This window comes from Streptomyces arenae (genome assembly GCF_022343545.1).
Taxonomy (GTDB): Bacteria; Actinomycetota; Actinomycetes; order Streptomycetales; family Streptomycetaceae; genus Streptomyces; species Streptomyces humi.
On sequence record NZ_JAKQYH010000020.1, the window covers coordinates 1 to 55,756 of the forward strand.

The 55,756-nt window shown below is 69.3% G+C and carries 54 protein-coding genes and 6 pseudogenes (1 of these 60 cut by a window edge); 27 read left to right on the forward strand and 33 right to left on the reverse strand.

From position 1 onward, the window contains the following. Positions 1-592: 592 nt before the first annotated feature. Together MB828_RS11315 and MB828_RS11320 are read right to left on the reverse strand one after the other, a co-directional pair. A complete protein-coding gene (locus MB828_RS11315) occupies positions 593-1,954 on the reverse strand; it encodes a sensor histidine kinase (protein WP_301648036.1) in 1,362 nt (453 codons plus the stop codon). After that, positions 1,951-2,694, reverse strand: a complete 744-nt coding sequence (locus MB828_RS11320; RefSeq protein WP_301648037.1) for a response regulator transcription factor — start codon at positions 2,692-2,694, stop codon at positions 1,951-1,953. The genes MB828_RS11315 and MB828_RS11320 overlap by 4 nt, the downstream gene beginning before the upstream one ends. Before the next feature lie 82 nt (positions 2,695-2,776). Here MB828_RS11320 and MB828_RS11325 point away from each other — a divergent pair, with 82 nt between their 5' ends. Genes MB828_RS11325 through MB828_RS11335 form a run of 3 tightly spaced genes read left to right on the forward strand, consistent with a single transcriptional unit; the run spans position 2,777 to position 5,108 of the window. Continuing rightward, on the forward strand, positions 2,777-3,436 hold the full coding sequence (locus tag MB828_RS11325; RefSeq protein WP_301648038.1) for a DUF4956 domain-containing protein: 660 nt from the start codon (positions 2,777-2,779) through the stop codon (positions 3,434-3,436). After that, complete coding sequence (locus MB828_RS11330; RefSeq protein ID WP_301648039.1) at positions 3,433-4,251, forward strand: polyphosphate polymerase domain-containing protein; 819 nt, start codon at positions 3,433-3,435, stop codon at positions 4,249-4,251. Before MB828_RS11325 ends, MB828_RS11330 begins: the two co-directional genes overlap by 4 nt. Next, positions 4,248-5,108 (forward strand): phosphatase PAP2 family protein, encoded by an 861-nt coding sequence (locus MB828_RS11335; protein WP_301648040.1) that lies wholly within the window; start codon positions 4,248-4,250, stop codon positions 5,106-5,108. Before MB828_RS11330 ends, MB828_RS11335 begins: the two co-directional genes overlap by 4 nt. Before the next feature lie 307 nt (positions 5,109-5,415). Here the strand turns inward: MB828_RS11335 and MB828_RS11340 are convergent, their stop codons facing one another. The 3 genes from MB828_RS11340 to MB828_RS11350 all read right to left on the reverse strand — a co-directional run bounded on the left by MB828_RS11340 (position 5,416) and on the right by MB828_RS11350 (position 7,260). Beyond that, positions 5,416-5,889, reverse strand: a complete 474-nt coding sequence (locus MB828_RS11340; protein ID WP_301648041.1) for an ATP-binding protein — start codon at positions 5,887-5,889, stop codon at positions 5,416-5,418. A gap of 416 nt (positions 5,890-6,305) precedes the next feature. Further along, complete coding sequence (locus MB828_RS11345; protein WP_301648042.1) at positions 6,306-6,518, reverse strand: DUF4287 domain-containing protein; 213 nt, start codon at positions 6,516-6,518, stop codon at positions 6,306-6,308. A gap of 70 nt (positions 6,519-6,588) precedes the next feature. Continuing rightward, positions 6,589-7,260, reverse strand: a complete 672-nt coding sequence (locus tag MB828_RS11350) for a DUF998 domain-containing protein (RefSeq protein WP_301648043.1) — start codon at positions 7,258-7,260, stop codon at positions 6,589-6,591. 120 nt (positions 7,261-7,380) lie between these two features. On the opposite strand from MB828_RS11350, the gene MB828_RS11355 reads away from it, so the two are divergent. From MB828_RS11355 to MB828_RS11365, 3 genes are all read left to right on the forward strand, one after another. Next, a complete protein-coding gene (locus MB828_RS11355) occupies positions 7,381-8,004 on the forward strand; it encodes a TetR/AcrR family transcriptional regulator (RefSeq protein WP_301648044.1) in 624 nt (207 codons plus the stop codon). Between the two features lie 159 nt (positions 8,005-8,163). Continuing rightward, a complete protein-coding gene (locus tag MB828_RS11360) occupies positions 8,164-8,463 on the forward strand; it encodes a hypothetical protein (protein WP_301648045.1) in 300 nt (99 codons plus the stop codon). Next, a complete protein-coding gene (locus MB828_RS11365) occupies positions 8,450-9,034 on the forward strand; it encodes a DEAD/DEAH box helicase family protein (RefSeq protein ID WP_430381361.1) in 585 nt (194 codons plus the stop codon). The genes MB828_RS11360 and MB828_RS11365 overlap by 14 nt, the downstream gene beginning before the upstream one ends. Positions 9,035-9,463: 429 nt before the next feature. Here MB828_RS11365 and MB828_RS11370 read toward each other — a convergent pair whose 3' ends face one another. Then, positions 9,464-9,952 (reverse strand): GNAT family N-acetyltransferase, encoded by a 489-nt coding sequence (locus tag MB828_RS11370; RefSeq protein ID WP_301648046.1) that lies wholly within the window; start codon positions 9,950-9,952, stop codon positions 9,464-9,466. 506 nt (positions 9,953-10,458) lie between these two features. Then, the gene (locus MB828_RS11375; protein WP_301648047.1) at positions 10,459-11,598 is read right to left on the reverse strand and encodes a PucR family transcriptional regulator; all 1,140 of its coding nucleotides are present in this window, start codon (positions 11,596-11,598) and stop codon (positions 10,459-10,461) included. Between the two features lie 87 nt (positions 11,599-11,685). Here MB828_RS11375 and MB828_RS11380 point away from each other — a divergent pair, with 87 nt between their 5' ends. Then, positions 11,686-12,750, forward strand: a complete 1,065-nt coding sequence (locus MB828_RS11380) for a ferredoxin reductase (RefSeq protein ID WP_301648048.1) — start codon at positions 11,686-11,688, stop codon at positions 12,748-12,750. A 7-nt stretch (positions 12,751-12,757) separates the two neighbouring features. Next, positions 12,758-13,876, forward strand: a complete 1,119-nt coding sequence (locus tag MB828_RS11385; RefSeq protein ID WP_301648049.1) for a fatty acid desaturase family protein — start codon at positions 12,758-12,760, stop codon at positions 13,874-13,876. A gap of 508 nt (positions 13,877-14,384) precedes the next feature. On the opposite strand, the gene MB828_RS11390 is transcribed toward MB828_RS11385, so the two are convergent. Next, positions 14,385-14,627 (reverse strand): DUF5302 domain-containing protein, encoded by a 243-nt coding sequence (locus tag MB828_RS11390; RefSeq protein ID WP_301648090.1) that lies wholly within the window; start codon positions 14,625-14,627, stop codon positions 14,385-14,387. Between the two features lie 77 nt (positions 14,628-14,704). Here MB828_RS11390 and MB828_RS11395 point away from each other — a divergent pair, with 77 nt between their 5' ends. Next, complete coding sequence (locus MB828_RS11395) at positions 14,705-15,346, forward strand: hypothetical protein (protein WP_301648050.1); 642 nt, start codon at positions 14,705-14,707, stop codon at positions 15,344-15,346. Positions 15,347-15,377: 31 nt separating this feature from the next. Here MB828_RS11395 and MB828_RS11400 read toward each other — a convergent pair whose 3' ends face one another. The 4 genes and pseudogenes from MB828_RS11400 to MB828_RS11415 form a co-directional block, all read right to left on the reverse strand. Next, positions 15,378-16,022: a transposase gene (locus MB828_RS11400; protein ID WP_430381363.1), complete on the reverse strand. Its 645-nt coding sequence runs from the start codon at positions 16,020-16,022 to the stop codon at positions 15,378-15,380. Between the two features lie 491 nt (positions 16,023-16,513). Then, positions 16,514-16,745: pseudogene (locus tag MB828_RS11405) on the reverse strand (hypothetical protein). Further along, entirely contained in the window at positions 16,745-16,981 is a 237-nt protein-coding gene (locus MB828_RS11410; RefSeq protein ID WP_301648052.1) for a hypothetical protein, read from the reverse strand. Before MB828_RS11410 ends, MB828_RS11405 begins: the two are co-directional and overlap by 1 nt. An 81-nt stretch (positions 16,982-17,062) precedes the next feature. Beyond that, complete coding sequence (locus tag MB828_RS11415; protein ID WP_301648053.1) at positions 17,063-17,251, reverse strand: hypothetical protein; 189 nt, start codon at positions 17,249-17,251, stop codon at positions 17,063-17,065. A 392-nt stretch (positions 17,252-17,643) separates the two neighbouring features. Between MB828_RS11415 and MB828_RS11420 the strand changes: the two genes are divergently transcribed. Together MB828_RS11420 and MB828_RS11425 are read left to right on the forward strand one after the other, a co-directional pair. After that, entirely contained in the window at positions 17,644-20,619 is a 2,976-nt protein-coding gene (locus MB828_RS11420; RefSeq protein WP_301648054.1) for a tetratricopeptide repeat protein, read from the forward strand. 375 nt (positions 20,620-20,994) lie between these two features. Continuing rightward, on the forward strand, positions 20,995-22,473 hold the full coding sequence (locus tag MB828_RS11425; RefSeq protein ID WP_301648055.1) for a hypothetical protein: 1,479 nt from the start codon (positions 20,995-20,997) through the stop codon (positions 22,471-22,473). Between the two features lie 20 nt (positions 22,474-22,493). Here MB828_RS11425 and MB828_RS11430 read toward each other — a convergent pair. Then, positions 22,494-23,068 (reverse strand): annotated as a pseudogene (locus tag MB828_RS11430) (transcriptional regulator). A gap of 142 nt (positions 23,069-23,210) precedes the next feature. On the opposite strand from MB828_RS11430, the gene MB828_RS11435 reads away from it, so the two are divergent. Then, a complete protein-coding gene (locus MB828_RS11435; protein ID WP_301648056.1) occupies positions 23,211-23,642 on the forward strand; it encodes a hypothetical protein in 432 nt (143 codons plus the stop codon). Here MB828_RS11435 and MB828_RS11440 read toward each other — a convergent pair. Next, positions 23,626-24,009, reverse strand: coding sequence for a helicase associated domain-containing protein (locus MB828_RS11440; RefSeq protein ID WP_301648057.1), 384 nt, complete (start codon positions 24,007-24,009; stop codon positions 23,626-23,628). The two genes, MB828_RS11435 and MB828_RS11440, sit on opposite strands and share 17 nt — an antisense overlap. A gap of 116 nt (positions 24,010-24,125) precedes the next feature. Continuing rightward, entirely contained in the window at positions 24,126-25,148 is a 1,023-nt protein-coding gene (locus tag MB828_RS11445) for a helix-turn-helix transcriptional regulator (RefSeq protein ID WP_301648058.1), read from the reverse strand. 61 nt (positions 25,149-25,209) lie between these two features. On the opposite strand from MB828_RS11445, the gene MB828_RS11450 reads away from it, so the two are divergent. Both MB828_RS11450 and MB828_RS11455 read left to right on the forward strand, forming a co-directional pair. Then, positions 25,210-26,304 carry an epoxide hydrolase family protein gene (locus tag MB828_RS11450; protein ID WP_301648059.1) on the forward strand — a complete coding sequence of 365 codons (1,095 nt, stop codon included), beginning with the start codon at positions 25,210-25,212 and terminating at the stop codon, positions 26,302-26,304. Between the two features lie 122 nt (positions 26,305-26,426). Then, positions 26,427-26,825, forward strand: a complete 399-nt coding sequence (locus MB828_RS11455; RefSeq protein ID WP_301648060.1) for a YdeI/OmpD-associated family protein — start codon at positions 26,427-26,429, stop codon at positions 26,823-26,825. A gap of 101 nt (positions 26,826-26,926) precedes the next feature. Here MB828_RS11455 and MB828_RS11460 read toward each other — a convergent pair whose 3' ends face one another. The 3 genes from MB828_RS11460 to MB828_RS11470 all read right to left on the reverse strand — a co-directional run bounded on the left by MB828_RS11460 (position 26,927) and on the right by MB828_RS11470 (position 30,057). Continuing rightward, complete coding sequence (locus MB828_RS11460) at positions 26,927-27,337, reverse strand: hypothetical protein (protein ID WP_301648061.1); 411 nt, start codon at positions 27,335-27,337, stop codon at positions 26,927-26,929. A gap of 682 nt (positions 27,338-28,019) precedes the next feature. Further along, on the reverse strand, positions 28,020-28,862 hold the full coding sequence (locus MB828_RS11465; RefSeq protein WP_301648062.1) for a Cof-type HAD-IIB family hydrolase: 843 nt from the start codon (positions 28,860-28,862) through the stop codon (positions 28,020-28,022). Between the two features lie 52 nt (positions 28,863-28,914). Then, positions 28,915-30,057: an ROK family transcriptional regulator gene (locus MB828_RS11470; RefSeq protein WP_301648063.1), complete on the reverse strand. Its 1,143-nt coding sequence runs from the start codon at positions 30,055-30,057 to the stop codon at positions 28,915-28,917. 90 nt (positions 30,058-30,147) lie between these two features. On the opposite strand from MB828_RS11470, the gene MB828_RS11475 reads away from it, so the two are divergent. Then, a complete protein-coding gene (locus MB828_RS11475; RefSeq protein ID WP_301648064.1) occupies positions 30,148-31,446 on the forward strand; it encodes a DUF1479 domain-containing protein in 1,299 nt (432 codons plus the stop codon). A gap of 172 nt (positions 31,447-31,618) precedes the next feature. Next, a complete protein-coding gene (locus MB828_RS11480; protein ID WP_301648065.1) occupies positions 31,619-31,999 on the forward strand; it encodes a hypothetical protein in 381 nt (126 codons plus the stop codon). 8 nt (positions 32,000-32,007) lie between these two features. On the opposite strand, the gene MB828_RS11485 is transcribed toward MB828_RS11480, so the two are convergent. The 3 genes from MB828_RS11485 to MB828_RS11495 are packed head-to-tail and all read right to left on the reverse strand — an operon-like array spanning position 32,008 to position 33,559. Then, the gene (locus MB828_RS11485) at positions 32,008-32,424 is read right to left on the reverse strand and encodes an arsenate reductase ArsC (RefSeq protein ID WP_301648066.1); all 417 of its coding nucleotides are present in this window, start codon (positions 32,422-32,424) and stop codon (positions 32,008-32,010) included. Positions 32,425-32,453: 29 nt separating this feature from the next. Beyond that, positions 32,454-33,188: an aquaporin gene (locus MB828_RS11490; RefSeq protein ID WP_301648067.1), complete on the reverse strand. Its 735-nt coding sequence runs from the start codon at positions 33,186-33,188 to the stop codon at positions 32,454-32,456. After that, the gene (locus MB828_RS11495) at positions 33,185-33,559 is read right to left on the reverse strand and encodes an ArsR/SmtB family transcription factor (protein ID WP_301648068.1); all 375 of its coding nucleotides are present in this window, start codon (positions 33,557-33,559) and stop codon (positions 33,185-33,187) included. Before MB828_RS11495 ends, MB828_RS11490 begins: the two co-directional genes overlap by 4 nt. Before the next feature lie 105 nt (positions 33,560-33,664). On the opposite strand from MB828_RS11495, the gene arsM reads away from it, so the two are divergent. Further along, a complete protein-coding gene (arsM, locus tag MB828_RS11500; RefSeq protein WP_301648069.1) occupies positions 33,665-34,561 on the forward strand; it encodes an arsenite methyltransferase in 897 nt (298 codons plus the stop codon). Positions 34,562-34,661: 100 nt separating this feature from the next. Here the strand turns inward: arsM and MB828_RS11505 are convergent. Beyond that, a pseudogene (locus tag MB828_RS11505) lies at positions 34,662-35,552 on the reverse strand (MFS transporter); the annotation flags it as partial. 142 nt (positions 35,553-35,694) lie between these two features. Between MB828_RS11505 and MB828_RS11510 the strand changes: the two are divergent. After that, entirely contained in the window at positions 35,695-36,630 is a 936-nt protein-coding gene (locus tag MB828_RS11510; protein ID WP_301648070.1) for a LysR family transcriptional regulator, read from the forward strand. 429 nt (positions 36,631-37,059) lie between these two features. On the opposite strand, the gene MB828_RS11515 is transcribed toward MB828_RS11510, so the two are convergent. Next, positions 37,060-37,485 (reverse strand): hypothetical protein, encoded by a 426-nt coding sequence (locus MB828_RS11515; protein WP_301648071.1) that lies wholly within the window; start codon positions 37,483-37,485, stop codon positions 37,060-37,062. A 59-nt stretch (positions 37,486-37,544) separates the two neighbouring features. Here MB828_RS11515 and MB828_RS11520 point away from each other — a divergent pair. After that, positions 37,545-38,134 (forward strand): annotated as a pseudogene (locus tag MB828_RS11520) (helix-turn-helix domain-containing protein); the annotation flags it as partial. A 773-nt stretch (positions 38,135-38,907) separates the two neighbouring features. Next, positions 38,908-39,057, forward strand: a complete 150-nt coding sequence (locus tag MB828_RS11530) for a hypothetical protein (protein ID WP_301648093.1) — start codon at positions 38,908-38,910, stop codon at positions 39,055-39,057. Between the two features lie 20 nt (positions 39,058-39,077). On the opposite strand, the gene MB828_RS11535 is transcribed toward MB828_RS11530, so the two are convergent. Continuing rightward, positions 39,078-40,283 (reverse strand): alpha/beta hydrolase, encoded by a 1,206-nt coding sequence (locus MB828_RS11535; RefSeq protein ID WP_301648072.1) that lies wholly within the window; start codon positions 40,281-40,283, stop codon positions 39,078-39,080. Positions 40,284-40,605: 322 nt separating this feature from the next. On the opposite strand from MB828_RS11535, the gene MB828_RS11540 reads away from it, so the two are divergent. Then, positions 40,606-41,286: a response regulator transcription factor gene (locus MB828_RS11540; RefSeq protein WP_301648073.1), complete on the forward strand. Its 681-nt coding sequence runs from the start codon at positions 40,606-40,608 to the stop codon at positions 41,284-41,286. A gap of 10 nt (positions 41,287-41,296) precedes the next feature. Beyond that, positions 41,297-42,766 carry a sensor histidine kinase gene (locus MB828_RS11545; protein WP_301648074.1) on the forward strand — a complete coding sequence of 490 codons (1,470 nt, stop codon included), beginning with the start codon at positions 41,297-41,299 and terminating at the stop codon, positions 42,764-42,766. Between the two features lie 194 nt (positions 42,767-42,960). Here the strand turns inward: MB828_RS11545 and MB828_RS11550 are convergent. Then, positions 42,961-43,451 (reverse strand): annotated as a pseudogene (locus MB828_RS11550) (transcriptional regulator); the annotation flags it as partial. 27 nt (positions 43,452-43,478) lie between these two features. Beyond that, positions 43,479-43,958, reverse strand: coding sequence for a nuclear transport factor 2 family protein (locus MB828_RS11555; protein WP_301648075.1), 480 nt, complete (start codon positions 43,956-43,958; stop codon positions 43,479-43,481). A 236-nt stretch (positions 43,959-44,194) separates the two neighbouring features. Between MB828_RS11555 and MB828_RS11560 the strand changes: the two genes are divergently transcribed. Then, a complete protein-coding gene (locus tag MB828_RS11560) occupies positions 44,195-44,530 on the forward strand; it encodes a hypothetical protein (protein ID WP_301648076.1) in 336 nt (111 codons plus the stop codon). A gap of 341 nt (positions 44,531-44,871) precedes the next feature. Beyond that, positions 44,872-45,441, forward strand: coding sequence for a hypothetical protein (locus MB828_RS11565; RefSeq protein WP_301648077.1), 570 nt, complete (start codon positions 44,872-44,874; stop codon positions 45,439-45,441). A gap of 170 nt (positions 45,442-45,611) precedes the next feature. Here the strand turns inward: MB828_RS11565 and MB828_RS11570 are convergent, their stop codons facing one another. Both MB828_RS11570 and MB828_RS11575 read right to left on the reverse strand, forming a co-directional pair. After that, positions 45,612-46,496 carry an aminoglycoside phosphotransferase family protein gene (locus MB828_RS11570; protein ID WP_301648078.1) on the reverse strand — a complete coding sequence of 295 codons (885 nt, stop codon included), beginning with the start codon at positions 46,494-46,496 and terminating at the stop codon, positions 45,612-45,614. A 49-nt stretch (positions 46,497-46,545) separates the two neighbouring features. After that, the gene (locus MB828_RS11575) at positions 46,546-47,634 is read right to left on the reverse strand and encodes an IS630 family transposase (protein WP_301648079.1); all 1,089 of its coding nucleotides are present in this window, start codon (positions 47,632-47,634) and stop codon (positions 46,546-46,548) included. A 200-nt stretch (positions 47,635-47,834) separates the two neighbouring features. Between MB828_RS11575 and MB828_RS11580 the strand changes: the two genes are divergently transcribed. Next, complete coding sequence (locus MB828_RS11580) at positions 47,835-51,218, forward strand: NB-ARC domain-containing protein (protein WP_301648091.1); 3,384 nt, start codon at positions 47,835-47,837, stop codon at positions 51,216-51,218. A gap of 289 nt (positions 51,219-51,507) precedes the next feature. Here the strand turns inward: MB828_RS11580 and MB828_RS11585 are convergent, their stop codons facing one another. The 4 genes from MB828_RS11585 to MB828_RS11595 all read right to left on the reverse strand — a co-directional run bounded on the left by MB828_RS11585 (position 51,508) and on the right by MB828_RS11595 (position 53,967). Then, positions 51,508-52,701, reverse strand: a complete 1,194-nt coding sequence (locus tag MB828_RS11585) for an IS110 family transposase (RefSeq protein WP_301648080.1) — start codon at positions 52,699-52,701, stop codon at positions 51,508-51,510. Between the two features lie 199 nt (positions 52,702-52,900). Beyond that, the gene (locus MB828_RS46840; RefSeq protein ID WP_430381364.1) at positions 52,901-53,128 is read right to left on the reverse strand and encodes a transposase; all 228 of its coding nucleotides are present in this window, start codon (positions 53,126-53,128) and stop codon (positions 52,901-52,903) included. Then, entirely contained in the window at positions 53,071-53,475 is a 405-nt protein-coding gene (locus tag MB828_RS11590) for an IS5 family transposase (RefSeq protein ID WP_301648081.1), read from the reverse strand. Before MB828_RS11590 ends, MB828_RS46840 begins: the two co-directional genes overlap by 58 nt. A gap of 81 nt (positions 53,476-53,556) precedes the next feature. After that, positions 53,557-53,967 (reverse strand): hypothetical protein, encoded by a 411-nt coding sequence (locus MB828_RS11595; RefSeq protein WP_301648082.1) that lies wholly within the window; start codon positions 53,965-53,967, stop codon positions 53,557-53,559. 230 nt (positions 53,968-54,197) lie between these two features. On the opposite strand from MB828_RS11595, the pseudogene MB828_RS11600 reads away from it, so the two are divergent. After that, positions 54,198-54,701: pseudogene (locus MB828_RS11600) on the forward strand (ATP-binding protein); the annotation flags it as partial. A gap of 175 nt (positions 54,702-54,876) precedes the next feature. On the opposite strand, the gene MB828_RS46845 reads toward MB828_RS11600, so the two are convergent. Further along, positions 54,877-55,002 (reverse strand): endonuclease domain-containing protein, encoded by a 126-nt coding sequence (locus MB828_RS46845; protein ID WP_430381362.1) that lies wholly within the window; start codon positions 55,000-55,002, stop codon positions 54,877-54,879. Positions 55,003-55,048: 46 nt separating this feature from the next. Here MB828_RS46845 and MB828_RS11605 point away from each other — a divergent pair. Next, a protein-coding gene (locus MB828_RS11605; RefSeq protein ID WP_374210451.1) for an IS5 family transposase occupies positions 55,049-55,756 on the forward strand; the annotation gives its coding sequence in 2 pieces (ribosomal slippage) (positions 55,049-55,403 and positions 55,403-55,756; 810 coding nt in all); it runs 101 nt beyond the window's last position.

Here is a 55,756-nt window from a genome sequence, read left to right on the forward strand (position 1 = left end):
TGCCCTCTCGCCGCCGGCGCCGGCGCCAACGCCGGCCGTGTTCTGGTCCTGCTGCTGGGTGGCCACGGACTTGGAGCTGTCGGAGCCGGAGTCGGAACCGCCGCAGGCGGTCAGAGCGAACGCCAGCACGGCGATGGGAGCGGCGAGCAGGGCACGACGGGGCAGAACACGCATCAGGGGTGTCTCCAAACACGGGGCATCACTGGAGAGTTCGCAGAACCGTGGGGCCCGCTCTCCGGGGGACGACAACAACCCTAGAAACCCGCTGTCGAGAGGCAGACCAGCAGATGGACAGAGGCAGACCAGCAGGGCACCAATGTTTCGCCACCGACACACCGCCCACCCACAGCGCCACACCCACCCCGGATAACAGATCAGGTCAGCAGTCACAGACCGAGCAACCGAAATGCCTGCCAGCTTCGAGAGCAGCGAAGCGGCGCAGTGATGGGGCGATGGCAAATCGGTTGACCGGCGCCGTTGCCACTCCGCGTTCGCGCGGACTGGGCGTCGGCCTCTTTGCGTTCGCCAGCGGGCCCGTCAGGGGCGGCGCTATACCCGCGCCGTGTGCCGGCGCCCCGAGCCGACGCGTCGTTCAGCAGGGCAGGTCGAGGGTGACGGCGCTGCCGTGACCGGTGTTCTTGGCGTGTGCGGTGCCGCCGTGGGCGAGGGCGACGGCGTGGACGAAGGCGAGTCCCAGGCCGGAGCCTTCGCTGGTGCGGCTGGCCTCGGCGCGGGCGAATCGGTCGAAGGCCCGGGGCAGGAACTTGGGCGGAATGCCGGGCCCCTCGTCCGTGACGGACAGCCGCAGCCTGCCCTCGTGGATGATGGCTGTGAGGCAGACGGTGCCGTGGCCGTGGCGCAGGGCGTTGTCGAGCAGGTTGCCGATCGCGGGCTGCAGCCAGCGTGCGTCGCCCTCGATGGTCGCGTCGGGGACGTCGACGGTCAGGTCCCGCCCTGCTCGTTGGGCGGTGCGCCGGTGTGGGGCGACGGCGGCCTCGGCGAGGTCGGCCAGGCGTGTCCGGGCCCGGGTGAGGTGCTGGCTGCTGCCGAGTTCCTCCAGGTCGAGGAGCGCGTTGGACAGGTCGATCAGGCGCTGGACCTCGGTGTCCACGGAGCGCAGGGTGTCGGTGAGTTCGTCGGCGGAGCGGGGGCGGTGCAGGGCGACGTCGAGCTCGGCGCGCATCAGGGTCAGCGGGGTGCGCAGTTCGTGGCTGGCGTCGGCGACGAACCGGCGCTCGCGTTCTGCGGAGGCTTCGAGGCGGTCGAGCATGTGGTTGAGGGTGTGCCCGAGCCGGGTGATCTCGTCCTGGCGGTCGGCGGGCACGTCGAGCCGCGTGTGCTGGGCTCCGTCAGCGAGGGTGGCCGCGCCGCTGCGGTAGCGCTCGACGGGGCGCAGGGCGGCGCGGGCGGTCCGGTAGCCGACGTACGAGGCCGCGATCAGGGTCAGGGCGGAGGCGAAGGCGAGCTGCGCGAGGAGTTCACGTAGCGCCTCGTCACGGTGACCGCGCCGGACGGCGGCGACCACGATCCGCAGCTGCCCGTCCGCCGTGACGCGTCTGGCCTGCAGGCGCAGCGTGTCCGCGGTGATAGGCAGCAGGGAGCCGACGTCCCGCCGGACGGCGGCACCGTGCGCGACGGCGTTCAGCTCGGCGGGGGTAAGCAGCAGCTGGTGGTGCAGCGCATCGCTGGAGTGCAGGACGCGGCCTTGTTGGTCGAGGACCTGTTGGAGGCTGCCGCTGGGGCCCGGCGGGAGCGGCGCCTGGGCGTGCACGGCCTGGTCGAGGCTGCGTTGGTAGGTAGTGAGGTCGTCGTTGAGCTGCTGGTCCAGGGCTGTCTTGACCCGCCAGTAGACCAGTCCGGCCGCCCCGGTCAGGACCAGGGACATGGTGACGGCGACGGCCAGGACGAGGCGGGTGACGACGGGCAGCCGCCGCAATCCGTTGTGCAGGTTCACGGGGTGGTCTCCAGGCGGTAGCCGCGTCCGCGCAGGGTCGTGATCGTCGTACGGTCGAAGGCGCGGTCGACCTTGGCGCGGACCTTGGAGACGTGGACGTCGATGGCGTTGCTGCGCAGGTCGGTCTCGCCGTCCCAGACCTCATCCAGCAGCTGGAGGCGGTTCACGACCCGGCCGGCGTTCTCCATCAGCACCCGCAGGACGTCGAACTCCCGGCGGGAGAATTCCAGTTCGGTGTCTGCCCGCCAGGCCCGCTGCTGCTCGGGGTCGAGGACGAGGTCGCCGACCTGGAGCCGGCCGGCCGGGTCCGGGCGGCGGCGGGATATCGCGCGCAGCCGGGCCAGCAGCTCTTCCATGGCGAACGGCTTGACCACGTAGTCGTCGGCGCCCGCGTCCAGTCCAGAGACCCGCTCGTTGATCGCACCGCGCGCGGTCAGCAGGATCACGGGGACGTCGATGCCCTCGCCGCGCAGTGTGCGGCACACCTCGACGCCGTCCAGGCCGGGCAGCATCACGTCCAGCAGTACGGCGTCCAGGCGGGGGTCGCGGGCGGCGGCGAGGCCCGAAGGCCCGTCGTAGCGGCCTTCGGCGGTGTGCCCGGACTCGGTGAGGTAGCGGACGACCAGATCGGTCAGGCGGGTCTCGTCGTCGACGACCAGGCAGTGCATGCCGGCCAGGCTAACCGCCCGCGCGGCCGCCTCCTGCTGCCGGGAAGGCTTCATGGTCTGTTCATGTGACATCCCTACCGTCCTTCGGGTCGCGGTGTCCCGCGGGCCGCGACTGGCCTGCCGTCCGACGTGCCGTGACGGAAGGGACAACCTCATGCACGCAGCGGTCACGGTGCTCGCCGCCAAGAGCATCACCGACCACATCGCCCCCGCGGATCTCATAGCCCGCGGCGGTCTCGACGTCATCGCGCTGCTGATCCTGATCGGCTTCCTCTACCGGCGCCGTCCCAGTGCTCCGGCGATGCCGCTGGTCCTGGCCGCACTGAATGTCGGCCTGTTCGCCGCGATGAGCACCATCAGCGCCGGAAAGTTCCCTGCCGGGGTCGGCTTCGGGCTGTTCGGCATCCTCTCCTTGGTGCGGCTGCGCAGCGCCGCGTTCACTCTCCGGGATGTCGCCTACACCTTCGTCGCCTTGGTGATCGCTCTGTGCACCGGGCTGCCGCAGCGCCAGACCTGGCTGGTGGTCGCGCTCGACGCGGTCGTGCTGGTAGCCGTGCTGGTGGTCGACGATCCCCGGTCCTACGGGGCGCCAACCCGGACCGTGAAACTCACCCTGGACCGGATCTACGAGGACCCTTCCCTGATCACCCAGGACGTGGCGTTCCGCTTCGGCCGGGCACCGCTGTCCGTGGTCGTCGACGAAGTGGACTACGTACGCGAGACCACCCGCGTCTCCGCCCGCTACCCCGCCAGCCCGGATGAGCCCGGGACCGGGACGGATACCGCATCACAGGAGCAGGTGATGGCACCGTGACCTCCGCGTCTTCGCTCCCGACGGGGCTGGATCTGACAGCCCTGCGGGGCGCGACACTGGGCGAGGTCGACGCGGTGGCGGCCCTGCAGCACCGCACTGACCGCAAGTACCTGATCCCGCTCCACCAGGCGCGCGCCTTCGTTCGCCTGCTCGCCGACAGCCACCACGTACTCGACCTGGCCGGACGCCGTACGACGCACTACCTCAGCACCTACTTCGACACCGAACACCTCGGCTCCTGGCACGCCCACGTCCAGGGCCGGCGCCGCCGCTGGAAGGTCCGCGCCCGCCTGTACGCGGAAGACGGACTGTGCCGGGTGGAGGTGAAGACCAAGGACGGCCGCGGCGCTACGGTCAAGCACGCCCTGAAGGTCCCGGCCACCGCGTACGGCGAACTTGACACGCAGGCCGCCGCGTTCGTGGACGAGGTGCTAGAGCAGGCCGGAATCACCGTCACGGCCAAAGACCTGATCCCCGCGGCGGAGGTTCGCTACGTCCGCGCCGCCCTCGCCGACCTGGACCACGGCACCCGCGTCACCCTCGACGGTGCCCTCACCTGCCACCGTGCCGGCCATGCCGCCGCCCTCGACCCCGGCCACGTGCTTGTCGAGACCAAAGGCGGCATCCGGCCCGCCCCGGCCGACCGGCTGCTGCTGCGCCTAGGCGCCCGGCCCGTCTCCCTCAGCAAGTACGTCGTCGGCCAGTCCCTCCTCACCCCGGGGCTGCCCGACAACGACGTCCGCCGTCTCGTCCGCACCCACTTCAGCGCTCCGACACGGACGGCACCGCTCTTCGAAAGGACCCCCGTCGCATGAACACCCTGCGCGGCATCAAATGGCCGTACGCCGTGATCGCGCTGCTCGCCGTTGCCGCTGCTGCTATCGGCCTCCTGCGACCGCAACTGATTCCGGCCGCCTCCTCCACCAGCGCGAAGAAGAAGCCCGGTGCCACGGCGCTGATCAAGCAGAACCCGCCGCCCACACTCTTCACCGATGCCGAGATCGCCACTATCGGCAAGGAGGCGGCAGACCAGCACAAGAAAGCCAATGCCCTCTTCGCGCAGTGGAAGGCTGCGCACGGCACCACGCGCGACGACAAGGCGTTCGCCGCCTGGGCCGCACGGCAGGTCCCGGCTCCGCCGTCGGCCAAGGAGCGCACTGCCGAACTCCGCCAGGTCCAGGCGCTCGCCAAGTCCCGCACAGCGGCCGGGAAGAAGGCCTCAACCTGGCTGGAGCTTTATGGCAAGAAGGACATCTGGAAGCTCTACCTCCACGACCAGCGCGAACTGATCCCCGCCGCGCAGCGCAAGACCGAGAAGGCTGAGCTCAAAGCAGCGCTGAAGCTGGCCAAGACGATCAGCGACCAGCTGGCGGCCAAGGACAAGCAGCCGGCCCCGTTCGTCCTGGACCCCACCCTGCGCCCGGACAAGCACATCACGCCCGGCGCGAAGGGCCCGTACTCCTATCCCTCCCGCCACGCCGCCCGCTCCGCCGCGGCCGTCGCCTTCCTCACCGCCCTCGCCCCACACCGGGCCGAGGACTACGAGTGGATGCGGGCCGAAGTCCTCTATTCCCGCCTCTACATGGCCGGCCATGTCCCCAGCGACCTCACCGCCGGCACCCTGCTGGGCGATCTCATCGGCGACTACGAACTCGCCATCAGCGGCCACTGACCGTGGACGAGTAGTTGCCGAACCGCACAGCCATGCCGATATGAAGCCCTCCGGCAGCTTTCTGGGGGCAGTGCTCCGTCCGCAGGCGCACAGGCCGCTCACACCGTGCAGGTCTCCGTACCCGGCACGTGCTGAACATGAGGGCGCACGCCGGCCGGGAGCCTGTCGGACCCGGCCCCGCAGACCTCAGTGTGGGTCTGCCGGGCCGAGAGGCGTCCCACGGCTCTGTTCCGAACGTGCTGTGCCCGCGGCCGGGCGCCCCCGAAGGTGTTCGGCAAACCACAATCTCCCGTAGACGTGGTGCAGTTCACATGGGGCTGGTGGCGGTGGTCCCGTCCGGGTCGTCGGTCAGCGTGATGGCCGCGGTCAGGCGCTTGCCGGCCGACTCTCGGCGGCCCTCAAATGCCTGGCACACGGCCATGACGATCTCCAGCCCGTGCCGGCCGATACGGCCAGGGTCAGCTCTCCTGGCCACCGGCAGTGCCGGATTGCTGTCCCACACCGTCACCTTCACCGTCCCTTCGCTGACTTCCAGGGTCAGCCGACACGGCCCGGGCGCGTATTTACGGGCATTGGTGACCAGCTCGCTGACAACCAGTTCCACCATCGCCCTCACCCGGCCGGACACCGAAAGTCCCTGCCCTGCCTGCACGTCGGCCAGGAACCGGCGGGCCGCACCCCGAGCCTGAGCGATGCCCTCGCTGCCCTCGAACGCGGTTGCCGCCGTGATCGGACGGGCCATCAGGGACTGCCAGCCCTTACCCTTGGCAAGCTGACCCATCCCTCCCACCTTGTACCCGTGCGCTCCCAGCCGTCCCGGAGCAGATGCCCCCACCACCGCGCTGCATGCCATCGCGCCGCGCCCTTTCGGACCCGTCGGTGGCTGCTCGAGGGACAGCAGCGCTCACGGACGCTGATCCGCACTGCCAGACGTGGACAAAGAGCGGCCCGCCGCTACGGGGGTGGAATGCGGCGGGCCGACCTGCACCACGGTGACGCGAGGCGCCCCCGCACCATAACCAAAACAGCCACCTGGTTCTGTTCACAAGAACCGGCTCTGGACCAACTTCTGTGGAGCGGTTGTTCATCACTCTGGGAGGCGCCCCGCGGTCGGCGTGTTCGATGTTCACGAGAACCGACAGCACCCGGGGCCGGGCGCGGGTTCCGCAGCCCGCAGGACCCACGCCCGGCCCCGGTTCAGTTGCTGCCGCGCTCGGCGAGGGTGTGGGCGACAAGGGCGTTGGCGTGCCCGTGACCGACGCCGTGCTCGGACTTGAGCCACGCGACGAGTTCCATGTGCTTGGTCAGGGGCGAGGTGCGGATCAACTCCTTCCACTCCTCGATCGGGCGGCCGTACTTCTTCTCGATCGACGGGAAGTAGCTGGCGGGGCCTTTCACCGGTGCGGCCATGACGAGGCATCCTGTCTGTCTGGGGACTTTGGTTCTCGGGTTGTTGCTTCGCGGGCGGGAGTTGGAGCCGCTACCGCTGGGCGGTCGCAGCGGAGCTGACCAGCCGGACGAAGGCTGCGGTGAGCGCGAGCAGGCCGAGGCCCGCTGCGGCGGTGAAGGCCGCGACCGTGGTGGCGGAACCGGCGAAACCGGCGATGACACCCACCGGCAGGAGGCGGTAGGCCAGGGCCCAGCCGCGCCGGCCGTGGGCAGCGAAGTGCCGCGCCAGCACGAAGAACGCGGCGCACAGGGCGAGATAGCCCGCCGCGCCGCTGAGCATATGGACCGCCCCGTGCCCACTCAGTGCGGCCGGACCGTCCGGCGTACCTGCCGGGAATCCTGCTCCAGGATCCGCCGTGAACACCCCGGCGAGCAGGAAGGACGCGCCGAAGACGCCGACCAGGCGTGGCGCCCAGGTGCCGCCGGTGGTGTGACCGATCGCCCGCCGCAGTCCCGCCGCACCACCGGTGACCAGCGTGCCGGTGATCAGGAAGCTGGCGACTTGAATCCAGCCCAGCGAGCCGAGGCTGAGCTGGCTGATGGCGTTTCGGGTGAAGTCGAAGCCAGTACGGGTCAGACCCTCGATCACCCCCAGCCCCAGGAACAGCGGTCCTGCCACCGCCCCGCAGGCGAGCAGCGCACGCGTGGCGAACCGAGCCGGGGCAGCGCGGCCGGTGACCGCTACGCGGATCGCCTGAGTCATATGGAATCCCCCTGAAAGCCAAACAAGCAAGAACTGGACTGTCCAGTACTGTCGGACAGGACGGTACCGTACCCACTACGGAACTGGACTGTCCAGTACTGACCGCTCGGAGGAGGAGACATGGAAGCGAACGAACCCGGCGGACGCTCCGCTCGCAAGCACCAGGCGATCATGGACGCCGCGACAGCGGCCTTCATGGCGAAGGGTTACGCCGGCACGAGCATGGACGACATCGCCAAGCTGGCTGCCGTGTCCAAGCAGACGGTGTACAAGCACTTCGCCGACAAGGAGAAGCTGTTCGCCGAGATCGTCCTGGCCACCACCGACCGGATCGAGGCCATGATCGACTTGGTGGCCGACATCCCCGCCGATGCGGACTCGCTGGAGAAGGACCTGATCCGGCTGGCCCGCCAGTTCCTGACCGCCCTCACCCAGCCCCAGGTGCTCCAGCTGCGGCGCCTCATCATCGCCAACGCCGACACCTTCCCAGAGCTGGGTGCCGCCTGGTACAAGCAAGGATTCGAGCGGGTCCTGGCCACCCTGGCCGACACGTTCCGCCGCCTGGCCGACCAGGGCCTGCTGCGCATCGACGACGCGCTCCTGGCCGCCAACCACTTCTCCGGCCTGCTCCTGTGGATCCCCGTGAACAAAGCCATGTTCCACGGCAGCCCACAGCACACCCAATCCGAACTCCACCACTACGCCGACGCCGGCGTAGGGGCCTTCCTCGCCGCATACCGCTGACACCGGCCGCCCGACCCGCCGCCCCCGCAGACATGCACCGCTACCGGACACCGACCGGAGACCGGCGTTGTCCGAGCTCAGGTTCTGCCTCACTTTCCGTGGAGGGCTGACTGAGTGTGATGTCAGTGGTGTGTGGTGGGATGGCCGGACTCTGCTGCCGTGACCTGCTGGGAGACCACCTTCATGCCCGTGTACTCGTCTCTGCCTCACGCCCTGGCCGCGGCCTTGGTCGATGTCCTGTGGTTCATCGAGGGCAGTGAAGACGAGCAGATGGATCCGGACGACGCCGTCAAGGTGCTGGAGGGTGTCGCCCACGTGGTCAGCAAGCTGTCGAGCGAGCAACGGAGCGAACTGATTGGTCTGCTCGGGACGATGGCCGAAGCCGAGTCTGATTCCGCACGCCGGGAGTTCCTGGAAGGGTTTCCGGAAGACTTCGGGCTCCTTGATGATGCGGTCTGACCTGTGCCGCCTCTCCGAGCAGCCCGGGAAGGGCATCCCAGCCGAGGGGCTGCGCACGCAGGTCATCGCCGCGACCGGGTCCGGGAAGACGCTGATCGGGGTGGCGGCAGCCGGCCGTCTGTCCGCGCGCCGGGTGCTGGTCCTGGTCCCGACTCTGGACCTGCTCTTGCAGATGGCTTCCGCCTGGCGCCAGGGAGGCCGGCGCGGCGCGATGATCGGGGTGTGCTCCCTGCGGGGCGCGGACAGCCAGGGGCTCCCGTGCACGACCGACCCGGACGAACTGATCGCCTGGACCGCCGGCCCCGAGACGGTCACCGTGTTCGCGACCTACGCCTCGGTCGGCATGGGCACCCTCCAGCGCGCGCACGCCGCCGGGCTGCGGGTGTGGGACCTGATGGTGGTGGACGAGGCGCACCGGGTCAGCGGTGACGGGCTCAAGCCGTGGGCGGCCGTGCACGACCAGACCCAGGTACCGGCCGTGCGGCCAACACCAACCTGCCCCACGTGGACCTGCCCACAGCCGACATCCCCACCACGGTCGTCGGCACCCAGGAGATCGAACGTCTGGTGACCTTGACCGACACCACGCCCAGCTCGCTGCTCCTCGAAGGGGCGGCCGACCCCCTGCGCTCAACGAATGCCTCAACGGCACGAGGGCGACCGCAACCCGGTCCTGACCAGGGATGGGCAGCCTGCCCATGGGCGACGGCCCGGCTTCCTGCCGCCTCGGATGCGCTGCAGCCCTACGGCGCGGGTACACGTACTGAGTAGCGAATCGCGCGAACCGTCGTCTGCGAGGCGCACGGCACCCTGCCGTTACTCCGGTCTCAACGACGCCCTCCGCGGCGAACGTCACCGGTGGCCCGGTCCCAACCATTCCTCTCGGCCGGATCGAGGGTCGTTGAGGCGACGGCACACACGGAGCGCGCGGCGTCCAGCGGCTCCTGCATGCCGGCCACCATGCAGGCGAAGCCGGTGCCTCGCCAACCGGCACACCGCGTCATTCCGAAGGAATGCGAAACTCGAATTCGGGACGGTCCCACGGCACGGCGGGCGGGTTCGCGAGCGCGGTCCCGGTCCGCACTGCACCGACGCGGTGGTAGAAGTCCTCGGCGGGAGGATGCGACACGACCTTGAGACGGTCGAGCCCGGCGGCACGGGCCTCGGACTGCATGTGCGCGACGAGCAGCCGTCCGATACCCCGTCCTTGCGCTTCGTCGGCGACGAACAGCAGGTCGAGCTCCGGTGGAGCGAGGACGAGCGAGTAGAACCCGAGGACCCGGCCTTCATGCTCGTCGGCGCCGACGGCCACAAAGGCGCGGTGGGTCTCGATGTAATCAGGACCGACCCGGTAGCCCACGACTGCGGCTGCGTACTTGCCCTCGTAGGCACCTGAGCCACGAACGAGCCGCGTGAGCCGTTTGGCATCCCGCGCGACGGCCCTCCGTATCGTGATCGGCTGGCTGATCGGCGAAGTGCGTGAACTCATCGGGAGAGTATTTCGCACCGGGGAGCGCCTTCCTGCGGCGGGTCGGCTGCTCGGGCAGGCGTTCCTGCACCGCTCCCTGGAACCACTCGTGCGGGAGATCGATCGCCACCAGCGCGTCGCCGATCGCATCACCAGCCTCCTCGCCGAACTCGGCGAACGACACGACGGGTCGGCCGACTGGCCAGTACGAATGAGAGGAACACCGGTCGAACGGCTTCGCCCAGGACAGAATGCGGCCATGCGTTACGCCACGAGGACCCCCGAGCTGCTCGCTCTTGTCCACCGCTACTCCCGCTCAGTCGCGACCGGGTGTGGCTGGTCGTGCGAGACGCGGGCCTGACGGATCGGCAGGTGGGCGACTCGTGGTGGAACGCTCCCTGTCAGCCGACCTGCTGCAACCTTGATCGCGTCGCTCACCCGAACCGTCCCGGCTGCAAGGACGCCCAGGTAGACACCGAGCACGATGCCGGGATCCGCCGGGAGTTCGTGGACGGTCGAAGTACGCGTCAACTGGCCCGCAGACCGACCGCCAGCGTCAGTTCAAGGACCCGGTGTGGCGATGCGAGATCCGGAAACAGCTCCCGCAGCTGCGACATCCGGTACCGGACTGTCTGGGGATGGACGAACAACGCTGCCGCCACCTCTTCCCGCCTGCCCTGGTGCAGCAGCCACGCCCGCAACGTCTCCTCCAGCCGCCGTGCGGTCGCGACAGGCAGGGTGCGCAACGGTGCGAGGGCTCGGGCACACAGGTCTGCCAACGCGTCCACGTCGGCGCTCAGCACCAGCTCGGGCAGGTGGTCCTCGGTGTCGCGAATATCAGCGGAGAGAGAGCGCGCGCGTACGGCTCGTGCGTACGAGGCGGACGCACGAGTCCATGGCCGGGCCGGGCCGACCACTGCGGTGCGGTCGGTCAGCTGTCGCAAGAGATGTGATCGGTCGGCATCGGGGACGAGCAGCACCCCGGTGGCGTCCGGCAGATCGTCGAGGACGAGGGCGCCCGGGTCGAGCGCGCGGTAGGCAGGCCGGGCCTGGGCGGCGGGCAGCAGCACCGCCGTCAGCGTGACCGGAGGCTGCCATCCGGCCCGTTGAGCAGAGGCCAGCAGCATGTCCGGGCTCGCGCCGGCGAGGAGGTCGCGGGCCAGGTGTTCCAGGTGGCGCTCGTGGACCCTGCCCCGGGCGGCCAGTTCGTCGGCGTGGCCCGCGGCGCTCGCGGCGGAGAGCTCGTCGATGTAGGCGAAGGTCAGCTCGGCGAACTTGGCGACCTCGGCGGCGGGCAGACCTGCGGACACGGCGCCCGCTGCCAGGCATCGCCAGGCCACGCGGGCGCCGACGCGGTAGGCGCTGAGCAGGGCGTCCATCGAACGGCCGTCGCGCACCTCGCCGCGGCCCAGCTCGTAGGCCGCGTCACCGCCGTCGCCGCCCGTGGCGTTCCCGCTCGCGAGGTCCAGGTAGTGCCCGAGGGCGGTGCGAACGGCTCGGCGGATGGTGGCGCCCATGTGGCCCGACAGGGCGTTGGCGTAGGGAGGGACCTCGTCGATGACCGCCTGGACGACCTCGTCGGCGGTGGTCTTCAGCGCGGCCCTCACTGCGGTGACCGTCGTCTCATCCAGGGCCAGTTCGCTGGCCCTCTGGGTTACACGACTCACGTTTTTATTCCCTGCGAACAAATCCACCCACCAGATTCACGTCCTACGGTCAGGACTCTACGCCCTGAGGCGCAGCAAGCTGGAGTCATGACGAGTACTGCCCTCCGCAGCAGGGCGTGGAAACTGCTGGAGATGGTCACGACGCCGCTGCTGCCGTCGGACTACCTCGACCTGGTCAGCCCGCTGCGTGCGGGCGCCGACCTGCGGGGGCGCATCGAGGCCGTGCACCCCGAGACGGATGACGCCGCGACCATCGTGATCAGGCCGGGACGTGGCTGGCGCGGCCACACGGCCGGTCAGTACGTGCGGATCGGAGTCGACGTCGACGGGGTGCGCCTGTGGCGTGCCTACTCCATCACCTCGCCGACACACCGCCAGGACGGCCGCGTCACGATCACCGTGAAGGCGATCCCGGACGGCAAGGTCAGCAACCACCTGGTCCGCAGGGCGACACCGGGCACGTTGATCCAGCTCGACCAGGCGACCGGTGACTTCGTGCTGCCGCAGGCCAAGCCCGCCAAGGTGCTCTACCTGACGGCCGGCAGCGGCATCACGCCCGTGATGGGCATGCTGCGCGACACCGAGTTCGACGACGTCGTCATGGTCCACTGCGCGCCCCAGCCGCAAGACGTGATCTTCCGCAACGAACTGCACAATCTGGTGGCGGCCAAGAAGCTGCGGCTCACCGAGGTGCACACCGCCACAGACGGAACGCTCGACATCGCCCGTCTCGACGCACTCGTGCCCGACTGGGCCGAGCGCGAGACCTGGGCCTGCGGGCCCACGGGCCTGCTCGACGCCGCCGAAGAGCACTGGAGCGGGCACGGCGTCCAAGAGCGCCTGCACACCGAACGCTTCCGCCCCGGCAGCGTCGTCGCCGGCGACGGAAGCGGCGGCGGCGAGGTCACGTTCAGCGCCACCGGCAAGACCGTCGACGCGGACGGCGGCACGCCGTTGCTGGACATCGGCGAGGAGGCCGGCGTGCTCATGCCCTCCGGGTGCCGCATGGGCATCTGCTTCGGCTGCGTCACGCCGCTCAAGGCGGGCGCCGTCCGAGACCTGCGCACCGGCGAGATCACCGAAGCCGAGCCGGGCGTCCTCATCCAGACCTGCGTGTCCGCCGCGGCGGGCCCCTGCGACATCGACCGGTAGGAGCACTTTGACCGCCATCGACCCCACCGCCCACCTGACCGCGGAGCAGATCGAGGAGCTCGGCCGCGAGCTGGACGCGATCCGCGACGAGGTGATCGCCGGCCGCGGCGAGAAAGACGCCGCCTACATCCGCAAGGTCATCTCGGCGCAGCGCAAGCTCGAGCTGGTCAGCAGGGGCGTCCTGCTGTTCTCGGTCTTCCCGCCCGCGTGGCTGCTCGGCACCGCCGGGCTGTCCGTGGCGAAGATCATGGACAACATGGAGATCGGCCACAACATCCTGCACGGCCAGTGGGACTGGATGCGAGACCCGAAGATCCACTCCACCACCTGGGAATGGGATCACGTCTCGCCGGCCGACCAGTGGAAGCACTCCCACAACGAGCTGCACCACACGTACACCAACGTGATCGGCAAGGACAACGACCTCGGCTACGGCATCATGCGCGTCGACGAGGACCAGAAGTGGCACCCGTTCCACCTCGGCCAGCCGCTGTGGAACTTCATCAACGCCTGCTTCTTCGAGTACGGCATCGCAGCTTACGACCTGGAGCTCGGCAAGAACCTGCACAAGCGCCGCCGCAAGAACCCGGAGTTTCGCGCGCAGGCCAAGGCCGTGGGCCGCAAGATCCGCAAGCAGGTGCTCAAGGACTACGTGATCCACCCGCTGCTGTCGGGCCCGTCCTTCCTCCCCACGCTCGCCGCCACGTTCACCGCGAACCTGGTCCGCAACCTCTGGTCCCACTCGGTGATCATGTGCGGGCACTTCCCGGAGGGCGTGCAGGTCTTCGAGCGCCGGTCGATCAAGGGCGAGACCCGCGGCCAGTGGTACCTGCGGCAGATGATGGGCTCGGCGAACATCAGCGGCAGCAGGGCCATGCACTTCATGACCGGCAACCTGTCGCACCAGATCGAGCACCACCTGTTCCCGGACCTGCCGAGCAACCGGTACGCCGAGGTCGCGGTGAAGGTGCGCGCGCTGTTCGAGAAGTACGAGCTGGAGTACGTCACCGGGCCGCTGCCCAAACAGGTGTTCTCCGCGTGGCGCAAGGTCTTCCGGCTCTCGCTGCCGAACAAGAAGCGCGAGGTCAAGACGCCGGACCGTGAGCGGGAGCTCGTCACCGCCTGATTGTTACAAGCGCCTGGCTCACGAGCCCGTGGTCAGGCGCCCTTGTCCGCAGGCCCCAGAATCGCCACGCACTCCACGTGATGCGTCATCGGAAACACGTCACAAGGTGTGTGGACGGGAGGGGAATCTACAGGTCACATGGGGTTTTCCTGCCTTGGCGCGGGCTGTGAGGCGGCCGGAGCGTCAGATGAGCGTCATGTCTGACGGACTTTCTCTCCTCCTTTGGCCGGTACACCGGGCTGTCCGCGTTTCTGATGCCCGTGGCCGTCATGTTCCTGCTCGGGTGGCAGGTCAGCTGCTGAAGGTGCTGCGGGATGCCCGGACGGAATTCCAGTTCGGCGCACCACCGACCGAACCAACCGCATCTGGGCCATTCCCCCAGGCGAGTCCGCCGGCTATGCCGCCCGCGACGCGCGCACGGGCATGCGCACGTCGCGGGCCACTGCACGGGACGCGCGAGTGGACAGCGCGAGTGCCGGTGAAGCGGTGGATCGCGGGACTCATCGACTCAGCCGCCGCTCTTGCGCCTGAACGACCGCTGGCTCGCAGCCGGGCCGTGCGCCGAACGCACCTTCGACGCATTGGACTTGGCGGCAACATCAGCGGCGTCCGCCTGCCCACCGCGCTTGCGCGCCAGGGCTTCGCGGAACTTGCGCTTGAGGTCGTAGTTGCCGTCGCTGTCCGGCTCCAGAGGGGACGTCTCCGGGGCAGCCGGCTCCGAACCTTCCGTAGATACGGGCTCTGCGGTCAGGTTCTGGTCCAACTTCTGTGGACCGGTGACGCTCAGTACCGACGGGGGTGTCGGTAGGACGGTTGATAATGCCGGTCATGGCAGATCGCAGTCCGGTTCTCCGGATCATCACCTCGGCGGCGCGGGAGTCCCTGAAGCCGCTCGGCCTGGCCCAGCGTGGGCGGTCGCGGCTGTGGATTGATGATCACGGGTGGTGGCTGGGAATTGTGGAGTTCACCCCGCCACGGACTGCCGGCAGCGGTCTGCACATCGGTGCGATGTGGCTGTGGCACGACGTGGACCACCTAGCCTTCCACGTGGACGCAGTCCGGGTCGGCTCCGAGCTGTTCCGCACCGAGGAGCAGTTCACGCCGCTGGCACTCGAACTCAGCCGACAGGCGGCTGCGAACGTGACTGCGCTGAGGGGGAAGTTCCCAGCACTGCCGAGCGTCGCCCGATACCTGACGCTCAGGCCGATGCGCCGGGGATTCCTCTGGGACGGCTTCGACGCCGGGATCGCGGCCGCCCTGGTCGGTGACCCGGACACGGCCCGCGATCACTTCGAGCGAGTCCTTCGAGAGGACCCGCTGGCCCCGTGGATGGTCGAAGCCCAGGAGAAAGCACGTGAGCTGCACGCGATCGCGGCAGATCGCAACGCCGTGGCCGCCTGGGTCGCCCGTGGCGTCGACTCATGCCGGAGCAAGCTGGGCTTGGATCCTATGCCGCTTGCGATCAACTGAATGGACCCACTGTTGGGTATCAGAGCTGCGGTCAGGCCAGCAGGACTCGCTTCCGCAGCAGGTCGAAGCCGGCCCGCCCGTACATTTGACGCTTGATCATTTTGATCCGATTGACGTGGCACTCGACGACGCCTGAGCTCCACGGCAGTGTCAGGCCCGCAGTGACGGCGGCGAGATCTCGTTCGAGACCGTTGACGAAGGTGTGGAGGCTGAGCAGGTCGTCGGCGCGGACCGCCTTGATCCATTGCGGAAGCTGGTCACCCTGGAGCTGGGTGAGCATCTTCCCGAACACGCGGACGTGCCCGGTGAGGGCAACCAGTTCGGGGCAGCCAGCAAGGAGGACTTTGAGCTTCAGGCGCTCGCTCTCCGGCAGGGTGTCGGGGTGAGTCAGGATCCAGCCGGTGACCGTGCGCGGGGACGGCGGACGGGCGGCCGGTGCCGTCGGGGATGTGCGGAACGGCCGGAGGTAGGCGCGGACGGCTCCGTAGCCGCCCGTGTAGCCGTGCGTCTTGATCTCTTCCCAGAGGATCCAGGCGTTCGTGCAGCCCTCGGCCCATCGCTCGTGCAGGTAGGGCTTGAAGTCATCGAGCTTGGTCCTGCGGTTCTGCCACTGCCCCTGGAACAGATCCTCCGGCCTCGCGGCGTCGGCCAGCCGTTGGACGGTTCGGTAGGTCATGCCGAGCTGGCGCTGGATCGAGCGTCGGCTGTGGCCGGCGGCCAGCAGTGCGTGGACGGTGGCGTGCTTGGCGCGGGTGCGGTCGGCGAACCGGTGCCCGGTGGGCCACGGTGTCCCGCTCTCGGCCAATGCCGGAGCCGGAGCCTTCTCCGGCACCGACTCGGCGAAGGTCACACGAAGGCACGAGCGGTGGCGGGAGACGCACCGCTCGGCCGCTTCGCCGAGGTTGCGCCAGAGATGGAACCGGTCCGCGGCCTGGACTGCGGTGGGCGCCCCGGTCCTGGGCGCCCTCGGCGAAGAGAGCAGTACCTCGCGCACAGCCCAGAACCATCAGCCCGAACGTTGTCGACACCGTCACTTTCCGGACGATCTCGCGAGATCTACGAGCAGGACCAACAGTCACAGGGAGTAGACGCACCACAGAAGTTGGTCCAGAACCGGTTCTCGTGAACAGAACCAGCCGTGCCATGCCTCGCCTCGGAAGAGACCGGTCAGACCTCGATGTAGGCGACGACGACCACGGTGCGCAGGGCGTGTACTGACGCAGCTGGGGGCCGGCGGTGTCGCGGGCAGCGGCTCGCCCGCGTCGGGGTCCACGGAGATGACCACCAGGGCGCGGTCCAGGGCGTGGATGGCCGCCTCGCTGGTGATGTTCTCCAGCTGCTTGGCGGCGGCGTCGGAGAAGGCGATGCGGGCGCGGCGGGGGCCGTGTCCTTGGGGCATCAGGCGACGGCCGGCCGCTGCGCGGCGAGCCGGGCGAGTTGGGCCTCGCGCAGCTCTTCCCAGGGGGTGCAGTCCTCGACCGGGGGCAGGCCGTTCTCGGCGATGTCCTCCAGGACGGCGGCGAACTGGTCCGCGCGTTCGCGGGTCTGTGCCGCGTACGCGCGGACCGCGTCGGCGGCCGCGGGCTCCAACTGCTGCCGGACGGCTCGGTCGGCGCGGGCCGGCTGGTCGGTCATCAGAGCCTCCAGACGCGGGACGGGCGTGTGTCATCACGGTTTCGCCCAGCGAGCCACCTGGGGGCCAGCTTGTTGAGAAGCTCAGTGGGTGCACAGCCACCATTCCACTACCGCGTTGAGGAGGGGTCCGGTGGAGCCCGCGAGGGCGAGGATGGCGCGGCGTCCGGCTTCCTGCCACAGCGGCTTCGGTCCGCGGCGAGGACTGGTGGGGGCGTGAGTACAGGTCTTGGAACGGGCGGTGCTGGCGGGCTTGCGGCGGCGGTGAACCATGGTGGGTCGTCTCCTCGAAGCAGTGGGTGGGCGGTGAGCAGCCGGGCCCGGCGTTGCTTCGAGGTTCGTCTGGTGAGGGCGGTCTGGTCCCAAGTACAGGGTGGATGAGGCAGGTTGGGTATTAATCTGCTGGTCCGCACCGGTGCGGTACGGCTGCCTGATCCACCCGTTTCAGGCGGCCGAGGCTGCGGGTGAGGGGACAAGGGGCTGGCACCCGGGGAAGGAAGGCTGTGGGAGTTCACCGCGAGACGCTGTACCGGCGGCTGCGTACCCTGCGCACCGAGGCGGAAGCCGCATACCGAGAGCATCACGGGCCTGGCGGTTTTCAGGCGCCGCTGGAGCGGCAGGTCCGCGGGACCGGGCTTCCGGGGACACAGGGGTTCGAGGGGAAGGTGGCCAGCCGGTGGGCCCCGAGGGACCTGGAGGGCTTCAGCGTTCCGCGGCAGGACAGCGTGGAGCAGGTCCTCTCCGTGGTGGCGGTCTGGGAGTCCTGGACGGGCGCCCGGACGCTCGATCCCGACGGCCGGGTCCGGCAGGCGTGGCTGGCTTCGGAGTCGCGTCGTGATTGGCAGCGGCTGCTCGAGAACGCATGGGGTGAGATTGCCGATGCTCGGCGTCGCAGGCCGGCCGCAACCGGGATGGAGGCACAGGCAGACGCAGCCGCCGGCGGCAGCATCCACGGTCCGGTGACCATCCGGACCACAGTGCTGCCCGCCAGTGCGGTGCGCGACGCCGCCGACACCGAGGCCCGTGGCGTGGTGTCCCTTCGCGCCCCAAAACACACCTTCACCGGCCGGACGGACGAGCTGCTCGTGCTGCGGGCCGAGTTGGCCCCGGGCACCGGCACTGTGGCTGTGGTCCTGCACGGTCTGGGCGGGGTCGGCAAGACCGAGCTGGCCCTGCAGTACGCCCACCTGAACCGCGAGTCGTACGACCTGATCTGGTGGATTGACGCCGCCGTCCCCGGGGCTACCGATGCGGCCCTCGCCGCGATCACCGAGCGGCTGAGTCCGCACTGGACGGGCACGGAGCCGTCGCTATCCGCCCGGGCCGCCTGGGCCATGGGCTGGCTGCAACAGCACGACAGATGGCTCTTGGTCCACAACAACGTGGAGGAACCGGCCCTTTTGCTGGAAGAGCTCCTGGGCAGTCTCCCGCGCGGACACCATCTGATCACCAGCCGTTACGCCACCGGCTGGCAGGGCCGCCAGGTACGGTTCGTCGGCCTCGGTGTCCTCCCCCGTAACGACTCCGTGGCACTGATCGGCTCCTGGGTACCGCTCGCCTCTCCGAAGGAGGAGTGGCAGGCCGGCCAGCTCGCCGGAGAACTCGGCGACTTGCCACTCGCCTTGGAACAGGCCGGCGCCTACATGAACCAGACGGTGACCAGCGTCGGAGAGTACCGAAGCAGCCTCCACGAGTTCCTGGACGAGGCCGCCCTTGACCACGCCGACGACGAGCAGACCGTCGCTGGCGTCTGGGCCCTGACCCTGACCGCGCTGGCCGAGAGCAACCCACTCTCCGTCGAGCTGCTCCACATCCTGGCCTGGCTCGCCCCCGACGGCTTCCCTCGGGAACTGCTGGCCAGCCTCCCCGCCGGTCCGGTCCGGGTGACGACGGCGCTCGGTCTGCTGCGCGCTTACAGCATGGTCACCCTCTCGCTGGAGGAGGTGGCCGTCCACCGGCTGGTGCAGAAGGTGCTGCGCGACCGGGCCACCCACGAAGCGGCCACACGGGCCACCGCAGACGGGCCGCCTCCCGCACCGCGCGGACGGGAGGCCGCCGAGCGCATCCTGCTTGCAGCCGTGTACCCCAACGGGCCGGAGGAGGATCCCGACACCGTCCAACTCGCGCGGCTCGCAGCACATGCGACCGCACTCTCCACCACCGACCCCGGCATCTACCGCCCCGGACCGGGCCGGCTCTTCGCCGACACCGCGCAGCACCTCCGTGAGTGCGGTCAGACCGTCCGGGCCCTCCCACTCCTCGAGGCCTACGCTCGGCAGGCTGCCGACGGCTTCGGCACCGACCATCCGTTCACCCTGAACGCCTGCGGCTCGGTCGTCTCCTCGCTCATGGCGGCGGGCCGGCTCGAACCCGCGACCGGCCTCCTGGAAGAGCTCGTGGAACGGGCCACCCGGGTACTGGGCGGCGGGGACCTCATCACCCTGCACATCCGGGGGAACCTCGCGGAGGTCCATCTGGCGCGCGGCCGACTGCAGCGAGCGGAAGACGAGTTCGCCGCGGCGGTGGCCGACAGCACCGCACACCTCGGCCCCGATCACCCCCGGACGCTCACACTGCGGAACAGGTTGGCCACCACCTACGAGAACGGCCACCAGTTCGATCGGGCGATCGAGATCTACGAGGACCTGCTCCGCCACGAGCACGGCGGCCTGGTCCACTGGAAGCAGGAGTACTCGACGCCTCTGCGGCTCAATGCCGCCACCGTCCGGAACAACCTGGCCGGGGCCTACATGGGCGCGGGGCGATCCGCGGAGGCCATCGCCACCTACCGCAAGGCGCTGGCCGACATGGTCCGCCAGGTGGGGGCAGACCACCCGATGGCGCTGGAGTGCCTCGGCAACCTCGGCTACGCCCTGGACGCCGCCGAGCAACGGGAGGAAGCCTCCCGGATCTACCGGGAGGTTGCAGAGAAGCGCGTGCGGATCCTCGGCGAGGACCACCCCGACACCCTGCTGAGCCAGAGCAACCTCGCCTACATGCTCTTCAAGACGGGAGAGCCGGAGGAAGGCCTGGAGCTCTGCCGCAAGACCCTGGTCCAGCGCGAGCAGATCCTGGGCGTGCTGCACGCCGCCACCCTGGCGAACCGGACGCTGCTGGCCTCCGCTTACGACTGGACCGGCGACCTCACGACCGCCGCCGAGCTGTTCGAGACCACCCTTCAGCAGCGCCGGGAGGTACTGGGCAGCCGGCACCCCGACACCCTGTCCACTCTCTCCGGCTACGCAACCTGCCTCATGCGGGCCGGGGACGCACCTGGTGCCGTGCCGCTGCTGGAGGAGGCCCTCGCCGTCCAGGAAGAGCTCTCCGAGCCGGAGGGCATCGCGACCATGACCTACCGTCACAACCTGGCCACGGCCCTGCGGGAAACGGGTGCGTTCGACCGCTCCGAGGAACTGTTCACCACCGTCCTGGAGCAGCGCACCCGCCGACTGGGCGCCGACCACCCCGACACTCTGATCAGCAGCGGAAGTCTGGCCCGGCTGTACCAGCTGACCGGCGACCTCGACCGAGCCGTCCCGCTCTACGAGTCGGCACTCACCGGCCTCACCGCCATCTTCGGCACCGACCACCGGACCAGCCGCACCCTGGCCGGCTACCTCGCCGAGGCCCGCACGGCCTGAGCCCCGCCCACACCGGGCGCAACACCAAGATGCCGTTGTCGTACCGATCGGGCAGGCGCAGCAGGGGAGATCAGTGCGGTGCCCTGGCCGAGGTCGTCGGCCAGGTGAGAAGCTGTAAGTCGAGCGAGAAAACCGCATTCTCACCGAGAACACCACACGCCCGAGCGCCCGCCACGCACTGCTACTGAGCCTCTTTCACCCTCTCAGGACAGGATGAAAGAGGCTCACTGGCGCACTGATCGAGTGACGGCGTAGGCATCCGCTACGCCAAAGGCGCGTGCCGTTGAGGGGTGCCACTAGTCCAGCTGAGGCTGGCCGGGATGCCGGTGCGCGTCATTGCCTGGATGGTCGCGCGGCCGTGGTCACCCTTGGCTCATGAGCAACCATCCTCTCGTCGTCGTGGAGGCCCCGGACGACCGGGGGCTGCGGGCCGTGCAAATGCGAGGGGAGACCGTCGGCCGTGTCTGGTCGCGCCGCGGCCTGGAGCGGCTCATGCGTCGGGTGGCCCCGCGGGAACTGGATCTCGACGATCCCGCCTGGGTCCGTTGGCTGGCGGATCCGTCGTACTGGCCCGACCGGCGATGGCGAAGACGAGGAACCGGCGTCCTGATGGCGCTGGGGCTTCTCGCGTCTGCGGCGGCGCTCTTCTACGTGGGCATCACAGACGCCTTCAATGCACTGGCGTATGGAGGCCGGGTGATGGGGGTCGCCTTCCTCACTGGGGCACTGGTGGAGGCAGTCGCGATCCTGGCGGTGTGCGACTACTGGGGCAAGAGGGTCCTGCGCTATTCGGGCGCGGCGGTCCTGGTGGGCGTGGGCACAGTGACGGTCACGAACCTGATTTTCTTGATCACGCAGATCCAGGGCCGCTCGTACACCCCGTTCCTCTGGCTCTGGATCACCCTGGTGCTGTGGGCTGCTTGGGCGTTCTGGGTGCTGACCCGCCAAAAGGCGTGGCAAGGGGTCCCGCACCCCAAAGGTGTCGCTCTCAGCGTGGTGGTGTCCGGCATCGTCGGAATCGCGAGCCTGGCCTATTCACAGATGTACGTCCCGTACTCGATGCCCGTAAAAATTCCTTTCAGAATCTCGTTCGGTGATCCTACGGTGAGCGCGGACGGCGCCTCACTGCATGTTCCAGCGCATATCGAGTTCCGGAACACGGGGTCCGTGCGGATCTATGTGGTGGGCACCATGTGGGCAGTCAATGGATGGCCCGCAAAATTCACCGAGAAGGGGGTCAGCGATGAGACATGGAAGAGCGATGCATGGGATTATGGCGAAGGACTGAAGCACGTCTCCTACTCCCCCTCTCACATGCTGGGTACCGGAAAATTCGGGGATCCGGGGAACCGGTTGGACCCAGGCGTTGACCTCTCGCAGGACTTCGTGGTCGACGTACCGTTGCGATCAGGGCTCGGTCGTGTGGAGATCGATGCGACCGCTTCGTTCATCCGAGCTGACCGGGGCAAACTGGGGAACAGTTACGGCGATTCTTGCGCCCCTTCTTGGGACCTGGAATCGGGTAAGCATCTTGTGGACGCTCCCCCCGGGGTGGCGAGTTCCGGCGATGATTTCTACCGCTGCTACTCGAGGATTTATCACAGCAGCGAAATGCTGAATCTGACGCATGCAGTCGACTACGCGACATGCTGGTGGGTTTTCCCTAAGTGGCAGCAGGGAGTTGTTGATTTCGCCCAAGGCGACACCTACCCCCGCCTTGTCCCGTCCATCTCGCGGGACCCGGAAGGTGTGGAACGTCTCAGCGACTCGGAGCAGGAACCCTATGGGATGTCCACGCAATTCCATTTGGCCGACCGCAGCCTCGATGAACTTTTGAAGGCCGCCAAGAAATAACCCCTGTAAACAGGGCACGGTCATGCGGCGAAGCCGATGTTGGTGACGTACTCGTACTGGCCCCACTGGGAGCCGAGGTCGACCACCGCGTCATCGACCCACGCGGTGTCGAGTGCATCGTCGTCATCAGCGGCCCAGGCGGCGACGATCCGGTCCCAGTGCCGCACGTTCAGTGTCCGGTACTCCACCGGCCGCATGTGGGGCCGGGTGACCTGCGACTGGTTGAGCGGGTGGAACTCCACCCGGATCCCGCGCCCGTCCCGGTTGAGGCGGGCCAGGAGGTAGCGCGCGACGTTCTCCCGCCGCACCGCCCGGTACGCCTGCTCGATCGCGGCGAGGTTCGCGCGGGAGGGGAGCGGGTGCCGGCGAGCCAGGCCCGGATCGTGCGGGGCGTGGCGGTCAGGCCGGCCTCCCGCGCGGCAGCGCGGGCACGGTCGCTACGGGTCAGGTAGTGCAGGCGCGCCAGCAGGCCGCGCCGGGCGGTGATCGGACTGGCGATGTAGCCGGCGAGGGCGTCCAGCTGGCGGGCGACGGCCTCATGGCCCTTGATGCCGCGCGCGCCGAACTTGCCGAAGTCGAGATTGCGCTCGGGCATGTCAGGCCTCTTCCGGGGTCATAGGGGTGGCGTCGCCGACGGTGTAGACGTCCTTGACCTTGACCTCGCTCACGCCGCGCCCTTGTCCGTATTTGGGTGGCCTGGGCATTCAGCTGGCCTCAGATCTCATGGAGGCCGGGCGGTGCAGTTCGTCTGCCGGAACTTTGGACTGTCGGACCTGCCCCGGCGCGGTCTCACTCCGCAGGAGGCGCTCCTGGAGGTGCTGCTCCTCGACATCGAGGCAGAACTGTCCATCTGGGACCGGGGGCGGGAGGTGTGGTCCGAGGAGGCGTTCCCGGTGGCTGAGCTGGCGTACCACCTGGCGCTCTGGCTCCTGAGCCCGGCTGCCGGTCATGAGAACTTCGAGCTTGATTCGATGCAGGCCGTGGAGGGGATGATCCGCATAGTCCACTCCGATGAGGGCTGGCGGGTCGGTTCCATCTTCACGCCGGACTTCTGGACCCCACCCGTCGCTTGGGACGTTCTCGTAGTAGAGATCATGCGGTTCGACGGTGCCGTGCGCGAAGGCATCGCCGGAATGGGCATCGATCCCGCCTTCATCCCAGAGCCCTGAGACTGTTCCCGGGCGGCAGCGAGTTCGGCCGAGCCACTGCCGCTGAAGGAGCGGCGGACCACGAGCGCATGGCGAGGGCATCGAGCGCGCTGCGCCGGTCGGCGCTGAGCTTGGCGGCGCGGCGGCGGGTGTTGTCGAGCCAGGCGCCGAGCTTCACCACCTGGTCCCCGTCGCCGTTGCTGCCGGGGGTGGTCTCGACGTGCTGGCGGGGGACGTGAAGGTGGCCCTCGCGGGCGTGGAACTGGCGGGCGGCGGCGAGATTCGCGGTCCATCGGGCGTTCTGCGAACGGGGCGCGCCCGGGGACGGGGTGCTGGGGTCTGCGGGCTCGATCCCGGCCGACTCCAGCAGCCACTGCTGCGCGGGCATGAGCTTGTCAGCTCGGCGACAAGAACGCGACTGCCGACGGCTTCGGTCAGGCCCCCTGACCAGGTCACGGCATCTGGCCGGAGGGCAGGGCAGCACCGACTTCGACGAGTCGGGGGTCAGGAGCGGTGGGTGTTCTCGGCGGCTGAGCCGGCGTCGGCGGAGCGGGCGGCTGGCATCCTCGCCCCAGCCGTGGTGGCGGCCGCGGCGTAACGCTGCTGCACCCGCTGGATCTCCCTGGCGAGCTCCGCGTCGCGGTCAGGGTCGGCGAGGTGGAAGTCGGCTTCGAGGTGGCTGAGCCAGGGGGCGAGGTGGCGGGGGGAGTCCGCGGACAGCAGCACGCGGCTGGTGTGCGCGGTGATCGGCTCGACGACGGCGTTGAGGGGGAGGCGGTCGACCAGGCGGTCCGAGGCGTCCTGGACGATGAGCTCGGCCTGGTAGGGCCAGGGGGTGCGGTCGACGCGGTCCAGGACGTAGGCCGCGATGTCATCGGCCGGGAGCGGGCGGGGCTTGAACAGGGGCGCCGCAATGGTGTCCAGGTGCATCCGGTCCAGGCGCAGGGTGCGCCAGTCCTCGCGGGAGGTGTCCCAGGCCAGGAGGTACCAGCGGCGGCGCACGCCGACCACCCGGTAGGGCTCCACCTCCCGGGTGGTGGTCTCCCCGGTACGGGAGCGGTACTCGATCCGTACGCGGGTGCGCTCGCGGCAGGCGGTGGTCAGGGCGGTGTGGAGATCCGGGTCCACAGTGGCGCCCCGTGTGCCGCCGGCCTCGGTGAACTCGGCGACCGCCTGTGCCTGGGAGCGCAGCCGGGGCGGCAGCAGGCGCACGACCTTGGCGATGGCCTGCTCGGCGGCCTCGTCCATCCCGGTCCCGGCGAGCTGGCGCAGGCCCATCAGTACCGCGACCGACTCGTCGGCGTCGAACAGCAGCGGCGGCAGCCTGTCTCCCGGCCCCAGCCGGTAGCCGCCCCCGGCACCGGGCACGCCCTCGATCCGGTAGCCGAGCTCGCGGAGCCGGTTCATGTCTGTACGCAGGGTGCGGGCGGTGACCTCCAGGCGGCGGGCCAGTTCCTCCCCGGACCACACAGGGCGGGCCTGCAGCAGGGCGAGGAGTTGGAGCGTGCGCTCGACGGTGGAAGGCATAGGACAAACCATACGGGATTGCGGAAGTTATTCTTCCGCAATGGGTGCCAGCATGGATGTCATGAGCAACAGCGAACCCACCCCGTACACCATCGACGTCCCCGACCAGGAGCTGGCGGACCTGCGCGCGCGGCTGGCCGCCACCCGCTGGCCCGATGCGGTGGCCGACGACTGGTCCCGCGGCGTCTCCCCGTCCGCGCTGCGCGCCCTGATCGAGCGCTGGATCGACGGCTACGACTGGCGGGCCACCGAGAAGCGCCTGAACCAGCTGGAGCACTACAAGCTCGACGGCCTCCACTTCGTGCGGGCCGGCACGCGCGGCAAGCCCCCGCTGCTGCTCCTGCACGGCTGGCCCGACTCGTTCCTGCGCTTCGAGAAGATCCTTCCGCTGCTCGAAGACGACTTCGACCTCGTCGTCCCGAGCATCCCCGGCTTCGGCCTGTCCGACCGCCCCGAGACTCCCGGCGTCGGCGCGGCCCGTACCGCCGACCTGTTCGCCGGCCTGATGGAGCGCCTCGGCCTTACCCGGTACGGAATCCACGGCGGCGACTGCGGCGGCCAGATCGGCGAGGCGATGGCCCGGCGCCACGGCGAGCACGTCACCGGCCTGCACCTGACGGACCTGCCGTTCTGGCACACCTTCGTCGACCCCTCCACCCTGGACCCCGCCGAGCAGGAGTTCCTCCAGCAGGCTCAGGACTGGGCCCAGCGCGAGGGCGCCTACCTCATGGAGCAGACCAGCAAGCCCCAGACCCTCAGCTACGGCCTCAACGACTCCCCGGCCGGCCTCGCCGCCTGGATCTTCGAGAAGTACCAGTCCTGGTCCGACGGCGACGCCGTCACCGCGCTGGGCACCGACGCCATCCTGGACAACCTCCCCCTGTACTGGGTGACCCAGACCGGCCCGACCTCGGTGCGCTACTACTTCGAGAACTTCACCACCATCTCGGAGATCATGTCCCAGCCCCCGGCCACCGTGCCCACGGCATACGCCCACTTCCCCGGGGACCATCAGCATCCGCCCCGCAGCTTCGTCGAACGCTCCCTCAACCTCAAGCACTGGGCGGAGATGCCCTCCGGCGGCCACTTCACCGCCTGGGAAGCACCCCAGCCGCTCGCCGACGACCTGCGTACGTTCTTCCGCGACCGCAGCTGACCGAAGCCCTGAGCGGCAGGCCGCCGTCGCCCCGCACCTGTGAGCCTTCCGGCGCGGGGCGACGGCGGACCCGCTCGTGCCGGCCCACCCACACCGAAACGACACATGGAGATCAAAGACCGATGATCCCGCAGGAGCACGAGATCGTCGTCATGAAGGACGCCGCCGCCTGGCGCGCGTGGCTCAACGCCAACGAGGACACCGCCACCTCGGTGTGGGTACTCCTGGCGAAGAAGAACACGACCGGGCCCACCACCCTCACCTACCACGAAGGGCTGGAGGAAGCACTGTGCAGCGGCTGGATCGACGGGCAGCGGTGCGGCTGGGACGACACCGCCTTCGCCCAGCGCTACACACCCCGCTCACCGCGCTCCCTCTGGTCCCGACGCAACATGGGCATCGCCACACGCCTGATCGGCGAAGGGCGCATGCGTCCGCCCGGCCAAGCCGAGATCGACCAGGCTCGCGCAACCGGCCGCTGGACGGCACCCCGTCCAGACGAGGCCGATACCCGCGCCTGAGCGCAGCCCGACCCCCGTTGGCCGGGGGGCGGCGTCGGCACCGCGTGAGCCGCCCGTTCCCGGGCGGGGAGGGGGCGGCTCACGTGGTGCGCTGGGTGGTTTTACTGCACGGTGACGGTGACGGTGCCGGAGTGGGTCTTGCCCACCATCACCCGGTAGCTGTGGGTGCCCTTGCTGGTGGGGCGGGTGGTAATCAGGAAGGACTTGCCCTTCTCGACCTTGGTGCTCGTCTTGAGCGTGGTCCATTTGCCGTTCTTCTCCTGCTGGAGCCGCACGGAGGTACCGGTGGGGATGCCGGTGGTGCGTCCGGTGAAGCGGACGGAGCGCCCCGCTTTCACGGTGGTCGGGTTGGCCTTGACCGTGACCGAGGCGGCGGCCCGGCTCATGCTCGGCTTCGGGGTCGGCGTGGGGGAAGCGGCGAGTGCCTCGGCCGAACCGGCGGAGACCAGCGCCGCGGACAGCGCACACGCCGCGAGGGCGCGCGCACGGCGGTTGCGGAACAAGGTGACCATGGTGTCTCCCGTAGCTGGGTGGACGGGCGCCCGCTGTGCGGGGCTGCCTTGCGGGGCGATCACTCACCCGCATCAGGCTGTGCCGGATGTCCCGGAAGGGCATCCGGGAATGTCACGGACAGTCATACATGCAGCACGGCATCCGGCCTTCGCGCAGCTCAGTGGGCGAGTGACCGGCCGGTTCCTTTGCCCGCATATTGCCTTGAGTGCGGCTGGGACTTCGCGGGGTGGTGCGGGCGGGGCTGCAGCGTCAGTCTGGGTCGCCCAGTTCCGCATCTGCCTTTTCCTGTGAAGGCGGTGCCGGCGGAAACAGGCCTTACCTGCTCGACCTCGGCGACGGACGCGCCTTGGCCATGGACGCCAGCCGCGACCTGCGCTCTTTGCGTGCAGCAGCCGTGCGGGCTGCGCGTCGCGCTCGCCGCGGACACGCCTTTGCACGCCGACTTCCTCTCCGGCGCCGACCAGCTCGGCCACGACACGGGCCGCCACGAGCCTCGCCTCTGCGGCCCGCTGCCGGGCCTTCGACCACCAGCACCTGGCCGACGGCGCCGAGGTCGACCTCGGCGGACGCACGCTGCGGGCCCTGGCCACCCCCGGCCACATTGACGAGCACCTGTCCTTCCCTCCTCCTCGACGGCGCCCGGGAGCTCGGGGTGTTCACCGGCGGGACTCGCGGTGGTGGCTACATCAGGGATAGCTGGAGCAGCTGTTGGATCGTGCGCAGGACTCCGTTGTCGTTGTTGGAGGGGGCTACGTGTCGGGCGCGGTCCAGGACGTCGGGGTGAGCGTTGCTCATGGCGAACGACCACTGGGCGGCGTCGAGCATCTCCAGGTCGTTGAGGTAGTCGCCGAACGCCAGCGTCTGGGCGGGGGTGATGTCCAGGTCGTGCTGAAGGCGGCGTACGGCGGTGCCCTTGTCGGCGGTGCGGTTCATCACGTCGATCCAGTGCTCGCTGGAGACGACGACCTGGTGGGTGTCGGTGAACTCGGCCAGGACGGGCGCGGTGCTGCGGGCCGCGGGACCGAAGTCGAACAAGGCGATCTTGTTGACTTCGTCCTCGACGGTGGTGGCGTCCACGACGCTTCGGTGGGAGACGTAGTACCGGGCGACCTCGGCGAGGAAGGCGTCGTCGGTGCGCTCGGTGTAGGCGGAGCGTTTGCCGCAGACGACGGCGCCGACGTCCACGCCATCGGCGGCGAGGCGGCGCGCGGTCTTCACGAGCCGGGCGGCGACAGCGGCGTCCAGCGGGTCGGAGCCGATCACCTGACCGTCGCGGACGACGTGTGTGCCGTTCTCTGCGATGTAGACCATGCCGTCGTCGAGGCCCTCGAAGAGACGAGCAAGAGTGGCGTACTGGCGGCCACTGGCCGGGCTGAACAGGACCCCACGCTGACGCAGCTGCGTGAGCAGCCGGGGTAGCTCCTCGGGCGGGTTCCCCGCGTCGTCCAGGAGCGTTCCGTCAATATCGGCGACTATCAGCCGGATGTCGAGAGGCAGGCTGAGGTGGTGGGGAGCGTGGGGCACGGGTGAGCCTTCTGTGAATGGCGGTGGTCGGGTCCTGCTGTGGCGGGCGCAGTCATCGCCGCATGGCCGGGCCGGCGGAGCGAAGGATGAGCGAGCGGAGTTCCGCCACCGCTTTCGTGCGGGCGCCGTCCAGATCCGGTGAGGTGAGGGTTGCCGTGATGACAGGCACGGAGCGGGGGCTGTCGCCGAAGTGCTCTGCCACCGCGGCGGTGATCCCCGCCTGGGTGCCCCATTCCCCTCCGATGACGATCATGCGAGGGTCGGTCAGCGAGACCGCCGCGGCCAGGACGCCGCTGACGGCTCGCGCCAGAACCGTGCACAGCCGCTCCGCCTGCTCGTCCGCTGCGGCCAGCCTGGCGGTCAGTGCGTCGACGTCGATGGCTGTCGAGTTCGGGTGACGCAGGTCAAGGGCCGCGAAGACCTCGGTGAAACGCATGGCGGTGTTGTCGGGGCCCGCGGTGTAGAGGTGCGCGATCTCGCCGGCCAAGCCGTGGTGGCCGCGACGCACATGGCCGTCGTTGACGACAGCGCATCCCAGACCCTGGCCGAGATGCAGGTAGACGAAGTCGTCGACCCCGGCGGCGCACCCGTGGTCGCGCTCGGCACGGGCCGCCCAGTTGACGTCGTTGTCGACCAGCACAGCTCCCTCGACCTGGGAAGCCAGGATGGAAGGCGGATCGAGTTCACCGACAAGGAACGGCGCGTCGGGCAGCTGGACGAGCCGGCCGGTGGCACGGTCGACCGGATCGGCGGCACTCACCACCGCGGTGCGCAACCGTACGGGAGCGCGGGTCCTGATGCCGGCGGCAGCTTCCGCGAGGGCCGAGGCGGCCCGGTCCGGGCCGTCGCTGCGACCGAGCGAGCGGTGCACTCGCTCCAGGACGTTGCCCTGGACATCGACCGCCTCGACGGTCACGCCGTGCGGGGTGATTCCGGCCACCAGCACAGCGCCGGTGTCGGGTGCCAGGGCGTAGTACGCGCCCACGCCTCCCCGGCCTGCAGTGCGTTTTCCCGTGTCGGCGACCAGGCCGGCGGCGGTCAGGCGCTGGACGCTGTCGGAGATCGTGGGTTTGGAGATCCCGGTGTGCGCCGCGATCTCCGCGCGCGTCAGCTGCGGGTGGGCCATCAGGACGCGCAGCACGTTCTCGTCGGTAAGGCTGCGCAGCATCTCCAGCGAGGGTTTCGGCGGTGCCATGCACGCAGTCTAGTAAGGACTCTTGCCTGAATGTCCGGGGTGACCTAGCGTGGATATTCAGTAAGGAGTCCTAATTGAAGGAGTCGGGCGATGACGCTCGCCGCTGAGCCGCAGCACACCCTTCCGCCCCTGCCGCACTGGCAGGAGACCCCGCAAGACCTCGGGGCCGCGATCCTTGCGATCAAGCCGGCCCTGCGGGCCCGGATCGAGGCATCGGGCCGTACCGTCACGGAGGTCTTCGCGGACGCAGAACGCCGCATCGAGGAGCGGATCAAGGAAATCGAGGCCGACCGCGCCCGCGGCGAGGAGGTCTGGCCGGTCCTCGACTACGACGCGATCCGGGACGGAACTGTCACGCCCGAGGAGTTCGCCAAGCTCTCCCGGCGCGGTTGCCTGGTCGTACGCGGCCACTTCCCCCGGGAGCAGGCTCTGGCCTGGGACGCCGACATCGTCGACTACGTCGAACGCAACGAGTTCTTCCAGAACTACACCGGCCCGGGCGACGACTTCTTCGGCAGCGTCGGTTCAAAGCCGGAGATCTACCCCGTCTACTGGTCCAAGGCCCAGATGCAGGCCCGGCAGTCCGAGCGGATGTCCACCGTTCAGTCGTTCCTGAACTCCCTGTGGCGCCACACCTCCGAGGACGGGACGCAGTGGTTCGACCCGGACCGCGACGCGCTCTACCCCGACAGGATCCGCCGCCGCCCGCCGGGCGCGAACTCAGCAGGCCTCGGGACCCACTGTGATCCCGGCACCCTCGACCTGTGGATGACCGAGGAGTACCAGAAGGCGTTCCGGCACGTGTTCGACGGCACCGTGGAGGCCTACGACCCCTGGGACGCCGCCCACCGCACCACCGGCGTGCAGTATCCCGGCTCGACCATGTGCTCCGCCTTCCGCACCTTCCAGGGCTGGACCGCCCTGTCGGACATGGACGCCGACCAGGGCGTGCTGCACACCGTCCCGATCCCCGAGATCATGGCCTACCTCCTGCTACGCCCCCTGCTCCCCGATGTACCCGAGGACTCGATGTGCGGGGTACGGACCAACCAGGTCTTCCCCGTCACCAAGCGGTGGCACCCCAAGCTGTACCGGGCCCTGAGCCCCATCCCCGACGTCAAGGCCGGCGACTCGGTCTGGTGGCACTGCGACATGATCCACAGCGTCGCCCCCGTGGAAGACCAGAAGGGCTGGGGCAACGTCATGTACATCCCCGCCGCCCCCTGGTGCGCCCGCAACGAGCGATACGCCGCGCAAGTCCGCGAGGCGTTCGTGACCGGTTCCAGCCCCAGCGACTTCCCCGCCGAGCACTACGAGCGCACCTGGGCCGACCGCTTCACGATCGACGACCTGAACGACACCGGACGCCGCGGCCTGGACCTCGCCTGAGCGACGTCCCACCAAGGCGCCCGGCGCACTCGGGCCTCGCAGGGATCCGAAGACGGATCCCTGCGAGGCCCGACGGGCTTCTCCGCATAGCGCTACGGCCGGCGGCCACTGGCGCACCATCGACGGCCGCCACGTCACCCAAGCCGTTGTCCATGACGACCTTGCCCTTCAGGTGGCCCGCGCCTTCCTCGACCTGCTCGCCCTGATCCACGCCGCCGAACGCGAGCCCGCCACACAGACACCCACCGGTTCCGCTCCCGTCACCCGTGCCTCGCTCCAGGCCGACCTCGCCAACGCGCAGGCCCGCAACGCCCGGCTGGCGGGCCGCATCCAACAGCTGGAGAAGCGCCTCTCCGTCGAGCTCCGGGAACAAGTCTGGCGATCGTCCGGCCTGGGTGCCCCCGCCGATGCCGAGGAACGCCAGCGGACGATCATCCGTCTGGAACAGCAGACCGTCGATCTGAAGGCGGCCCTGGAGGAGCGCGAGGCCGAGCTGGGGGCTGCCCGGGAAGTCAACCGGCAGCTGACGAGAGCCCTCAACCAGCGCGAGTGACAGGGCCGTCAGCTGGGCGCCACTTCCGAGACCAACACCCGAACGCGGGTCTCGATCGCGTCGCGGATGGGGCGTACGGCATCAACGCCCTGCCCGGCGGGGTCGTCGAGCTGCCAGTCCAGGTACCGCTTGCCGGGGAAGACGGGGCAGGTGTCGCCGCACCCCATGGTGATCACGACGTCGGATGCCTGGACAGCCTCGACGGTGAGGACCTTCGGGGTCTCGGCGGAGATGTCGATGCCGACCTCCTTCATCGCCTCCACGACGGCCGGATTGACGGTGCCCGCGGGAGCGGAGCCGGCGGAGCGAACCTCGATGCGGTCACCGGCGATGTGTGTGAGGAACGCGGCGGCCATCTGGGAGCGGCCGGCGTTGTGAACGCAGACGAACAGCACCGACGGGCGCGGCGCGGCGGAAGAGCTCATGAACTGGGCTTTCTCGGGAGAACGGATCGTCAGGAAACCGCAGGTTCCGGCTCGCCGTGCGCGACGACGACCTCATCCGGGACGGGAGCAGGGCGGCCGTAGACCGCAGCGACGGCCGCCAGCCCGAGCACGGCTCCCAGCAGTTGGGCCGCGATGAACGGGGCGACGGAGGCAGGGGCGATGCCGGCGAAGGTGTCGGTGAAGGCGCGGCCGATGGTCACTGCTGGGTTCGCGAAGGATGTGGAGGAGGTGAACCAGTACGCGGCCCCGATGTAGGAGGCCACCGCGGCCGGGGCGAGCGCCGCGCGACCGATCCGGCTGAGGCCGAAGATCAGCAGGATAAGCCCGGCCGTCGCCACGACCTCGCCCAGCAGCAGATGCCCGGCCAACCGGTCGTGGGCGGAGAACTTCACCAGCGGCTCGGCGAACATCGCGTCGGCCAGCATGGCGCCGCCGATCGCGCCCGTGATCTGGGCGGGCACGTAGGCGGCGACGTCCCGCAGGGCCAGGCCGTCCGGTTCGCGGCGGTCGGTGAACCAGGCGGCGAGTGTGACGGCGGGGTTGAAGTGCGCGCCGGAGACGGGTCCGAGCAGCAGGATGAGCACGCCCAGGCCGAAGACCGTGGCCAGGGAGTTGGCGAGCAGCTGCACACCGACATCCTGCGACAAATCAGTGGCCTGGATGCCGGAGCCGACCACCACCGTCACCAGCAGTCCGGTGCCGATCGCCTCGGCGGCGACGCGGCGGCCGAGGGAGGGGTTCACGCGGTGACTCCGGCGGGCTGCGGGGTGGTCAGGAACGCGGCGAGCTTGTCCAGGACACCGGGCAGCACCCAGTAGTAGACCCAGGTGCCGCGGCGTTCGCAGTCGATGAGTCCGGCCTGGCGCAGGAGTTTGAGGTGGTGGGAGATCGTCGGCTGGGAGAGGTCGAAGGCCGGGGTCAGCTCGCAGACGCAGACCTCGCCGCCCTCCCCGCGTGAGGCGATCATCGACAGCAGCCGCAGCCGGACCGGGTCGCCCAGGGCTTTGAAGACCTTCGCGAGGTCGGCGGCCTGGTCCTCGTCCAGTGGTGCGGCGGACAGGCCCGGGCAGCACGCGGTGTCCTGCCCTATCACCCGAAGCTCTTGTTTCGACATTCCTCTATGTTGACGTTTTTCGATGCAGGGCGCAAGGTTGCATCAACGAACGTCAATACAAGCCGTTCCGGGCCCGTGCCGTGGCCCGTCACCTGGGAGTGAGACATGAGCGAGCAGCCCACCGACCTGCGCGAAACCGTCCGCCAGCGGTACGCGGCGGCGGCCGTGAAGGTCACCGAAGGCGCCACCGCCTGCTGCGGGCCCGAGCCGGTCGAGGTCGACGAGAACTTCGGCTCCGTCCTCTACGCCGCCGACGACCGCGACGCCCTGCCCGCCGAAGCGGTCGCCGCCTCCCTCGGCTGCGGCAACCCCACCGCCGTCGCCGAACTCCGCGAGGGCGAACGGGTCCTGGACCTCGGCTCCGGCGGCGGCATCGACGTCCTGCTCTCCGCCCGCCGCGTCGGCCCTTCGGGGAAGGCGTACGGGCTGGACATGACCGAGGAGATGCTCGCCCTCGCCCTGGCCAACGCGGCGAAGGCCGGCGCGACGAACGTCGAGTTCCTCAAGGGCACCATCGAGGCGATCCCGCTGCCCGCGAACACCATCGACGTGGTCATCTCCAACTGCGTGATCAACCTGTCCACGGACAAGCCCGCCGTGTTCGCCGAGACCTTCCGCGTCCTGAAGCCCGGCGGTCGCCTCGGCGTCTCCGACGTCGTCGCCGACGACACCCTCACACCGGACCAGCGCGCCGAGCGCGGCGACTACGTCGGCTGCATCGCCGGCGCCCTGTCCTTCGCCGAGTACCACGCGGGACTGGAGGCGGCCGGCTTCGCGGACATCGAGATCACTCCGACCCACCCGGTCGCCGACGGCATACACTCCGCCATCGTCCGCGCCGCCAAGCCCACCTCCGCCGGCCCTCACACCGCCGCGGCGCCGGCGGCGGAGGGCTCCTGCTGCGGCGTCACCTCCTGCTGCACCCCCGCCGAGCAGGCGACCGATCCGTCCGTCACCGCGAACGAGGCCAAAAGCACGGCTGGGTGCACCTGCCAGAGCTGAAGCCGTCCCCGCAGGGAAGGCGCTGGCGCCCGGTTCAGCGACAGCCTCATACCTGTTGCGTCCGGCAGCGTCGGTCACACCTGCCCGGAGCTGCACAGGTGGCGCGCAGGGTGCCGACGGTCCGGAAGACCGCGTGCCGGCCGTAGCGGGCCACGACACGATGGGCCCGCCGGGAGCCGATGAGTCAGCCGAGGCATGGAGCGGCGAAGGCGAGGGCGTACTGCCAGGGTGGGAAGCTGAGTTGGCGAAGCAGGAGCACGGCCAGTAGCGGCTCGGTGGCCATGATCAGACCGCCGACGAGCAGGTTGTTGAGGCAGAGCGGCCGCAGACCGGGGTGGCCCATGATGTGTCGCCAGCCGTCGAGCAGTGCGCCTGGCCGGACCGGGGTCTTTTCGGTCGTTTGGGTTGCTTCTTCGTGGCTGCGGATCGCGGTGATGCCCAGCGCGGAGAGCAGGTAGCTGAGCGCGTCGGCGACCACGGTGGCGACCGGCCCGAACAGGCCGATCGCCGCCCCGCCCAGTGGTGGCCCGACCGTGATGGAGCTCCAGTTCGTGGACTCGGACCGCGCGTGGGCGACGAGCAGGTCGTCCGGTCGGACGAGGGCTTTGAGGTAGGCGCCGCTGGCCGCGTTGAAGGCGATCTTGGCTGCGGGGACCGCGGCCGAGACCACGAGCAGCGGGACGAAACTGAGCCATCCGAAGGCGTAGGCGACGGGGATCGTCGCCGTGGCCGTACACCGGGTCAGGTCCATCATGATCATGACCGGGCGCTTACGCCGGAACTCCACCCACGGCGCGAGTGGCACCGCGATCAGCGCACCCACCGCAGGCCCCACCGCGGACAGTGCGGATACCTCAGCGGGTCCGGCATGCAGCACCAGCACGGCGATCAGCGGCAATGCCCCGAACCCCAGCCCGGACCCGTAGGCGCTCACCGCATATGACGTCCACAGCCAGCCGAACTGCCGGCCCAACCGTCTCCTGCCCACCATGCTCAGCGCGCTCCCCCCTTGAGGTCCTATCCGAACAAACGGACGTTGGCTGATGAGAGATAAGCGGGCAGGACAACAGCAGGTCAAACAACTGATGTGCCGGCAATCCACAACTACCAGTTGTTCACTAAGGTTGGTCGGCGTGGATCTCGAAGCAGTACGCACCTTTGTCGCCGTGGCGGAAGCGGGCCAGTTCCAGAAAGCCGCCGCCGGCCGGTCGATCACTCAGCAGGCCGTGTCCAAACGCGTCGCCGCGCTGGAGCGCACCCTCGGCGTGCGGTTGTTCACCCGTGCCCCACGCGGCGCTGAGCTCACCATCGATGGTCAGGCGTTCCTGCCCCACGCACGCGAGTTGCTGCGCGTCGCCGAGCGTGCAGGCGCGTCCGTGCGCCCCGGCCGCCGTCCGCTGCGCGTCGACGTGCTCGCTTCGCGCAGCGCGCAGTCGGGCCTGATGCGCGGTTTCCACCGGGCACACCCCGACATCGACCTCGACGTGATGATGCTGTTCGACATCGAGACGGCTGTCACCGCCATTCTCTCCGGTGCGATCGACGCGTCCTTCCGCGCCGTCGCCGCGCCCGGCCAGCCCCTGCCGGAGGACATCGCCTCCGTCCGGGTCCTCGACGAGCCGCTCCAACTCCTCACCGGCCCCGCCCACGCACTCGCGGGCGCCCGGTCGCTGACCATCGCCCAGCTCGCCGGGCACCGGATCTGGATGCCCGGCATCGCCCCCGGTACCGAGTGGGGCGCCTACTACGAAGACCTCGTCGCCGAGTTCGGCCTCACCATCGAGGTGACCGGCCCCAACTTCGGCTCCGACGCGCTCCTCGACACCATTGCCGACACCCCGGCCCTGGCCACCTTCATAGGCGAGCCCACCCGCCTCGTCTGGGCCGCCGACCACGGCCTTCGCCGCATTCCGGTGACCGACCCGACGCCCGTCTACCCGCACTCGCTCCTCTGGCACCGCGACAACCCCCACCCAGCGCTGGCCACCCTCCGCACCCACCTCGCCGCCACAACGGCCGGCTACGACGCCGCCGGGACCTGGAGGCCGGGCTGGGTGATTCCGCGCTGACCGAGGCGCTGCAACACCCTCCCCCGGCCCACCCGGGCCAAAAGCCCGCAAGCCGGCGTCGAGCCCCGCGGCATCCGCCGCAGGACGCAACCCCAGTACGAAGCCCTGATCACCGGGACGTCGAAACGTCCGTGCCCGGGGGTACGCGCGTCCGACCGAATTCGGCTCCGCAGGAAACGGCCTCGCCCTTGAGACGGGAACCGCTTGGCCATGGCGAGACGGGTCAAGGGCCAGGCACGAAATCGGGCGCCGAGGGATGCCACTGCCGCTGAGATCCCACGCAGATTTACATCAGCAGCCGCATTCCGGCGCTGGGCAATATTCGCTCCAGGGATGTAAGGAGAGAAGTCGGTAGGATTTTCCGGTAGAGGGGCCTGTCGACGGAGATGACTAAAGGCCGTCCCGATATTGCTGCGCGAGACGACGCTGCTACGGGGGGCTCTCCGCATCGTGAGCTGGCAGTAGCCCTACCAGTGTGTCTACGGCCTCGACAGCATTCGGAGTGGCGAGTGCGAGTACGGGGTCGGGCTTCCTGAGAAGGAGGCCGCTCCAGACCCGGAAGACGGGACGGCTTTCCAGCCCGCCGGTATCGAAGGAGATGGACCCCGCCAGCTCGTTCCCGTTGTCTTGTGCGCCAGGCATCCAGAACGCGGGTCCGTCCACGAACCGAAGGTAGTTGTGGCTGGTGAACGGATACCACTGGCTCAACGCGCTCGCCCTGGCGGCCAGGACCAGCTCCTCTGCGACAGGGGGAACCCACGAGTCGGTGCCTCGCACCCTGGCGTCGGCGTACCGCGCGGTCTCCTCCATCCACTCCCATGCAACTGCCAGTGGCCACGGGGCATTCATCTCCATCCACCAAGTCTGGCTCGATGCACGGACAGCCACGATGGTTACGATGAGATGATCTTGGAGTGGCTGGTGTGATCACGGCGTCGGAACCGTCCTGGGCAGCTCCGTTCACCGGGCTAGCCCGCGCTCCTTCGGCAAGCTGCCGGCTGTCGTGCGCCGCGGAATTCCAAGCGCGGGACGCCGGGGCCGGCCGTGGAGCCTGCCCTTGCAGGACCGGGTGCTGCTGGTCGCGGCGTATTGGCGTACGGATTTGACGCTGCGCCAGCTCGCTCCGCTCTTCGGCGTCTCCAAGTTGGCTGCCGACCGGATCACCGGTCATCTCGGTCCCAGGCTCGCGCTCCGACCGCGCAAGCGGTTCGGGAGAGACACCGTGCTCATCGTGGACGGCACCCTGGTGCCCACCCGCGACCACGCAGTGGCCGAGCAGTCGAAGAACTACCGTTACTCGACCCACCACCAGGTCGTCTTCGACGCCGACATCCGGTTCGTCGTCGTGGTCGGCCAGCCGCTGCCCGGCATGCGCTCTATTTCCGCGTGGGGTCCCCCTCGGGTTCGTTGGCGGCGGCCGCGCGGGTGCAGCGGGTGCAGCGGGCGCACAGGTCGGTGCGGGGCAGGGCCAGGCGGTCGCAGTAGGCCCGGCCGATCTCTCCCTGGCAGGAGCGGTGCAGCGGCGGGCGCGGGGTCGGCCGGGTCCGGGTCGGTGGAGGTCTGCGCCGGGAGGCGGCTGCTGTAGCCGAGCGGCGGGGCACGATCTTGTTCAGGCGCCCGGCGGCCAGCGAGGCCATGGGGTGCGTCCGGTCGGCGGGCGCCGGGTACGGGCGGTCGGCCAGGACGGAGCGGATTTCCTCGCTGGTAATCCCGGCCAGCAGCAGGCCGTCCACGAGACAGGTCTGGCCGGCGAGCGCCGCGCCCATGGCAGGCCTGCCGAGATCTCCGGGTGGTGCTTCCCGATGCGGCACAGCAGCCGCTCACCGGGGCGTGACCTCGCGCCTGCTGCTACCCGAAGTCGGGGCCTTCGCCGCCCGGCCTGCCGCGGGTGCCGGCTGCTCCTGGCCCCCACGACGTCGGCGGTTGCGTCCCTGCGTCCGTGCCCGGACCCCGCGCGTCACCCACGGACACGGAAGGACGCAGGCAACCCCCACCGGATGAGCGGGAGGCATGAGCGGAAGGACTGAACGGCAGGACTGAACGGGAGGTCGCGTTCTTGTAGGTCAGGCCCGGTGGGAGGTCAGAATTCCGACCCGCCCACCGGGCCGCCCTCGCCAGGGCCTCCCGCTCGATCCGATCCCGGCCGCCCGCTCGGCTGCGGGCCGGATCACGCCCAGGTACGCGAACGCCTCCCGCGCGCCGGTGCAACCCGGACGGGGCGTGCCGTGCAGCCGGACACGCAGGGGCTCCGGCGCGGCATTCGCGCGCGAGCCGGTGGTGACCGGCCGGCCCGCCTACGACCCCGGCCGCCTGACCCAGGTCGTGGGCACGGAGCCCGCGGTCACGGCGTACCCGGAGGAGATCTCACGCCGGCTGTGGCGGCACCAGACGGCCGACACACATGCCCTGCTGGGCGCGGACGGCTGAGCTCGTCCCTGTGCGCCGGGTCAGGAGCCCAGGTGATCGTCGAGGAAGCCGACCAGCTGGTCGACGACCTTCCGGGTGGTCCAGGGCGCGGTCATCGAGGCGGGCATCCCGACGCCCCCGTCGCCGTGGCCGGCGCCCGTGATGAGGTAGCGGGTGCTGTCCACGCCCTTGGCCAGGAGCGCGTTGTGCAGCGCGAGGGTCTGGCTGGGCGAGACCAGGCGGTCCTGGTCGCCGTGGTAGAGGAGGAAGGCCGGGTCGTCCGCGTCCGCGTACGTGGCCGGGTCGGCGGCCTTGACCTGGTCCGTGTACGCGGCGACGGACTTGTTCGTGTCCGGGCCGTAGACCCACTTGGCCGTCATGTTGCCGGCGGCGAGGTTCGCCTGCTCGGTCTTGTCGTCGAAGTCGGCGCCGATCCTGGAGAGGTTGGCCGGCCCGAAGTCGTCGATGACGGCCTGGACCTTGCTGCTCTGGTCGAGGTTGTCACCGACGTCGAACTTCCTGACCCCGCCGGTGGTGCCCGCCATGGCGGCGAGGTAACCGCCGGCGGAGTCGCCCCACACAGCGACCCGACCCGGATCGATCCCGTACTCGCCGGCATGAGCGCGCAGGTAGCGGACCGCGGACTTCACATCAGCGAGGCCGGCGACGTAGGTGGCCCCGTCCGTGGTGGTGCGGTAGTGGACGCTGGCGACGACGTAGCCCCGTTCGGCGATGTAGGTCCGCCGGTTCAGGCCCTGCTCCTTCTGGGCCGTCAGGAAGCCGCCGCCGGGGATGTAGACGACCAGGGGCTTCGCGCCGTCGGTCTTCGGGACGGTGAGGTCCAGCTTCAGCTCGGTCTTCGTTCCGTTCGTGCTCGGCGTGGAGTACACGATGTCGTCGTGCGTCTCCACCTCCCTCCCGCCGCACTCGATCTGGGGCCCCGTCGCCGAGATCACCTTGCTGTTGGCGGTGTCGGGTTTGGCCACGGTCGAGGCGATCGGAAGCTGGTTGCCGGCGCCCGCACCGCCGGGCGCGCCGGAGGGGACCCCGGAGGGTGTGCCCGAGGGGGCTGCGGCGCCTGCGCCCGGGGCGCCCTGCGGGCCCGGAGCCGGGGGCGTGGGGCAGCTGCTCGACCGGGCACCGGCCTCGCCGGACGCCGTGGTCCCACTGTCGGTGGAGCAGGCGGTGAGAGCGAGTCCCAGCGCGGCCGCTCCGACAAGTGTCCTGCCCAGCTTGAACTTGGCCATGGCGTTCCTCTTTCACATGGTCGACATCGTGACGGGCCCTGCCTGCCGGACCAGGCCCGCCGAGCGGGAGCGCGGCATTCCACCGGGGCGCAGCCGCATTCCCCGCGGGCCGCGGCCGCATTCCGCCGGGCCGCGGGAGACCGCTGCGGCCGGTTCTCCCGCCCCCGGCAGACGGTGGCGGCCGGGCGCTTCCCGGCCACCACCGAGCATGGACGGGCCGTACGAGGCGGGCGTTCGAGGATCGTTCGGGGAACGTAAGGATCGGCCGACCGGCCCTCGCCAGGACGGGGCGCGGGGGCCACGGCCGCTACGCTCGGTGCACATGCCCGAGGACAAGGGCCTCGTTCTGGTCGTGGAGGACGAGGCGCACATCGCCGACCTGCAGCGGCTCTACCTGACCAGGGACGGTTTCGGCGTGCACGTGGAGAGCGACGGCCGCGCCGGCCTGGCGGCGGCCCGGAGGCTCCGTCCGGTGGCCATCGTGCTCGACCTCACCCTCCCCGGCCTCGACGGCATCGAGTTCTGCCGCCTGCTGCGGGACGGCGGCGACTGGACGCCGGTGGTGATGGTCACCGCACGGGACGAGGAAGCGGACCGGATCATCGGCCTGGAGCTCGGCGCGGACGACTATCTGACCAAGCCGTTCTCGCCGCGCGAGCTCGTCGCCCGGATCAGGACGGTGCTGCGCCGGGCCGCCGGGCCGCCGGGCGAGCCGGTGCTGACCCTGGGCACCCTCACCCTCGACCCGGCCCGCCGGACCGTCTACCGCGAGGGCCGGCCGGTCGGCCTGACCACGACCGAGTTCAACCTCCTCGCCTTTCTGATGCGCCGGCCCGGCCAGGTCTTCACCCGCGCGCAGCTGCTGTCCCACGTCTGGGGGTACGCCGACTACCGCGACGGCCGGGTCGTCGACGTCTACGTCTCCCAGCTGCGCGGCAAGCTCGGTGACGCGGGCCGCATCCGCACCGTTCGCGGGGTCGGCTACAGCGCCGGCCCGGCGTGAGGAAGGCGGCATGCGCAAGACGGCAAGGCACCCCACCGGGTCGCCGCCGGAACAGCGGCTCCCCCATCGGCTCCTGCACCGGCTCCGGCTCCGGCTCCGGCTCCGGCTCGGGCACCGGTGGCCGGTGCGCAACACGCTCACCAGTGCCATCGTCCTGCTGGCGACACTGGTGGCGGCGCTCGCGGTCGTCCTGACCGGGATCACGGCCGGGGAGACGGCCCATTCGAGTGCCGAGGCACAGGAACGCGACCAGCTCGCCCGCCAGGCCACGGTCCTCAGCCGCGTCCCGGCGCCCGGCTCGCTCCTCCGCGCGGACGAGCAGCGGCTGGCCGGATCCAACGGCGTGCGGCTCGCCGTCGTCGCCGCGGACGGCAGAGTCGCCGGACCCGCCGCACCGGCGCTCACCGACACCGACCACGACCGGCTGCTGTCCGGCCGCTCCGTGTCCACCACCGCCACCCTCGCCGGCCGGCGCTTCATGGTCGAGGCACATCCATCCCCCGGCGGAGGCGCCGTCGTGCTCGCCCAGCCGATGACCGACGTACGGCGGGCCGCTGGCCGCATGCAGAACAGCCTGCTGCTGCCGATGGCCACCGGGCTGCTGGGCGCCGCGCTGGCCGGGGCGCTGCTGGCCCGCCGCATCGCCCGGCCGCTGACCTCGGCCGCTGCCGTAGCCCACCGGCTGGCCGCGGGCGAGCGCGGGTTGCACGGCCCCGTGAGCGGCCCGGCGGAAGCGGTCGAACTGGGCAGCTCGCTGACCGTCCTCGACCAGGCGCTGACGCGCAGCGAGAACCGGCAGCGGGAGTTCCTGCTGTCCGTCTCCCACGAGATCCGTACCCCCCTGACCGTCGTGAAGGGCTACGCGGAGGCCCTGGACGACGGTGTCGTGCCCGCCGAGGAACTCCCGGCCGTCGGGCGCACCCTCCTCACCGAGACCCGGCGGCTCGACGGTTTCGTCAGCGACCTGCTGCGCCTCGCCCGCCTGGAAGCCGACGACTTCCACCTCGACATCCGGCGCACCGACCTGGCCGCCCTGGTCGAGGAGGCCGCCAAGACCTGGTCCCGGCTGTGCGCACGCCACCACGTCGACTTCCGCCTCGAACACCCGACGACCCCGGTCCTCGCCGACACGGACGGCTCCCGCGTACGGCAGATCGCCGACGGACTGCTGGAGAACGCCCTGCGCGTCACCCCGCAGGGCAGCCCCCTCGTCCTGGCGCTGCGCGCCGAAGACGGCCACGCCGTCATCCAGGTCCGCGACGGCGGCCCTGGCCTGTCCGACGACGACGCCGCCATCGCGTTCGAACGCGGCGCACTGCGCGACCGCTACCGCGACATCCGCCCCGTCGGCAGCGGCCTCGGCCTGGCCATCGCCCACCGCCTCACCACCCGGCTCGGCGGCACCATCACCGCGAGCGGCCAGGGCCCGGAGGGCGGCGCCTGCTTCACCGTCACACTGCCCAGCGGCACCGCGGACTGACCGGTGTGCGCAGCGCCAGGACGAGTGCGCGACGAGTGCGCAAGGAGGCCGAGGCGGCCGAGGCGGCCATCCGCCGACTCCAGGACGCCCTTGCGCAGATCACTGCCGCGTAGTCGGCCCGTGCTCGGGGCAGCGGTTCCGGCCGGGGCAAAACCGCGGTGACGGCCCTGACCCGGGTGATTCGCCTGGTTGTGTCAGGCGGCGAAGCCGATGGTGGTGACGAACCCGTACTGGCCCTGCTGGGAGCCGAAGTCGGCCACAGCGTCGTCCACCCACGCGGTGTCGAGGGCGTCATCGTCCTCACCGGCCGCCCAGGCCGCGACGATCCGGTCCCAGTGCCGCACGTTCAGCGTCCGGTACTCCGCCACGCGCTGATGGGGCCGGGTGACCTGTGACTGGTGGAGCGGGTGGAACTCCACCCGGGTCCCGCGCCCGTCCCGGTCGAGGCGGGCGAGCAGGTAGCGGGCGACGTTCTCGCGCCGCACCGCGCGGTAGGCCTGCTCGATCGCGGCGAGGTTCACGCGCGAGGGGGAACGGGCACCCGCTCCCCCTCGCGCGCGAGCCAGGCCCGGATCGTGCGGGGGCTCGCGGTAAAGCCGGCCTCCCGCGCAGCGGTGCGGGCACGGTCGCTACGGGTCAGGTAGTGCAGGCGGGCCAGCAGGCCGCGCCGGGCGGTGATCGGGGACGGTCACCGGGCCGCAAGGCGCTGTTTTCAGGCGGATGATGCATCCGCGACGGGGAGCCGTTCCGTTCCGCCGCCGAAGGGAAGGAAGACAGTGCGGCCGGCGAGGAACCAGACGCCGTCGATCTTCCGGAAGACGTCCTCGTAGTGGCCGACGTTCGCAGGGAGCCTGGGCTCGATCATGCCACCTGAGTAGCCGTCGACCCGGTATGTCGTCAGATAAGAGACCGCGCGCGCTGTCGCCTCGGACTCCACCGTGACCAGGATGTTCGTCATCAGACGGCGCGACAGCCTGTCAGCCGGACGAGAGGCGAAGTAGGAGCGCAGGGCCCCGCGCCCCTCGACGCGCCGCTCCCCGAAAGGCCAGTGCCAGACGCCATCGGGCGTGAACAGCTCAGCCACCGAACCTGGCTCGCCGAGATCAAGGCGGTGGATGAAGTCCACAATGACGCGTTCGCAGGCGCGTTCCGCGAGCATCCGCTCGACCGGGGACATGACCTTGTCGTCCATACCCCTGTCTATCAGCCCCAACGGGTCCCAGGACAACGGCTTTTCCGCACCACCACCGGCAGGACGCGCTCTTCGCTCCCCACCCTCTCCCCTCGGTTTACCAGCGGACGAACTGAGGCGAAGACCGGCCGAGGGGATTTACGCGCCTCTGTCCGCAGTTCCGTGAACGGACATATGGCAGGGAGCGAACGTGCGCATGTGGCACCCTGGCCGGATGCATGTGGCACCCTGGCCGGATGGTAGAGAGCGACCGGGAACGCGGGATAGAGGGCTGGATCTGGAGCGAGAACGTCCAGCCCTTCTTGGCTCTCTTGGCGCGCTACGCCAACTATGACTTCGATGGCACCGACTGGCAGGTGATCGAACTCGGTCTTGAGGCCACCGATGATGAGCACACAGATCGTTGGTACAGCTATCCACTCGTCGGATCGGACCATCACCTCGAAGTGCACCTTGCCAAGGCTGCGGGTGGCGATGAGGTTTCTGTCCGCGTGGCGGGAACTTCCAACCCTGAGCTGCTGCTGAGAGCGGACACCCTGATAGCAGCCTTTGCCACCAGGCTCGTCGCATGAGGCGAAGGTGGGTCGCAGCCCTCATGGTTGGGTGAGAATCCGGGTCCGGAGAGGGCGAACGAGGCTCGGCCATACATAGCCCGCTTCAGTGTCTTCACCCGGTTCACGTCTCCTTCGACGACCCCGGGGCTCCAGGGCAGGGTCAGGCCGGCAGTCACTGCGTCAAGGTCCTGGCGTGGGAAGCCGGCGAAGCCCTTCATGGGCTTCGGTGCGTCCTGCTGGGCCTGCCGGCATCGCGTGGACCGCCGGCCCCGAGACGGTCACCGTGTTCGCGACCTACGCGTCGGTCGGCATGGGCACCCTCCAGCGCGCACGCCGCCGGGCTCAGGGTGTGGGACCTGATGGTGGTGGACGAGGCGCACCGGGTCAGTGGGGATGGGCTCAAGCCGTGGGCGGCCGTGCACGACCAGACCCAGGTACCGGCCGTGCGGCGGCTGTACATGACCGCCACCGCGCGGATCTGGGAGACCGACGGGGACGGGAACCGGCCGCGGCTGGTGGCGTCCATGGACGACGACTCACCGGGGTTCGGGCCGGTCGCGTACAAGCTCAAGCTCAGCGAGGCGATCCGCATGGGGCTCGTGGCGCCGTACCAGGTGCTGTGCCTGGACATCCACGAGCCCGACCTGAACACCGCGCTCACCACCGAGGCGACCGGCGCCGAGGCGGTACGCGGAGCCCGCCTCGCCGCCGTACAGACCGGCCTCATGCGCGCGGCGGTTGAGGAGCGGTTGAGGCGGGTGCTGTCCTTCCACAGCCGGGTCGGTGAGGCGGAGGCGATGGCGGCCGCCGTACCCGCAACCGCAGCCCGCCTCGCCAACGACAACCCCGACACCCTCCCACCCGCCAACCAGATGCGGGCGCAGCCATCAACGAATGGCCGTGACCAGCAATTTCAAAACACGCCCTAGTGTCCTGAGTCGTTAGTTCGCTTGCGGTTGCAGAGTGGGGCAGCGCCTGGTCCGAAGCCGTTGCCGCTAGAGTTGTCGGATCACGAACACCGCCTGCTGCGGGGCCGGTTGCGTAGGCAGACTGCCTCTCAGGCGGTGGCCCCGGCGGGTCCGCGCTCCCCTATGACCCCTCAGCCTCGATCAGCGAGGATCTCTGAGAGCACGCGTCGCGCGTTACGGGCGTCAGCGCCGTCCTCGCCCAGGCTGTTGGCGCACGAGACGAGCGTCTTCCACAGCGCCCAGCCGCGTCCGCGCGCCCACGTCGCATCGTCGACGCCGAGCCGCTTCCGGAACAAGCCGCGGCCGTCGGCCGAGAGCAAGGTCCACGCGATCGCGAGGTCGCAAGCGGGGTCCCCCACGCCACACGTACCGAAGTCAATGACGGCGGTGAGCTGTCCGTCCTCAAGGAGCAGGTTTCCCTGGGCAAGGTCGCCGTGGAACCAGATGTCGATCCCGTCCCACTGCGCCTCGAGCGACTGAGCCCACAACTCGCGTGCCAGCGCGACGTCGATGCGGCCGTGCAACGTGTCCAGCGCACCGAGCGCCTGCGCCTCGTAGGTCCGCAGCGTTGCTCCACGAAACCAGTTGTGCTTGCCAGGCTGTGGCCCCTCCGAGGCATCGATGCTTTGCAACGCGGCGACGAAGTTGGCCAGTTCCTCGGCGAAGCGGATCGGATCGACAACGGACTCGAACGTCGCGGGCGTGCCGTCGATCCACCCGTAGACCGACCACGCGAACGGGTAGGTCGCACCAGGGCTCCCCTTCGCCAGCGGCACCGGGATTGGCAGCGGGAGAGCGGGTGCCAGCTTGGGTAGCCACCGGTGCTCCTTGTCCACGGCCAAGGCGTACTCCTTCGCGCTGGGCAGGCGGAGCAACATGGTGTCGCCCAAGTGGAAGGTCCGGTTGTCCCAGCCGCCCTTCTCCACAGCCGTCACAGGTAGTGCGGCCCATTGTGGGAACTGTTCGGCCACGAGCCGCCCTGCCTGTTCGGCACTGATGGTGACCCGCTGGGGCATGGGCCCAAGATCTGGAACATCGTTCAACAGGTACACCCTTGTCTAGGATTTATTGTCCTGGGTTGTTAATTCGTGTGCAGTATGCGGCGAGAGTGTCGAGGATGTCGTCGGCAGTCTTCGTCCAGACGAACGGCCTGGGATTCTTGTTCCACTCGTTGATCCAGCCTCGGATGTCCCGTTCCAGTTCGACGACGCTGCGGTGGGTCGAGCGGCGGAGTTTGCGGGAGGTCAGCTCGGCGAACCAGCGCTCGACGAGGTTGAGCCAGGACGCCGAGGTGGGGGTGAAGTACAGGTGGAAGCGGGGATGCCGGAGAAGCCACTTCTTGACCGGCTCGGTCTTGTGGGTGGCGTAGTTGTCCAGGACCAGGTGGAGTTCGAGGTGCTGGGGGACGGCGGCGTCGATGACCTTCAGGAAGCGGAGGAACTCCTGGTGGCGGTGGCGGCGGTAGTGCTGGGCGATGACCGAGCCGGAGGCGATGTCCAGGGCGGCGAACAGGCTGGTCGTGCCGTGCCGGACGTAGTCATGGGTCATCTTCGCCGGTGTGGCCGGCGCCATCGGGAGCACGGGCTGGGTCCGGTCCAGCGCCTGTATCTGTGACTTCTCGTCCACCGCCAGGACCAGGGCGTTCTCCGGCGGCGACAAGTAGATGCCCACCACGTCCCGGACCTTGGTCACGAACTGCGGGTCGGTCGACAGCTTCCAGGTCTCCACGATGTGCGGCTTGAGGGCGAACGCCCGCCAGATCCGGGAGACAGCCGACTGCGACATGCCCGCCGCCTCGGCCATCGAACGCGTCGACCAGTGCGAATCACCCGTCGGCGGCGTCTGGCCGAGCGTCCTGGCGACCAGGGCCTCGACCTGCTCGTCCGTGATCTTCCGTGGCGCCCCCGAACGTGGCCGATCCACCAGGCCCTCCAGCCGGTCCGCCACAAACCGGGACCGCCACTTACGCACCGTCTCCCGCGAGACGCCCAGATCATCCGCGACCCGCGCGTTCGACAGGCCCTCCGCGCACGCCAGCACGATCCTCGACCGCAGCACCAGCGCCTGGGAAGCGGTCTGCTTGCGCAACCAGCCCCGCAGCACCCGGTGTTCGTGCCCGGACAACTCCAGCGGCAACGGCTTCGGACCAGGCACCGCCCCACTCTACAACCGCAAGCGAACTAACGACTCAGGACACTAGAGGGGGCGGTATTCCATAGCTTCGGTCCTTCGGCTGTTGGCGTCGCTACCGGGTAGCCATGTGCGGTTCGGCTGACAGCGTGCTGGCACGTCGGTATGGTTCACGCCCGGAGGCCGAATTCGGGGGCGTGGTGCGGGTTCGTCGCGTTGGACTGATGCTACTGGCCTGTGTGGGTGCCGTGCTGGCAGTGCTGCTGGCGCTGGCGGGAAACGCGGCCACGTCCGATGAGCGATGGCCGGGTCTGGTGGACTCGCTTCGAACGCATCCCTGGCCGTGGGTAGCGGGTCTGGGCGCTGTGTCGATCGCAGCTGCTGCCCTGGCCGCGTGGCTGCAGGAAGGACAACCTGGGACCGGAGAAGATCCGCCGCCCCCTCCTCCACCGGAGGTTCCGGAGTGGTTCGTGGACCGAGCCCAAACGCGCACCGCGGTGGCAGCCGTGCTTCGCGGCGGGCGGGCCGTGGCCGTCACCACTTCCTTCTGGGGCGCTGGTGGGTTCGGAAAGACCACGTTGGCCACGGCCGTGTGTGCCGAACGGCGGGTACAGCGGCGCTTCAGAGGGCGTATCTACTTCGTTACCATCGGCCGAGACGTCCGTGGTCGTGCCGCGGTGGCCACCAAAGTGGGTGAAGTCACTCGGTTCGTCACTGGCGACACCACCCAGTTCGACGATCCTGGCCTCGCTGGCGCCCATTTGGGCCGGCTCCTGGAGCAGCGTCCCCCGACCCTGCTCGTCCTGGACGACGTGTGGGATATGGAGCAACTCCGGCCCTTCCTGCGAGGTGGACGCCGATGCGTGCGCCTGGTCACCACCCGCAACCCCGACCTGCTGCCGCCGCAAGCGCGCCGGATTCGCGTGGACGAGATGTCGTCGGCCCAGGCCAGGATCGTCCTGACATGGGGTCTGCCACCGCTGCCCGGACCGCTGGTGGAGAACCTGCTGAGAGCGACCGGCCGGTGGGCCCTGCTGCTGCGCCTGACCAACCGTCTGATCGGCGAACAGGTCGCCGCCGGCGTCGGTCCTTCTGACGCAGCGGAGCAACTCCTCGGCCGGCTGCGCACGTACGGCCCGGCAGCCGTTGACGCTCCGTCGGCTGCATGGAGTCTGGACGACCCGCACCTGCGCAACCAGGCCGTGGACGCCTCGGTCCGGGCCGCAACCGAACTGCTGCCGCCCGGCGGTGAAGACCACTTTGCCGAACTCGGCGTTTTCGCGGAAGACGAGTCGATCCCCGTATCGATGGTCGTCAAGCTGTGGCAGGCCACCGGCGGCTTGAACGAGAACCAATCCCGCGCCTTGTGCCGGGGTTTGGAACGTCTGTCCGTGCTCAGTCTTACCCCCCAGGACGGTGGAAGGATCTCCCTACACGACGTTGTCCGCGACTACCTACGTGCCCGGCTCGGCGAGGCCGGCCTGGCCCGTGTCAACGCGCTTCTGGTCGACGCCATCGCCGTCGGCCTGCCACCGGCAGAACCGCTCAGCCCAACAGCATCGGCCCCCGGGCGTGCCTGGTGGCACCTCCAGGACGGCTACCTGACGGATCACCTCATCGAGCACCTCCTTGCCGCCGGCCACAGGGCCTCCGCCGAGGCAGTGGCAACCGACATACGGTGGGTTGAAGCGCGGCTGGCCAAGCGAGGCCCCAGTGCCCCTTGGAACGACCTTGTCCGCGTTGGCAGCCCGCGCACCCGCCTACTCGCGCACAGTCTTGCGCGGGCGGCCCACCTCCTGACGCCCACGGATCCGCCACAGGCTCTGACCAACGTGCTGCACTGCCGCCTGGACACCGACCCTCACTGGCACTCTCAGATAACCGCCCGCCGGAACGATCCTGCCCTGCGTCCCTGCCTCGCCAGCCGCTGGCCGCGACCCGACGCCGCCCACCCGGCACAGCACCGCATCCTCACCGGCCACACCCGTTCCGTTCGGTCAGTGGCAATTTCCCCCGACGGCACCTGGCTCGCCACTACCAGCGACGACGTCACCGTACGGATCTGGGACCGCGCCACCGGGGCCTGCACAGCCACCCTCACACGGCGCAACCCGGCACTTACACAGCACGCCAGGAGCACAGATTCGGTGGCGGTCTCCCCGGACGGTACGTGGCTCGCCACGACCCAAGACTCCCGCGGGCTCCGCATCTGGGACCGTGCGACCGGCCGGTGCACCGCCAAACTCACCGGCCACTCCGGCGCGGTGACCTCGGTGGCGATCTCCCCAGACGGCAGTTGGCTCGCCACCACCAGCTGGGACAAAACCGTGCGGCTCTGGGACCGTGCCACCGGCCGGTGCACCAGCAAACTCACCGGCCACACCGGCGGGGTGACCTCGGTCGCAATCTCCCCAGACGGCAGTTGGCTCGCCACCACCAGTAACGATAAAACCGTGCGACTCTGGAATCGCGGCACCGGCAGCTGCGTCGCTACCCTCACCGGCCACACACATTGGGTGACCTCCGTGGCGATCTCTCCGGACGGCACCTGGCTCGCCACCACCAGCCGTGATGAGACGATCCGCATCTGGGACCCCGGCACCGGCAGCTGCACCGCTACCCTCACCGGCCACACCGGCGGGGTGACCTCGGTGGCGATCTCCCCAGACGGTACCTGGCTCGCCACCACCAGCGACGATAAAACCGTGCGGCTCTGGGATCTGGAGTTCGTCAACCACTATCCTTCTTTGCCTGATAGCACGGACACGGTGGTGTCGGTGGCGATCTCCCCCAATGGTGGTTGGCTCGCCACCGCCGGCTACGACAAGACCGTACGGATCTGGGACCGCGCCACCGGTAACTGCACCGCAGTCCTCACCGGCCACATCAACACGGTGTATGGGGTGGCGATCTCCCCCGACGGTACCTGGCTCGCCACCGCCCAGAATGGCCGTACTGTGGCAATCTGGGACCGTGCCACTGGCGTCTGCACAGCCACCTTCACTACCTCCACCAACGCCGTGCGAGCCGTGGCAATTTCTCCGGACGGCAGTTGGCTCGCCACCGCCGGCTACGACAAGACTGTACGGATCTGGGACCGCGCCACCGGCAACTGCACCGCTACCCTCACCGGCCACACCGCCGCGGTGCAATTTGTAACGATCTCCCCGGAAGGTACCTGGATCGCCACCACAAGCCATGATGAGACGATCCGGATCTGGGACCGCGGCACCGGCAGCTGCACCGCTACCCTCACCGGCCACACCGGCGGGGTGACCTCGGTGGCGATCTCCCCAGACGGCAGTTGGCTCGCCACCGCCAGCTACGACAAGACCGTACGGATCTGGGACCGCGCCACCGGCAACTGCACCGCTACCCTCACCGGCCACACCGGCGGGGTGACCTCGGTGGCGATCTCCCCAGACGGCAGTTGGCTCGCCACCGCCAGCTACGACAAGACCCTACGGATCTGGGACGTCGCGGCTCAGCGCACCGTTGCGGTTGTCCGAACGGAATGGGCCCTGTACTCGTGTGCCTGGAGCCCAACCGCTCACGAGCTTGCAGTGGGGGGTGAGCAGAGCGTCTACCTCTTCGAATTGCTCACCTGACCGCTCTCAAGATGCGCGGTCGTACCCTCGCCGCAGTCGCTGTCGGCGGCTCTATCGCAACCCCACGAATCGTGCCCCGAGCGGGCCCCGGCTGTTCGGGGGCAACTGTGCATGTAACTGGTTTGCTTGGGCGGACCGTGCCTGTCCACAGGGGCCCGCAGCCCGAAGTCACCGCGGCTGCGCGGGCGCTTGAACCGGTCGGCTGATGACTCCAGGACGGCACTGAACAAGGGGTGGGTCTATCCGGCATACACCTGCTGATGACGATATCTGAATTCAAAGATCCTCATCACACGGCCGGTGGAACAGGGGTGAACGCCCGGTTGTCACGAAGGAGCGCCCACAGGACGCTGGCGCGTCGGCGGGCGAGTGCGATGACTGCCTGGACGTGCTTACAGCCCTCGCCGCGCTTCTTGAGGTAGAAATCCCTATTCGGGCCTTCGCGGATAATGCTGGTCTGCGCGGACAGGTAGAACACCCTGCGCAGGCGCCGGCTGTAGCGCTTGGGACGGTGCAGGTTGCCGGTGCGACGGCCTGAGTCCCTCGGCACGGGCACCAGCCCTGCTGCGGAGGCCAGGTGGCCTGCGTCCGTGTAAGCCGACAGGTCACCGGCGGCTACGACGAACTCGGCGCCGAGTACCGGCCCCATGCCGGGCAATGATTCGATGATCTCCGCCTGCGGGTGGGTACGGAATGTCTCCCGGATCTGCCGGTCGACGTGCTTGAGCCGGTCGTCCAGCGCCAGGATCTGGACGGCCAGATCAACGACGATCTGCGCAGCGACATCCTCGCCGGGCAGCGAGGTGTACTGAGCCTGAGCAGCCTCCAGAGCGGTGGCAGCGACCGTGTCGGCTCCACGGACGCCGCGTTTGGCGAGCCAGGCCGTCAGCCTTGCCCGGCCGCGGCGGCGAATGACGGCGGGAATCTGGTACCCGGTCAGCAAGATGAGAGCACCCTTGCGGTCCGAGTAGTCGAAAGCCCGTTCAAGTGCGGGGAAGATGCCGCTGAGCACATCACGCAACCGGTTGATCATCCGTACCCGGTCGGCAACCAGATCCGACCGGTGCGCGGTCAGCAGGGCAAGGTCGGCCCCCAGTTGAGCAGGTACCCCGATGATTGCGAAGTCCTGGCGGTGGCGAGTTGTGTCAGCGATTACGTAGGCATCGCGGGCGTCGGTCTTGGCTTCGCCTCGGTAGGCGCCAGCCATGCGGTTGACGGTGCGGCCCGGCACGTAAACGGCTTGTTGACCGTGCGCGGCGAGCAAGGCCAGCAGCAAGGCAGAAGCCATGCCAGAGATATCCACTGCCCAGCGGACTTCATCCGCCAGGTCCAGGATCTCGCCAAGTGCCGTGAGGATTGCTGTTTCATCGTTGTCGATCTTCTTCGACCACAGAGTCGCGCCACTTTCGTCGACCACCGCCGCCCAGTGATGGCCCTTGCCCGCGTCGATCCCACACCAGGCTTGGCCACGTCGCTTACTCACTCGCACGCTCCTCGTTCCACATACAGTGCCGTTGGCCCGAGGAACACCCCGCTGTCCGCTCCGTAATCAGCGACCGCACAAGGCGCGCACATCTCAATCAGCAGTCAGGGTGCCCCGGAGAGCCGGACGGCCACTCCTCGCCAGCCACTGCAGGCAGGCCCTACTCAGCCACATCCGGCCCCCTGGGCCGCTTAACAAGTTACGGAGTCACCATGCTCATCATCACCCGCGAGGGTGACCGCCGCTGCAAGCTCCCTCGGATCCGCTCGAGAAGCGGGCGTGCGCAGACGCCGTCGTGACGCTGGCCAGCCGTGAGCATGACGGCCAGCGGCCGTCCCCGGCCGTCGCAGGCGAGGTGGATCTTGGTTGTCAGTCCGCCTCGGGATCGGCCGAGGGCATGATCATCCGGTTCGTCCGGCCGGTGGATCCCCTTTTTCGGCCCGTGGCCGCGGCGTGCTGATGGGCACGGACGATGGTGGAGTCGATCTGGACGAGCCAGTCGATGTCGCCGGCCGCATCCGCCCGGGCCTGGATCTGCTGGAGTGCCCGGGTGAAGATGCCGTCGAGGGCGTAGCGGCGGAAGCGGGTGTAGACCGTCTGCCATGAGCCGTAGCGTTCGGGCAGGTCACGCCAGGAGATCCCGGTCCGGATCTTGTAGACCATCCCGTTGATGATCTGCCGGTCCGACACCCGCGGCCGGCCCGTCGCCGCCCGCGGTATGTGAGGAGCGAGTAACTCCCACTCCTGGTCAGTGAGTTCATGACGGCGTATCACCCCACCATGATCCACCACTCGAAAGATCTTTGAAGACGGACCCTAGAACACCAACGTTGGCCAGCACCCGGGCTTCGAGCGTCATGGGCGGGCAGATGCCCGGCGGACGAGCGCGGTGCGATTGGGGGTGAGGAGGCATGGCAGCAAGGCTCTCAGGGCGGCGGCGAAGGCTCGGACGCGAAGTTCAGCCAGCCTGGTGCTGCTGGCACTGCCTGGCAGATGATTGATGGCCCCGAGGCTGCACTCGGCGTAGAGCTGAGCAATGCTTGCGTGGATCTTGGGGCCAGAGTCCCCCAGGATGCCGACGTCTGCGACCACTTCAGCTTCGTTCTTCCAGAAGTAGTGGTAGATGGTGATCCGCAGGTCGTGACCGGCATAGTCGAAGCCACCATCGACGTCGTTAGGTCCGGTAAATCCCGCCTCCGCCAGGAACCCGAAAACCTCCCGCCCGAGTCGGCGGACCGCTTCCTCCGGTGTCTCCCGCTTGCCCATCCAGTCATCGTCCGGCGGACCAGCCGCCACCGCCAGACCCGGGAAAGGCATGGGATGAGTAAGCCGGTACCCGAGTGTCCGGACTTGTGCCGGATGTAGGGGCCGATGCCCGGAGATCTCTGAGACTGCCCGGAGATCAACGAGACACGACATTTTCAGTATGTGGGGCGGTTTGAGCGTCATGTGACTCTCTGTGGCGGTTCCTCTGTGTTGGCCATGGGTAGCGCGGAGTCCGGGATGCCCTGCGCTGGCTGCACGCAGGCGAGTCCGTCATTCTGTTCGGCCCGGTCGGGGTGGGCAAGACGCATATCGCCCAGGCGCTGGGCCACCTCGCTGTCCGACAGGGCGCCCACGTCCGCTTCGCCAAGACCAGCCGGATCCTCGCCGAACTCGCCGGCGGCCACGCGGACCGCACCTGGGAGAAACGGATCCGCGAACTGGTACGGCCCGACGTGCTCATCCTCGACGACTTCGCCATGCGCCAGCTCTCCGCGGCCCACGCCGACGACCTCTACGAACTGGGCAGCGAGCGGCAGGGCCGGTCCCTGATCATCACCAGCAACCGGGCGCCCAGCGACTCGTATCCCCTCCTCCCTAACCCCGTCGTTGCCGAGTCCCTCCTCGACCGGCTCATCAACACGAGTCACCAGGTCATCATGAACGGCCCCAGCTACCGACCGAACAAGCGCCCCAAGAACCCCACCGACAAGCCCACCAAACCGTCGGTCAAGTAGCCGCCACTAGCACCCGGGGCTGGGGAATTACGTGAACTCAGCCCCGGGGAAATACATGAACGTCCATACCAATGCCTGGAACAGGCCCACCAGTTGATCGTTTACACCACGAGAGGGGGAACCGTCGAGCTATACAAGCTCCTCAGCAGGGGTGGATAACGACACCCGCCTGATCTCACAGCTTGCCCGAGAGATAGTCCGCCATCCTGTGGCACATCTCGACCGAGTCACGGACGTATCCGGGCGCCGAGTTGCAGTGGAGGCAGAGCAGCCCTCGTATGCACTTGCCGCAGGAGGACATCTGCTTAAAGATCGCTTCCTTTGGTGGCCGGGGTCGTTGTGTTGGTATGACGAGTCTTGCTGAGCGCCTGGTGCCGGACGAGCTGTGGGAGTTGTTCCGCCGGGTCGTGCCCGAGACGGTGGTCGTACGCGCGCAGGGAGGCGGCCGGAGACGGGCCGGGGACCGCGAGTGTCTGGCGGCAATCGTGTTCGTGGCCACGTCAGGGTGCTCGTGGCGGCAGCTGCCACCAGTCTTCGGGCCGGCCTGGCCCACGGTCTACCGGCGCTTCGCCCGCTGGAGCCAGGCCCGGGTCTGGGCCCGTCTGCACCGCGTCATCCTCGATGAACTCGGAGCCCAGGGCGAGCTGGACTGGTCGCGTTTCGCCGTCGATTCTGTCAGCGTCCGAGCACTCAAAGGGGGCAGCTGACCGGACCGAATCCGACCGACCGAGGCAAGAGCGGATCGAAAATCCACCTCGTCGTCGACCGCAGCGGCCTCCCCGTCGCCGTCGCCATCTCCGCTGCCAACACACACGACAGCCTCGCGCTGCAGCCGCTGATCGCATCCATCCCACCGGTGCGCAGCCGACGCGGTCCCCGACGGCGGCGGCCTGCGAAACTCCACGGAGACAAGGGCTACGACTACTCTCACCTGCGGCGATGGCTCCGCGAACGAGGCATCACACCCCGCATCGCCCGCCGCGGCACCGACACCTCACAGCGACTGGGCCGACACCGCTGGGTGGTCGAGCGGACCATGTCCTGGCTCGCCGGCT

Excerpts from the sequence above, each read along its gene's own strand:
- MB828_RS11320 (WP_301648037.1), bottom strand. The coding sequence starts at position 2,694 with ATGTCACATGAACAGACCATGAAGCCTTCCCGGCAGCAGGAGGCGGCC.
- MB828_RS11325 (WP_301648038.1), top strand. The coding sequence starts at position 2,777 with ATGCACGCAGCGGTCACGGTGCTCGCCGCCAAGAGCATCACCGACCAC.
- MB828_RS11335 (WP_301648040.1), top strand. The coding sequence starts at position 4,248 with ATGAACACCCTGCGCGGCATCAAATGGCCGTACGCCGTGATCGCGCTG.
- MB828_RS11340 (WP_301648041.1), bottom strand. The coding sequence starts at position 5,889 with ATGGGTCAGCTTGCCAAGGGTAAGGGCTGGCAGTCCCTGATGGCCCGT.
- MB828_RS11345 (WP_301648042.1), bottom strand. The coding sequence starts at position 6,518 with ATGGCCGCACCGGTGAAAGGCCCCGCCAGCTACTTCCCGTCGATCGAG.
- MB828_RS11350 (WP_301648043.1), bottom strand. The coding sequence starts at position 7,260 with ATGACTCAGGCGATCCGCGTAGCGGTCACCGGCCGCGCTGCCCCGGCT.
- MB828_RS11355 (WP_301648044.1), top strand. The coding sequence starts at position 7,381 with ATGGAAGCGAACGAACCCGGCGGACGCTCCGCTCGCAAGCACCAGGCG.
- MB828_RS11365 (WP_430381361.1), top strand. The coding sequence starts at position 8,450 with ATGATGCGGTCTGACCTGTGCCGCCTCTCCGAGCAGCCCGGGAAGGGC.
- MB828_RS11370 (WP_301648046.1), bottom strand. The coding sequence starts at position 9,952 with ATGAGTTCACGCACTTCGCCGATCAGCCAGCCGATCACGATACGGAGG.
- MB828_RS11380 (WP_301648048.1), top strand. The coding sequence starts at position 11,686 with ATGACGAGTACTGCCCTCCGCAGCAGGGCGTGGAAACTGCTGGAGATG.
- MB828_RS11395 (WP_301648050.1), top strand. The coding sequence starts at position 14,705 with ATGGCAGATCGCAGTCCGGTTCTCCGGATCATCACCTCGGCGGCGCGG.
- MB828_RS11400 (WP_430381363.1), bottom strand. The coding sequence starts at position 16,022 with ATGACCTACCGAACCGTCCAACGGCTGGCCGACGCCGCGAGGCCGGAG.
- MB828_RS11410 (WP_301648052.1), bottom strand. The coding sequence starts at position 16,981 with ATGACCGACCAGCCGGCCCGCGCCGACCGAGCCGTCCGGCAGCAGTTG.
- MB828_RS11415 (WP_301648053.1), bottom strand. The coding sequence starts at position 17,251 with ATGGTTCACCGCCGCCGCAAGCCCGCCAGCACCGCCCGTTCCAAGACC.
- MB828_RS11425 (WP_301648055.1), top strand. The coding sequence starts at position 20,995 with ATGAGCAACCATCCTCTCGTCGTCGTGGAGGCCCCGGACGACCGGGGG.
- MB828_RS11440 (WP_301648057.1), bottom strand. The coding sequence starts at position 24,009 with ATGCCCGCGCAGCAGTGGCTGCTGGAGTCGGCCGGGATCGAGCCCGCA.
- MB828_RS11445 (WP_301648058.1), bottom strand. The coding sequence starts at position 25,148 with ATGCCTTCCACCGTCGAGCGCACGCTCCAACTCCTCGCCCTGCTGCAG.
- MB828_RS11450 (WP_301648059.1), top strand. The coding sequence starts at position 25,210 with ATGAGCAACAGCGAACCCACCCCGTACACCATCGACGTCCCCGACCAG.
- MB828_RS11455 (WP_301648060.1), top strand. The coding sequence starts at position 26,427 with ATGATCCCGCAGGAGCACGAGATCGTCGTCATGAAGGACGCCGCCGCC.
- MB828_RS11460 (WP_301648061.1), bottom strand. The coding sequence starts at position 27,337 with ATGGTCACCTTGTTCCGCAACCGCCGTGCGCGCGCCCTCGCGGCGTGT.
- MB828_RS11470 (WP_301648063.1), bottom strand. The coding sequence starts at position 30,057 with ATGGCACCGCCGAAACCCTCGCTGGAGATGCTGCGCAGCCTTACCGAC.
- MB828_RS11475 (WP_301648064.1), top strand. The coding sequence starts at position 30,148 with ATGACGCTCGCCGCTGAGCCGCAGCACACCCTTCCGCCCCTGCCGCAC.
- MB828_RS11485 (WP_301648066.1), bottom strand. The coding sequence starts at position 32,424 with ATGAGCTCTTCCGCCGCGCCGCGCCCGTCGGTGCTGTTCGTCTGCGTT.
- MB828_RS11495 (WP_301648068.1), bottom strand. The coding sequence starts at position 33,559 with ATGTCGAAACAAGAGCTTCGGGTGATAGGGCAGGACACCGCGTGCTGC.
- arsM (WP_301648069.1), top strand. The coding sequence starts at position 33,665 with ATGAGCGAGCAGCCCACCGACCTGCGCGAAACCGTCCGCCAGCGGTAC.
- MB828_RS11515 (WP_301648071.1), bottom strand. The coding sequence starts at position 37,485 with ATGGAGATGAATGCCCCGTGGCCACTGGCAGTTGCATGGGAGTGGATG.
- MB828_RS11535 (WP_301648072.1), bottom strand. The coding sequence starts at position 40,283 with ATGGCCAAGTTCAAGCTGGGCAGGACACTTGTCGGAGCGGCCGCGCTG.
- MB828_RS11540 (WP_301648073.1), top strand. The coding sequence starts at position 40,606 with ATGCCCGAGGACAAGGGCCTCGTTCTGGTCGTGGAGGACGAGGCGCAC.
- MB828_RS11545 (WP_301648074.1), top strand. The coding sequence starts at position 41,297 with ATGCGCAAGACGGCAAGGCACCCCACCGGGTCGCCGCCGGAACAGCGG.
- MB828_RS11555 (WP_301648075.1), bottom strand. The coding sequence starts at position 43,958 with ATGGACGACAAGGTCATGTCCCCGGTCGAGCGGATGCTCGCGGAACGC.
- MB828_RS11560 (WP_301648076.1), top strand. The coding sequence starts at position 44,195 with ATGGTAGAGAGCGACCGGGAACGCGGGATAGAGGGCTGGATCTGGAGC.
- MB828_RS11565 (WP_301648077.1), top strand. The coding sequence starts at position 44,872 with ATGGTGGTGGACGAGGCGCACCGGGTCAGTGGGGATGGGCTCAAGCCG.
- MB828_RS11570 (WP_301648078.1), bottom strand. The coding sequence starts at position 46,496 with ATGCCCCAGCGGGTCACCATCAGTGCCGAACAGGCAGGGCGGCTCGTG.
- MB828_RS11580 (WP_301648091.1), top strand. The coding sequence starts at position 47,835 with ATGCTACTGGCCTGTGTGGGTGCCGTGCTGGCAGTGCTGCTGGCGCTG.
- MB828_RS11595 (WP_301648082.1), bottom strand. The coding sequence starts at position 53,967 with ATGGGCAAGCGGGAGACACCGGAGGAAGCGGTCCGCCGACTCGGGCGG.
- MB828_RS46845 (WP_430381362.1), bottom strand. The coding sequence starts at position 55,002 with ATGTCCTCCTGCGGCAAGTGCATACGAGGGCTGCTCTGCCTCCACTGC.